Origin of the sequence: Marinobacter sp. EN3, from assembly GCF_000475315.1 — a bacterium.
Classification (GTDB): Bacteria; Pseudomonadota; Gammaproteobacteria; order Pseudomonadales; family Oleiphilaceae; genus Marinobacter; species Marinobacter nauticus.
In genome coordinates this window covers 1-57,671 of sequence record NZ_AXCC01000063.1, presented here as the reverse complement: position 1 = coordinate 57,671, position 57,671 = coordinate 1, and the positions used below count along the sequence as shown (strand labels likewise).

The following is a 57,671-nucleotide window of genomic DNA, read 5'->3' as shown; positions in this document are numbered from 1 at the left end:
GAATAATCAACCAGTAACTAGTTTGCTGCTTCACGTCGCATCCATATAATTCCAGCTCAGGAACGGTTTGTCGTTCCATCGCCTGCCATTCTAATAAGCTCTCAATCAATCTCTGCATCTTTCAAATTCTCAGGTATGTTATTCAAAGAAACTAGCGACATTTTTTGAAAACTAATGATGCTGTGTCCTTGGGTAGAATTATCTTCGTCAGCGATAGCGTCAACACCAAATCTAACGTGTGTGATGTTAGGTCTATCGATTGAAGTAGTGACCAATGCACCTTCCTCAAATAAACACTCTACGTCCTCAGACAGTGATTGCTGCAGAATGTCGTAACAAATAGTGTCTCCTGATTCTGCGCCGGTGTGTATACCTGTCGGGTAAAAGAAAGCTTCATTATCTTGCCAAAAAAACGGAATGCGCTCGCTAAGAAAATTATCCGCACTAATTAATTGGTAAAAAATTGCAAACAGGCCTTGTCTTATTGAGTCTCGGTCAACAGTTTCGTCTTTGAACTCACGGAGTGTCCTAAATTTCCCTTTTCGATGTGGCATAACGGCACGTAGGAAATCTTTCATTTGTTCTTTATTTAATTCGGTAATTACAGCTAAATACTGATCTAATTTATCCTGATTTTTTTGTGATATTCCTTCCTGTATGTCACAGAAATCTTTGTAGTATGTACCAATATCTATTTGCAAACGGCTAAGAAAATAATCTTCATTTTCAATCGATTCAAATTCTTCGGATTCCAACACTTCACATAGTTCAGAAAATGGAACAAACTCCTCTGACGCAAGTTGTGCCTGATGTATTTTGGAAGCATGGATCTTACTGTGTACAGCAATCACTTTTGCATTGACCATTGCTTCAAGAGCCTCTCGAATTCTACCGCAACAGTTTATCTTCCAATTCTCTATGCCATCGATTTTTCTAATCAAAACGACAATTTGTTTTTCAATAATGGAATCGATTTCATCAAGTGGACAATAGGCTTTGGTTTCACCATTTTCCTGTTCTGGTTGAAGAGGATATCTATACAATTTGACCGGCTGATAATCTTGTTCGAAAGATTCTGGGAGATCAGCGATATTACGAGCGACGTGAAAGTAAGCAGTGTCAATATTGTGCTCTAAGGCTTTTTCTTTTTGCTTCTCTATACCTGGTCTGTATTTTGAAAATAACGTATCTTTATAAGCCTTTACTTGGTGTAATGAAATACACTGATCACCGTGGAAAATTGCGAAATCATCTTCACTTTCAAGTTGTAGCTTTAACTCCCGATTGTCCTCGTAGTTACGAGAAATCAATTCAAGAAAATAATAAACAGCTAGCTTCCCTTGATAGACAAAGCCACTCCATGTTGAGATTGCTGTATGTGGGTAATCTTGAGGATCTTTGTCCATATAGTCCCCTATTAAGCATAGCAAAATGATTTTAATGAAATAGTTGTCGTTTGGTCGAGCAACTAAATTAACGCATTATTCTATACTGCATACTGCTGCAAAATTAGATATGGTTCAATGTGATAAATTCGTTATCTTGTTCTTGCGCAGTGAGAATGGCTATCGCAAGAATACAAGATGGTATCGCAGAGTGTTACCAGTTTCCCACTTATCCCAGTTTGGAAAGCTGAACTCAGGGACCAGCTCTAAAAAATTTGCTGAAATTTACACTTTTTTCGCAAAATTTTGCACTCCACAGGTGCTCCGAAAAATTTATAACTGATTGTTTTTAAAGGATGTGATACATTCTGTATTGGGAAATAATTCAGGAAGAAGCCCTCAGCCCGCTCTGGCTCTCGGGTGTTCCCTTACGAAAACAAACAGTTTATCTGTAAAACAACGTTAAAAGCTCGGGTAAACTCCACCACTGTCTCATCGTGCCGCTGCCTGTGCAGCGGACCAAGTCATTCGTGGTAAAGGAGATAACCCGTGCGCAAGTTGGCCTCTTTGTTAGCTGCCACGCTGGTGTTTGCCGGCGTTTCTGTGCCCGCCCTGGGCTCAGACAAACTCTACATATACACTGAGAACTTTCCCCCGTACAACATGAGTTCCACCGGCCGTGCGTTTGAGCACAACGGCGATGGAATTGATGGTCTGTGTACCGAGATGGTAAAAGCGGTGCTGCAGGCGTCCGGGCTGGACCATGTGATCAAGCTTCGGAACTGGGATTACGGTTACAACCGGGCCCTGAACAAGAAGAACCACGGCATTTTCTGCACCACCTATACCGAAAGCCGGGCGCCCCAGTTCAAGTGGGTGGGGCCACTGGCCAACAACCTGTGGACCATCTTTGCCCCGGCCGGCACCAACCTGCAGATCGACGATCTGGAAGATACCCGGGGTTTGCTGTATGCCGGCTATCGCGGTGACGTCATGACCGAATACCTGCTGGAGCGCGGCTACAAGGTCTCGGAGATGGAAAGCGACGATCTGAACCCGAAGCGCCTGGAACTGGGGCAGGTTGACCTCTGGATTGCAGACCAGTTGGCCGGGCCTTATTTTGCGTCCCAGCAGGATGTGGAAGGCTTGGTTCCGGTGTATTCGTTCAACAAGACCGAACTGTACCTGGCCATGAACATGGAAACGCCGGACGAGGTGATCCAGAAACTGAATCAGGGCCTGGAAACCATCAAGAACAACGGCATCTATGAGGCTATTGAGACCAAGTACGGTCTCTGATCAAAGCGTCGCTCTGTTGCAGGAGGGGAAGCCGATCGCTTCCCCTTTTCGTTATTGGGCCATCGCTTAACCAGTGCGGCGCAGATCCGGTGAACGAACCGGGCGCAGGGCCTCGGTATGGCTGCGATTGCCCAGAAAGTCGGGCCGCGGTTTGTTGCCGCAGAATGGCTGTTCCAGACGGTTTTCCACACTGTTGTAGACGAAGAACAGATTGCTGCGGGGCCAGGGTGACATATTGGCATTGGAGGCATGCAACGTGTTGCACTCGAATATGATCAGAGAGCCCGCTGGCCCGGTAGGCGCCTGGATGCCGTACTGATCGGCCATCTTCTGCAGGTCCTGCTCGTTGGGGACCCCCAGCTCCTGCTTTTTCAGTGAGGACTGGTAGTTGTCCTCGGGCGTGCGGCCGACACAGGGCACAAACGTTTTGTGGGAGCCGGGAATCAGCATCAATGGGCCGTTGAATGGTGTGTTGTCGGTGAGGGCGATGGAAAAGCTGACGGCCCGCATGCGCGGCATACCGTCCTCGGCGTGCCAGGTCTCGAAATCCGAATGCCAGTCAAAGCCCTTGCCGTGGAAACCGGGTTTGAAATTGATGCGTGACTGGTGGATGTAGGCATCACTGCCCAGTAGCTGGTGCACCATATCCAGCAGGCGGGACTCCCGGGTCAGTCGGTCGAAGCGATCAGACAGTTCGTGGATCCCGAAAATAGAGCGGATTTCCTGCTTGCCCGGCTCAGTAATAGTGCCTTCGGAACGCAGGATGCTGTCGTCATTCTCATAGGCTCGCAGGTCGTCCCGGAAACGTTTGACCGTTTCCTGATCCAGAAAGTTGTTAAATACCAGAAAGCCGTCCCGTTCATACCGGGCCAGTTCAGTTTCGCTCAGCGGCCCATTGTGGCGGTCGGTTCCCTGGCTGTGGATAACCGGGTCCTTGCGCTCGAAACTCTCTGCCGGGCGCTCGAGGCGGGTGGGATAAAAGTCGTCAGTACGATTGTCCATTTTCGAACCTCCTTCTTTTATACGCGAGAATGGTGATGTCTCTAAAAGTCGTTAAACCTCAGTGCATTGTGAGAAAAGTGGTAAGGCAGGGGGAAAGTTGAGGTCGTATCAACGGGATTTCAACCCCGGTTTCCGGATGGTCATGAACAGGCAAAAATGTCCCGGGCAGCGCCCGGGACGGGAAAATACCGGAGGTTAACCGGTAAAGGCCATCTCTTCCGGCGCCACCTGCATGAGGTTGCGGGTCGGGCTCAGCATGCTGGTGGCGTGGGCCTGGGCCCGGGGCAGCAAGCGCTCATAATAGAACTCGGCGGTCGCCAGCTTGGTGCGGTAAAAGGCGTCAGATTCATCGCCGCCGTTTTCCAGTTTATCGCTGGCCACCGCCGCCTGGCGTAGCCACATATACGCCATGGTCACGTAGCCGCTGTACATCAGGAAGTCGTTGGCGGCGGCGCTGACCACGTCGCGATCCTTGCGTGCTGCCAGCATCACGCGCACGGTCAGCAGGTTCCACTGGGCGGTCAGTTTCAGCAGCTCCACCGCCATCGGCCGCAGTTGTTTGTTGGTCAGGTGCTTGCGGGCAAAATTGGCCACCTTGAGGGTGAATTCCCGCACTGCTCCGCCCTGGGTCATCAGCAAGACCTTGCGCCCGAGCAGGTCCAGCGCCTGGATGCCGGTTGTACCTTCGTACAGGGTGGCAATACGGGTATCCCGGACAATCTGCTCCATACCGTGTTCGCGGATGTAGCCATGACCGCCGAACACCTGCATGCCCAGGTTGGTGGCCTCACAGCCTAGTTCGGTCAGGAATCCCTTAAGGATTGGCGTCAGGAAGCCGAGTTTGTCGTCATATTTCTCAACCTTGGCGGTATCGCCTGCGGTATGCGCTTCCACCATATGGTCCGCGATCTTGGCGGCGTAATAGAGCATGGAGCGGCCGCCTTCCGCGATGGCTTTCTGGGTCAGCAGCATACGCCGGACATCGGCATGGTGAATCAGGCTGTCTGCAACCTCATCCGGCTCTTTCTTGCCGGACAGCGCCCGCATGGAACGGCGCTCCCTGGCGTAATCCAGAGCCCACTGATAGGACAGCTCGGCGGGGCCAACCCCCTGAATTGCCGTACCGATGCGGGCTGTGTTCATAAAGGTGAACATGCACTCCAGGCCCTGATTCTCCGGGCCGATCAGATAGCCGGCGGCGCCATCGAAATTCATCACACAGGTGGCCGAAGCCTTGATGCCCATTTTCTTCTCCAGCGCGCCGCAACTGACGGCGTTGCGCTCACCGACACCGCCCTGGGCATCGGGCAGGAACTTGGGCACGATAAACAGGCTGATGCCTTTGGTGCCTTTCGGGGCATCCGGCAGACGGGCCAGCACGATGTGAACGATGTTTTCGGTCAGATCGTGCTCGCCTGAGGAAATGAAGATCTTGGTGCCTGTGAGTTTGTAGCTGCCGTCGGCCTGGGGTTCGGCCCGGGTTTTGACCTGGCCCAGGTCGGTACCGCACTGGGGCTCGGTCAGGCACATGGTGCCGCCCCAGCGGCCTTCGGTCAGCGGCGCCAGATAAGTCTGTTGCTGCTGCTCATCGCCGTGCAGATAGATGGTGTTCATGGCCCCCAGGGACAGGCCCGGGTACATGGAAAAGGACCAGTTGGCGGTGCCCATCATTTCCTGCTTCAACAGGCCCATGGAGGCCGGCAGGCCCTGGCCCCCGAATTCCTCCGGTGCCGACAGGCCCTGCCAGCCGCCCATCACATATTGCTCGTAGGCTTCTTTATAGCCCTTGGGGGTGATCACTTCACCGTTTTCCAGGTGGCACCCTTCTTCGTCGCCGGACTGATACAGCGGGCTCAGCACCTCTTCGCAGAAACGGCCGCATTCGCTCAGAATGGCGTCGACAATGTCGGGCGTGGCGTTCTCACCGGAGGCCAGTGTCTGGTAGTGCCGCGGGTAATCGAATACGTCATTGAGCAGGAATTTCATGTCCCTCAGGGGCGCTTTATACACAGGCATAGCCAGTCCTCACATGCATTGATCATCCGGAATTGGTTGGGCCAGAAAGGCCACTGTGTGTGCAGTTGTACGGTATTCCCGGCGGGCTGCCATTGACGGAAAGCGCTGGTGCTGATGTCAGAATGGACAATTGGCTGAAATGACGGTTGGGCCCGGGGACTGATCGGGCACGGTCATGGGACCGTAATGCTGTAAACGTTCTGTTGCTATCCGGTAGTCGCCAAGGAGTGTAAAAGTCATGCAAACGCAGCCTTTCCCCGGTCTTTTCCATGGTCTTCGCAGCGGTGGTCTTATACTGTTAATGACCCTGATACTGGCAGGGTGTGCCGGGCCGAATCTGGAGGATTATCAGGGCCAGGCACCGGAGCTGGTGCCCTCGGAGTTTTTCCGGGGCGAACTTTCGGCCCGGGGTGTGGTCAAGGACTACGCCGGCCAGGTTATCCGTACCTTCGACGCAGACATTGTGGCCAGTTGGGATGAAGACGGTGTCGGTACGCTGGATGAAGTGTTCCGTTTCAACGACGGCGAGGTCCAGACCCGGATCTGGACGCTGACACCGGACAACGGCAGCTATCACGCCAGCGCCGGCGACGTGGTGGAAGCCGGCACCATGCGCTGGCAGGGCAACGCCATACACATGAATTATGTCCTGCGGGTGTCATACGGCGATGGCACGATCGATGTCCGGATGGACGACTGGATGTACCTGGTCACTCCCGACACCCTGATCAACCAGACCACCATGAGCAAGTGGGGTGTTGATGTCGGTGAAGTGGTGTTGGTGATTCAGAAACGTGAAAGCGGGGCTGTCCCGCAGAACTGAACTCGGAAAGGTTTGCGATACCCATGTGGAAGCAATGGCTGATTGCGGTGGTACTGGTTGCAGCGGGTACCGGAAGTGCGGTGTTCTTTCTGGCGATGGATTCATCGTCCACAGAACAGGCCGGTGAGGAGCCGAGGGCCAGCAAAGTCAGTGCAGTGGCGCCCAGATTGCAGCAGGTCAGAGATGAGATTCGTTCGGTGGCCAACCTCAAGGCACTGAATGCCGTGGAATTGACCACCGAAGTCACCGGTCGGGTGGTGCAGATCAACCTCGAACCCGGACAGAAAGTATCTCAGGGCGATGTCCTGTTACGTCTGGACGATCGTCAGGCCCGTGCCGATCTCCAGGTGATTGAAGCCCAGCTGACCGATGCCAGGCGGCAACTGGAGCGGGCCCAGCGTTTGCGCTCCAACAATAGCGTGTCCCAGTCCCAGGTGGATGAACTGGTCACCGCCGTTAGTGTGGCTGAAGCCCAGCGACAGGCTGCCCGGGTGCGGCTGGAAAACCATCGCATTGAAGCGCCGTTCTCCGGTGTGGTGGGCCTGAGCGACATCAGCGTGGGGGCATATCTGCAAGCGGGCACCACCATTACCACGCTGGACACCACCGATCGAATGGAAATGGGTTTTGCGGTTCCGGAACGTTTTGTCGGCCAGGTTCGGGTAGGCCAATCGGTGATTGCCTCCTCGCCGGCGTTCCCAGACGAGGTCTTCCGGGGAGAGCTGGTGGAACTGGCCACCCGCATCAGCGAATTGAGCCGAACCCTGTCGGTGCGAGCCATTATCGATAATGCGGACGGTCGTCTGCGGCCGGGCCAGTTCATGTCGGCGTCACTGACCCTGCAGGAACGGGAAGGGCTGGTGATTCCGGAGCAGGCAGTGATGATTCGTGGCGACGACAAGTATGTGTTTGTTGCCGAAGACGGCGTGGCACGCCGGGTATCGGTGGCGACCGGTTCGCGCATGCCCGGTCTGGTGGAAATTACCTCCGGCCTGACCCTGGACGACGCCGTAGTGGTAACCGGGCAGGATCGCCTGAGTACCGGCGACCGCATTGAAGTACAGAGTAACGACCAGGCGATTCCGGAAAACCGGTTTGCCCGGACCGTGGAGTCCTGATCCATGGTGCTGTCCGATGTATCCATCAAACGCCCGGTGTTTGCCACCGTTCTGAGCCTGCTGATTGTCGTATTCGGCGTGGCTGCCTTGCTGGGCTTGCCGGTTCGGGAATATCCGGATATTGATCCGCCGGTGGTTTCGGTGTCCACCGATTACACCGGCGCTGCGGCAGAAGTGGTCGACACCCAGATTACCCAGGTGATTGAAGGGGCCATCAGTGGCATTGAAGGCATTCGCTCCATCGAATCCTCAACCGAACAGGGTGAATCCCGAACCTCCATAGAATTTGATACCTCCCGGGATGTAGACATTGCCGCCAACGACGTACGCGATGCGGTGTCCCGGGTTCTGAACCAGTTGCCGGATGAGGCCGATCCCCCGGTGGTTCAAAAAGCCGATTCCGATGCCCGGCCGATGATGTGGATAACTCTGATCAGTGACGTCTGGGACAGTGCCGAACTCAGTGACTTCGCCGATCGGGTTCTGGCCGACCGGTTATCGGTTCTGGACGGTGTTGCCGATGTCCGGATTGGCGGTGAACGCCGTTACGCCATCCGGGTCTGGCTCGACCGCACCCGCCTGGCGGCCCGCAACATAACCGTTGCTGAGGTGGAGCAGGCACTGCGGCAGAACAACGTGGAGTTACCGGCCGGTTCAGTGGACTCCTCCACCCGCAACTTTACCGTGCGCGCGGAAGGGCGGTTGTCCAATGTCGAGGATTTCCGCAATCTGGTGATCCGCCGGGATGGCAACGACCTGTTGCGCCTGGGCGAGGTTGCCAATGTTCAGGTCGGGGTGGAATCGGATGTTGGTCGTTTGCGGGCCAATGGCGAAACCGCTATCGGGATGGGGGTAATCCGCCAGTCCAAGGCCAACACGGTAGCGGTGTCGGATGCGGTGAAGGCGGAGCTGGTGAAGATTCGCGAGACCTTGCCGCCGGAAGTGCGTATTGCCGAGAGCTATGACGAATCGGTGTTTATCCGGGCTTCGATCAAAGAGGTTCTGACCACGCTGGCGATTGCGGTATCGCTGGTGATACTGGTTATCTTCCTGTTCCTGCGCTCCTGGCGCGCAACCCTGATTCCGGCGGTCACCATTCCGGTGGCGGTGATCGGTGCGTTTATCGGCCTGGGTTTCCTGGGCTTTTCCATCAACGTACTTACCCTGTTGGCCATCATTCTGGCCATCGGCCTGGTGGTGGACGATGCCATTGTCATGCTGGAGAACATCCAGCGTCGCATTGATGAAGGCGAACCACCGTTGCTGGCGGCCTACCGGGGCGCCAAGCAGGTGGCTTTCGCGGTGATCGCCACCACGCTGACTCTGGTGGCGGTGTTTGTGCCCATCTCGTTCATGGGCGGCAACGTGGGCCGGTTGTTTGCGGAATTTGGCTTCACCCTGGCTGCCGCCGTGGTGGTCTCCAGCCTGGTCGCTCTGACCCTGGCGCCGATGCTCTGTTCCAAGTGGCTCCGGCACAGTCCCGAAAGTGCCGAGGGGCATCGGCTCTGGGCCTTCAGTGAGCGCATCCTGAACGGCCTCACCCACGGCTATCAGAGAATGCTGCGGTTTTCCCTGAACCAGCCCGGGCTGTTGCTCGGGCTCGGTATCGTCGGGCTGATTGTGGCGGTGGTGATTTTTCCCCGTTTGCCCCAGGAACTGGCCCCGACCGAAGACCGCGGCGTAATCATCATGCCCGTCAGCGCGCCCCGGGGCTCAACCGTCGAATTTACCGATCACTTTGTCAAACAGGCCGAAGAGCGACTGTTGCCCTACCTGGATGACGGTATCGCCGAGCGTTTCCTGTCCATCGTCGGATTCCGGGATGAAGAAGACAATGCCTTCATGATCATGGGGTTGGTGCCCTGGGAACAGCGGGAGATCAAGCAGCAGCAGGTCACCACCGAGATTCGCGACAAGCTGTCTGACATTTCCGGGGTGCGGATCAGTGTCATTAACCCGCCGGGGCTGGGCCAGCGCGGCTTCAATCAGCCAGTGGAGTTTGTCATTGCCGGCCCGGACTATGAGTCGGTGCAGGCCTGGAGTGAGGAGATCGTTGAACGGGCAAAGGAAAACCCGAATCTGCTGAATGTCGACACCGATTTTGAGCTGACCCGGCCGGAACTGAAGGTCAACATTGACCGCGACCGGGCAGCGGATCTGGATATCACCATTGAAGACGTAGGCCTCACCCTGCAGACCATGCTGGCTTCCCGGCAGGTAACCACCTATCTGGATCGGGGCCGGGAATACGACGTCATTATCCAGGCGGACGATGCCGACCGGGCCACGCCCGGTGATATGGAGCAGATCTTCCTGCGGCCTCGGGCAGGTGGGGAACTGATTCCGCTCAAGGCTCTGGTATCTGTGGAAGAGATCGGGGCCAATCCGGATCTGCGCCGGATTGACCGGCTGCCGGCGGTGGTGGTGAGTGCGTCCCTGGCCGAGGGCTATGACCTGGGTTCAGCGCTGACCTACCTGAATAACCTGGCTGTGGATAACCTGCCGCCGGAGGCCCGGCTCAGTTACAAGGGCCTGTCCCAGGAATTCCAGGATTCCTCGGCGGCCATCTACCTGACCTTCGGGCTGGCGTTTATTATCGTGTTCCTGGTGCTGGCGGCCCAGTTCGAGAGCTGGATCCACCCGCTGATTATCATGCTGTCGGTGCCGCTGGCGGTGACCGGTGCGCTGATCGCGCTGGCCTGGTCGGGCATCAGTCTGAACATCTACAGCCAGATTGGCATCATCATGCTGCTGGGACTGATGGCCAAGAACGGAATTTTGATCGTGGAATTTGCCAACCAGCTTCGGGACAAGGGCTACGAGGTGAAAGAAGCCATTCTGGAAGGCGCTAGCCTGCGCTTCCGGCCGGTACTGATGACCACCATATCTACGGTGTTCGGGGCGGTTCCGCTGGTGATTGCCACTGGTGCCGGGGCCGAGAGCCGGGCGGCTATCGGCATGGTGATCCTGGGTGGCCTGATTTTCGCCACCACCCTGACTCTGTTCATTATCCCGGTCTTGTACAACCTTCTGGCCCGCTTTGCGAAATCCTCGAACGCGGTGGAGCAGGAGCTGGAACGCCTGGCAGCGGGCCCATCCGGCGGTAGCAGTTCGGCGGCGGTGCCACAGCGCAAGGCGGACGATTTCTGAACCCGACCGGGTGAAATCCCGGTATCAAAGGGTGTCCGGGAACAGAACCTGACCGTCCAGGACCTCATCCGGATGGATATCCACGCAGAAGATCCGGTGGCCCTGGGCCTGACGACCGCGCTGGCGAGCCTGCGTAGAAACTGGCCCTTTGTTGGTGCACTTGGGTTCAGGGGTACCGGTTTTTGCACCGTATATAGGCATTTGCTAAAAACGCTGTGGATAATTACTGGGATAATTTGCGAATAATGCCAGAGTAATTTAATTAAATTTATATTTAACAAATAGTTACCAACATTTTTGGCTGTAAGTGAAGGCATCAATTGTGTGGATAACTTTTTGAAAACTTTTTTGAAAAATGTATGACAAGGCTATGAAATCCTGAAACTTTCGGAATTTCCTTATCCTGTACGAACCCTGTTAGAGAGCCGCGTCGCACTGATATTCGGCCAAGGCCAGCCGACAGGGTTTTTATTCACCTCGTTGCTGGTTAAAATTTGCACATTCTGACTGCAATTTCCCGGGCGAGGCGTTATACTCGCCGCCCTGTTTTTTTCCCCGATTTCCGAGGTGTAGTGTGGAGTTTCCGACCCGTTTCGATGTCATTGTCATTGGTGGTGGCCATGCCGGTACTGAAGCCGCCCTGGCGGCTGCGCGCATGGGTTCGCAAACCCTGCTGCTGACCCACAACATTGAGACTCTGGGGCAGATGTCCTGTAACCCGGCCATCGGTGGCATTGGCAAGAGCCATCTGGTGAAGGAAATCGATGCCCTGGGCGGCGCCATGGCCCGGGCCACCGATCAGGCAGGCATCCAGTTCCGGGTCCTGAACAGCCGTAAGGGCCCGGCAGTGCGTGCCACCCGTGCTCAGGCGGACCGGATTCTGTACAAAGCCGCCATTCGCCATATGCTGGAAAACCAGCCCAATCTGACCCTGTTCCAGCAGGCGGCCGATGACCTGATTGTGGAAAACGACCAGGTGGTGGGCGTGGTGACCCAGACCGGCATCCGCTTCAACGCCAAAACCGTGGTCCTGACCACCGGTACCTTCCTCGGTGGCGTTATCCACATCGGTATGCAGAATCACGCCGGTGGTCGCGCCGGTGATGCGCCGGCCAATGCCCTGGCCAAACGCCTGCGGGAGTTACCGTTCAACGTTGGCCGCCTGAAAACCGGAACACCGCCGCGCATTGATGCCCGCACCGTGGATTTCTCCGCGATGCAGCAGCAGTGGGGAGACGATCCGACACCTGTGATGTCGTTTATTGGCAGCCGTGACGAACATCCGGAGCAGATCTGCTGTTACGTGACCCGCACCACCGAAGAAACCCACGACATTATCCGCAGTGGATTTGACCGCTCGCCCATGTTCGCTGGCAACATCGAAGGCGTGGGCCCGCGCTATTGCCCGTCCATCGAGGACAAGGTCAACCGCTTTGCCGACAAGGATTCGCACCAGATTTTCGTCGAGCCCGAAGGCCTGACCACCAACGAGCTGTACCCGAATGGTATTTCCACCAGCCTGCCGTTTGATATCCAGCTCAAGGCCGTGCGCTCGATACCGGGTTTCGAGAACGCCCACATCCTGCGCCCGGGTTATGCCATCGAGTATGACTATCTGAACCCGCAGGACCTGCGCCACACTCTGGAAACCAAGTTTATCCAGGGCCTGTACTTTGCCGGCCAGATCAACGGCACCACAGGTTATGAAGAAGCTGGCGCCCAGGGCTTGCTGGCGGGCATCAACGCCTCGCTGCGGGCCCGGGACCAGGAAGAGTGGTACCCGCGCCGGGATGAGGCCTATCTGGGCGTACTGGTCGACGACCTGATCACCATGGGCACCCAGGAGCCTTACCGTATGTTTACCAGCCGTGCCGAATACCGGCTGATCCTGCGGGAGGACAACGCCGACCTGCGCCTGACCGAAACCGGCCGCAAGCTGGGCTTGGTGGACGACGAACGCTGGCAGAAGTTCAGCGAGAAGTGCGAAGGCATTGCCAAAGAGCGTAGCCGCCTGGAAAGCACCCGCATCCATCCGAACACCGAGGCGGGTGAGCGAGCCAATGGCTACCTGAAACAGCCGATGACCCGTGACCAGTCTCTGGCAGAGCTGCTGCGCCGTCCGGAGATTGTCTACGATCACATCGCCGAGATCGGGGCCGAACGGGCGGAGGACCCGAACGTAGCCGATCAGGTGGAAATCGAGATCAAATACGAAGGCTATATCTCCCGGCAGGCGGACGAGATCGAGCGCCTGCGCAAGAACGAGAACACCGCGTTGCCGCTGGATCTGGATTACGACGTCATCGGTGGCCTGTCCAACGAAATCAAGCAGAAGCTCAAGGACGTGCGCCCGGAAACGGTGGCTCAGGCGTCCCGTATCCAGGGTGTGACCCCGGCGGCGGTCAGCCAGATTCTGGTGCATCTGAAAAAGCGCGACCTGTTGAAAAAGCAGAGCGCCTGAGATGAGTTATCCACAGTGGCCCGGCCAGCTTCGGGACGGCCTGGCGGCCATGAACCTGTCTTTGTCCGACAGCCAGCAGCAACAGTTGCTGGCTTTTCTGGCTCTGCTGAACAAGTGGAACAAGGCCTACAACCTGACCGCCGTGCGGGATGAGCGGGTAATGGTCTCCCGCCAGTTGCTGGACAGTCTGAGCATCCTGCCCTGGGTGACCACAGACCATTTGCTGGATGTGGGCGCCGGCGGCGGCCTGCCGGGTATTCCGCTGGCCATTGTGTTCCCGGAAAAACGCTTTACCCTGCTGGACAGCAACGGTAAGAAAACCCGATTCCTGAATCAGTGTGTGCTTGAGCTCGGGCTGGACAACGTTGAAGTTATCCACGGCCGGGCGGAAGACTGCCAGCCCGATCAGCCCTTCACCCAGATCAGCAGCCGGGCCTTCACCGCCCTGGAAAACCTGGTGACCTGGTGTGGCGGTCTGCTCGCGAATGACGGCGAGTTCCTTGCCATGAAAGGCCAGTATCCGGATGATGAAGTAGCTGCCCTTCCGGCGGACTGGCAGGTAGAATCCAGCCATTCCCTGACCGTCCCCGGAGCCGACGGTGAACGGCATTTACTGATCGTCGCCCGGGCTGAACGACACCGGTAACCCTCAACAGCAGGAGGCAAAGCATGGCGCGCGTGATTGCAGTGACCAATCAGAAAGGCGGTGTGGGCAAAACCACCACCTGCGTCAATCTTGCCGCGTCTCTGGCGGCCACCAAGCGCCGGGTGCTGCTGGTGGATATGGATCCCCAGGGGAATGCCACCATGGGCAGCGGTGTGGATAAAAATTCCCTGGAGCTGTCCGGATACGATGTGCTGACCAAACGGGCTACTCCGGCGGACGTGATCGTCCACGCTGAAGCCTCCGGTTTCGACCTGCTGCCCGCCAACGGTGACCTGACCGCCGCCGAAGTGGAGCTGATGAACGAGATTGGCCGGGAACACCGGTTACGGCTCACCCTCAACACCGTTCGGGAAAACTACGACTACATCCTGATTGATTGCCCGCCTTCGCTCAGTCTGCTGACCGTGAATGCCCTGTCTGCCGCGGATTCGGTACTGATCCCGATGCAGTGTGAATATTATGCCCTGGAAGGGCTGGCGGCACTGATGAACACCGTCCAGCAGATTCAGGAAACGGTCAATCCCAATCTGGAGATTGAGGGTATCCTGCGCACCATGTACGACCCCCGCAACAGTCTGACTCTGGATGTCTCCGGTCAGCTCAGTGAATATTTCGGTGACAAGGTTTACCGGGCGGTGATTCCCCGTAATGTCCGGCTGGCAGAAGCGCCCAGTTACGGCATGCCGGCACTCAAGTATGATCGGGTGTCCAAAGGTGCGGTGGCTTATCTGGCGCTGGCTGGCGAGATGGTACGCCGGCACGGATCGAAAAAGACATCGCCCGCGGTTGCGGTGTAACATAGATCGCCGTCAGGCAACCATGCACCCACTATTTCAACAGGAAGAATGACAACCACCATGGCGGCGAAGAAGCGAGGCTTGGGCGAACGGGGACTGGGGGCACTGCTCCAGGGCTCGAAGGTGAATCTCAATCAGGAGACCAGTGATCACGATGGTGAACTGCGTGAGATCCCGGTCGACCTGATCCAGCGTGGTCGTTATCAGCCGCGCCGGGATATGGATCCCGCCGCTCTGCAGGAACTGGCAGACTCCATTCGTCAGCAGGGCGTGATGCAGCCGGTCGTGGTGCGTCCGGTTTCGGAAGGCCGTTATGAACTGATTGCCGGTGAGCGCCGCTGGCGTGCCACCCAACTGGCAGAACTGGACCGTATTCCTGCTATTATCCGCGATGTCCCGGATGAAGCCGCCATTGCGATGGCGCTGATCGAGAACATCCAGCGCGAAAACCTGAACCCTATTGAAGAAGCTTTCGCCTTGCAGCGCCTGCAGGACGAGTTCGGCCTGACCCAGGCTCAGGTGGCCGAGGCGGTGGGCAAGTCCCGAACGACGATCACCAACCTGTTACGGTTGATCGGCCTGACCGAAGACGTAAGGGTAATGCTGGAGCATGGTGATCTGGAAATGGGCCACGGCCGTGCCATGCTCACCCTGCCACCGGAGCAGCAGATGCAGGTGGCCCGTCAGGTGGTCGCCAAATCGCTGTCGGTACGCCAGACCGAAGCCCTGGTGCGCCGGGTTCAGCAGGAAAAACCGGAAGACAAAGCCAGCGCCAAGCCGGCTCTGGATCCTAACATCCGGGCCCTGCAGGACGATCTGTCTGACCGGCTCGGTGCCCGGGTGGCGATCAATCATGGTAAACGCGGCAAAGGCAAGCTGGTGATTGAGTACAGTTCACTGGACGAGCTCGACGGCATTCTGGGCCACATCCGTTAGTCGGTCCGATAAAACCTGAAAATCATCCTAAAGTCCCGTCTGGTGCCGGAAACACCACATGTGGTTGTGGTGATCGATGAGCAACACAACCTGTGTAAAACTTCAGGTTTCGGCGGCAAAATCTGCTCACTTTTTCGCCAATTTTTCCGTGCGGTTATGTTGAACACCTATCGGTTAACACATATAATTCCGCGCGCTTGGAATGACAGCTGGTGATATGAACCGTTCTTCGAGAGCCATCACGTACGTACCACTTGGCAAGTGGTTGATTATAGAGATGGCGGTTCTGCTGATTCTGAGCCTGTTGTGGCTGTTGGAAAGTCGTTTGGCCGGGTATTCCGCCCTCATTGGCGGTCTTATTTTTGTCATACCAAACGCGTACTTTGCTCACCGCGCTTATCGTTATCAGGGTGCCCGACAGATGCACCTGGCAGTGAGCAACATATTCAGGGCAGAGAGCATCAAGCTGGCCCTTACCGCAGTGTTTTTTGCGGCCGTTTTCACTTTAATGGAGCCAGTCCACGTACCGGCTCTGTTATTCACTTTTGCTGTGATGGTTGTGTTGGGTACGGCATTGCGCTGGCTCATCCGGCCGCGACCACAGCGATGACTGGACGAGAGCAGTATGGCAGCTGATACCCCAGTAGAGTATATAAAACACCACCTCACCAACCTTACCTATGGCAAGCTCCCGGAAGGCTATGAGCGCGCGGATGGCAGTGTCGTGCAGGAGGCCACCTGGACCTTCGCACGAACTGGTCAGGAAGCCACAGACATGGGCTTTATGGCAATCCACGTCGATACCCTCGGCTGGTCAATCGCCATGGGTATTCTGTTCCTGGGCCTGTTCCGCTTTGTGGCCAACCGGGTCACCGAAGGCACGCCGAGCGGCTTGCAGAACCTGATCGAGATGACCTTTGAATTTGTTCAGGGCATCGTGCGCGATGTTTTCCACGGCAAGAATCCGCTGATTGCGCCCCTGGCGTTGACGATTTTCGTCTGGATTCTGCTGATGAACATCCTGAAGCTGATCCCCATCGACTATATTCCGTCGATCGCTCATGCGCTGGGGCTTGAGTACTTCAAGATTGTTCCGACCACCGATCCGAATGCCACCTTCGGCATGTCGATTGGTGTGTTCCTGCTGATTCTGTTCTACAGCTTCAAGGTGAAAGGCGTCAGTGGCTTCAGTAAAGAACTGGCCTTCAACCCGTTCAATCATTGGATCATGATCCCGTTCAACCTGCTGCTGGAAATTCTGGCACTGATCATCAAGCCAATCAGTCTGGCGCTGCGTCTGTTCGGTAACATGTACGCTGGTGAAGTTGTGTTTATCCTGATTGCGCTGTTGCCACTGTGGATTCAGTGGACGTTGAACGTTCCCTGGGCGATCTTCCACATCCTGGTTATTCCGCTTCAGGCCTTTATTTTTACGGTGCTCACTGTGGTTTACCTCAGCGCGGCACACGAAGATCACTGATTAACCCTTAAATAAACAAACCCTTAACTATCTGAAAAAACTGAGGAGTCTTCAATGGAAATGGTATTTATCGCAGCTGCGTTGATCATCGGTCTGGGCGCTCTGGGCGCTGGTATCGGTTTCGGTCTGCTGGGCGGCAAACTGCTTGAGTCCACTGCCCGTCAGCCGGAAATGGCCAACCAACTGCAAACCAAAGCCTTCATCATGGCTGGTCTGCTTGACGCGGTTCCCATGATCGGTGTTGGTATCGCGATGTACCTGATCTTCGTTGTTGCTGGTTAATTAAACCGAGAGCTGTGGGCGCCGGCTAAGGCCGCGCCCCTCCTTCCGGAAACCAGGACGCAACGAATAGCAAGAGGTATATCGCCGTGAATATAAACCTTACGTTGATAGGGCAATCGATTGCCTTCGCTATTTTCGTCTGGTTCTGCGTCAAATATGTATGGCCGCCGATTACGGCAGCCATGGAAGCGCGCCAGAAGAAAATTGCAGATGGCCTATCCGCGGCCGATCGGGCATCACTCGATCTCGAACTGGCCCAGGAAAAAGCCACCAAAGAACTGCAAAAGGCGAAAGAAGAAGCTGCAGCCCTGATTGACCAGGCCAACAAGCGTGCCGCCCAGATTGTGGAAGCCTCCAAAGAGGATGCCCGCAAAGAAGGCGAAAAGCTTATTGAGCAGGCCAGGGCGGAAATTCAACAGGAGCGTGTTCAGGCTCGCGACGCACTCAGAGCAGAAGTGGCCACCCTGGCCGTTGCCGGTGCCGAGAAGATTCTGGAAACCTCTGTAGACGCCAAAGCTCACAGCGAGATGCTGGAAAAGCTGGCCGCAGAACTCTAAACGAGGGTCATCATGGCAGAACTTACAACGTTAGCCCGACCCTACGCGAAGGCCGTTTTTGATGCCGCGCAGGACCAGAACGCCGTTGATCAATGGGATCAGGCTCTGGCTTTTGCCGCTCAGGTTGCGGCTGACCAAGAGGTAAAGAACATCCTGGCCAACCCCGGCCTGTCTGAGCAACGCAAGGCGGAACTCTTCGCAGAGTGTTTTGAAGAGCCGCTGCCTGAAGCACTCAGAAACTTCCTGTTGATTCTTGCTGAAAACAAGCGTCTGGCCCTGCTGCCGGAGATTTCTGCTCTGTTCCGTTTGTATCGTGCAGACCTCGAGAAGTCTGTACACCTGACAATCGATACCGCATTCGACTTGTCTGCAGACGAGCAGCAGAAACTGATCGACGCACTGTCCAAAAAGCTGGAGCGCAAGGTCGAACTCGAGACCACCGTGGATCAGTCCCTGATCGGTGGCGTGATCGTACGAACAGGCGACCTGGTTATCGACGCTTCAGTCCGTGGCAAACTGGCCAGAATGGCCAGGGCTCTGGGCTCCTGATTTCAGCACAAGGTTTGAGGACAAAGGCATGCAGCAACTGAATCCATCCGAGATCAGTGACATCATCAAGAAGAGAATCGAGAAACTCGACATCTCTTCCGAAGCAAAAAACGAAGGTACGATCCTGTCTGTATCTGACGGTATCGTGCTGATCCACGGTCTGGCCGACGTTATGTACGGCGAGATGATTGAATTTGCCAACGGCACATACGGCATGGCGCTGAACCTGGAGCGTGATTCTGTTGGTGCGGTTGTTCTGGGTGACTACGAAGGTCTGGCCGAAGGCCAGAAGGTACGTTGTACTGGTCGTATCCTGGAAGTACCCGTTGGTAACGAACTGCTGGGCCGTGTGGTTGACTCCCTGGGTAACCCCATCGACGGTAAGGGCGAGCTGGGCAACAGCCTGACCTCCCCGGTCGAGAAGGTTGCACCGGGCGTTATCGCCCGTCAGTCCGTTGACGAGCCGGTACAGACTGGTCTGAAAGCCATCGATACCATGGTTCCCATCGGCCGCGGCCAGCGTGAGCTGATCATCGGTGACCGTCAGATCGGTAAGACCGCGGTTGCCATCGACGCGATCATCAACCAGAAGCACACCGGCATCAAGTGTATCTACGTTGCCGTTGGCCAGAAGCAGTCTTCCATTGCCGCCGTTGTGCGCAAGCTGGAAGAGCACGGTGCCATGGACCACACCATCGTGGTTGCTGCTGGTGCCGCCGATCCGGCCGCCATGCAGTTCCTGGCTCCGTACGCCGGTACTTCCATGGGTGAGTTCTTCCGCGACCGCGGTGAAGACGCCCTGATCGTATACGATGACCTGTCCAAACAGGCCGTTGCCTACCGTCAGATCTCCCTGCTGCTGCGTCGTCCGCCAGGACGTGAAGCATTCCCGGGTGACGTTTTCTACCTGCACTCCCGCCTGCTGGAGCGTGCGTCCCGTGTAAATGCTGACTACGTTGAGCAGTTCACCAACGGCGAAGTGAAAGGCAAGACCGGTTCCCTGACCGCGCTGCCGATCATCGAGACTCAGGCTGGTGACGTGTCTGCGTTCGTACCGACCAACGTAATTTCCATTACCGATGGTCAGATCTTCCTGGAAACCAACCTGTTCAACTCCGGTATCCGTCCGGCCATGAACGCCGGTATCTCTGTATCCCGGGTAGGTGGTGCAGCCCAGACCAAGATCATGAAGAAGCTCGGCGGTAACATCCGTCTGGCCCTGGCCCAGTACCGGGAACTGGCGGCGTTTGCCCAGTTCGCTTCTGACCTCGACGAAGCAACTCGTAAGCAGCTGGAGCATGGTCAGCGCGTCACCGAGCTGATGAAGCAGAACCAGTACAGCCCGATGACCGTTGCGGAAATGGGTACCGTACTGTTCGCAGCGAACGAAGGCTTCCTGGACGATGTGGATGTCAACAAGGTTGTGAAGTTCGAAGCCCAACTGCTGGACTGGATGCGGTCCGAGCAGAAGGAACTTCTGGACAAGATCGGCCCTGAAGGTAACTTCAACGACGACATCACTGCCGGCCTCAAAGCTGCTCTGGAGAAATTCAAGACCACTCAGAGCTGGTAAATCCAAAAGGCCCGCCGTTGTGCGGGCCTGCTGGTCCATTTGAGTGTCTAACTTGAAAAGGCAGTGACATATGGCCGTCGGAAAAGAAATACGTAACCAGATCGGAAGCATCAAGAGCACGCAGAAGATCACGTCTGCCATGGAAATGGTAGCCGCGAGCAAGATGCGTAAGGCTCAGGAGCGTATGCAGGCAACTCGCCCGTACGCTGAAAAGATGCGCCAGGTAATCGGACACATTGCGAAGTCCAACAAGGATTACCGCCATCCGTTCATGCAGGAGCGCGAGGTCAAGCGGGTAGGCTACATTGTGGTCTCCTCTGATCGCGGTCTTTGCGGTGGTCTGAACACCAACGCGTTCAAGCTGCTCGTCAGAGAAATGCGTGAATGGAAACAACAAGGTATTGAGACCGATATCTGCGCTATTGGCCAGAAGGGTGCCTCCTTCTTCCGCAACTACGGCGGGAACGTGGTGGCAGCCGTGACGCACCTGGGCGATAGCCCGAGTGCAGATCAGCTGATCGGTAGCGTCAAGGTGATGCTGGATTCGTTCGTGGAAGGCAAGATCGACCGCCTGTTCCTGATCAGCAACGAATTCGTCAACACCATGACCCAGAGCCCGAAGGCGCTGCAGTTGCTGCCGCTGCCGGAAGGCGATGATGAAGAAATCGGTCACCAGTGGGATTACATCTACGAGCCGGATTCCCGTCCGATCCTTGACGGGCTGATGCCACGTTATATCGAATCCCAGGTGTATCAGGGTGTGGTAGAAAATCTGGCCTGTGAGCAGGCTGCCCGGATGATTGCCATGAAGAGCGCGACAGATAACGCTGGCAGCATCATTGACGAGCTTCAACTGGCCTACAACAAGGCCCGTCAGGCAGCGATCACACAAGAGATTTCGGAGATTGTGAGCGGCGCGGCATCTGTTGGTTAACGCTCACAGACCTACTGGTTTTATTGACTATCAAGATAACGAGGAACCGAGCATGAGTAGCGGACACATCGTTCAGATCATTGGCGCGGTTATCGACGTGGAATTTCCACGTGACTCCGTTCCAAGCGTTTACGACGCACTGCTGCTTGAAGGTGGCGAAACAACTCTGGAAGTCCAGCAGCAGCTGGGTGACGGCATTGTTCGTACCATCGCCATGGGCAGCACTGAGGGCCTGAAGCGTGGGCTGAAAGCAGAAAACACCGGCAAGCCGATCTCTGTACCTGTGGGTACACAGACTCTGGGCCGGATCATGGACGTTCTGGGTCGTCCCATCGACGAACAGGGCGACATCGGCGAAGAAGAGCGCTGGGCTATCCACCGCAAAGCACCGGGCTATGCCGATCAGGCAGCGTCTGCCGACCTGCTGGAAACCGGCATCAAGGTTATCGACCTGATCTGCCCGTTCGCCAAGGGTGGTAAGGTTGGTCTGTTCGGTGGTGCCGGCGTAGGCAAGACCGTAAACATGATGGAACTGATCAACAACATCGCGAAAGAGCACTCCGGTCTCTCCGTATTCGCAGGTGTTGGTGAGCGGACCCGGGAAGGTAACGACTTCTACTACGAAATGAAGGAGTCCAACGTTCTCGATAAGGTTGCCATGGTTTACGGCCAGATGAACGAGCCCCCTGGAAACCGTCTGCGTGTGGCCCTGACCGGTCTCACCATGGCTGAGAAGTTCCGTGACGAAGGCCGTGACGTACTGCTGTTCGTTGACAACATCTACCGTTACACCCTGGCCGGTACTGAGGTATCTGCACTGCTGGGTCGTATGCCTTCTGCGGTAGGTTACCAGCCGACCCTGGCGGAAGAGATGGGTCAGCTGCAGGAGCGTATCACCTCTACCAAGACCGGTTCCATCACTTCTATCCAGGCGGTCTACGTACCGGCGGATGACTTGACTGACCCGTCTCCGGCCACCACCTTCTCGCACCTTGACGCGACCGTGGTACTGAGCCGTGACATCGCTTCCAAGGGTATCTACCCGGCGATCGATCCGCTCGACTCCACCTCCCGTCAGCTGGATCCGCTGGTGATTGGTGAGCAGCACTACAACGTTGCCCGTGGTGTTCAGAACGTTCTGCAGCGCTACAAGGAACTGAAAGACATCATCGCGATCCTGGGTATGGACGAGCTGTCTGAAGACGACAAGCTGATCGTATCCCGCGCCCGTAAGATTGAGCGTTTCCTGTCGCAGCCGTTCCACGTTGCTGAAGTATTTACCGGTTCTCCGGGTAAGTACGTGTCTCTGAAAGAGACCATCGCCAGCTTCGAAGGCATTCTCAACGGTGACTACGACGACATGCCGGAGCAGGCGTTCTACATGTGCGGCGGCATCGAAGAAGCGATTGAGAAAGCTAAGGCAATGAAAGAGAAGGAAGGTAAGTAAGACACCTTTTTTCCTTTCTGACCCAAGAGGCGTATGAAATGGCTATGACCGTACATTGTGACGTCGTAAGTGCCGAGGAAAAAATCTATTCGGGCCTGGTGGAGATGCTGATCGCCACCGGTACCGAAGGTGAGCTTGGCATCCAGTATGGCCATGCTCCGCTACTGACCGAGCTGAAGCCCGGCGCAGTGCGGATCATCAAGCAGGGTGGCAGTGAGGAGATTCTGTACGTATCCGGTGGTTACCTGGAAGTACAGCCCAATCTGGTTACCCTGATGGCCGACACCGCCGTTCGTGCAAAGGATGTGGACGAAGCAGCGGCCCTGGAAGCCCAGAAGCAAGCCGAGAAGGCACTGGCGAACAAGACAGGCGAGTTCGAGTACTCGCGTGCTGCCGCCGAGCTGGCCGAAGCTGCCGCTCAGCTGCGCACCATCCAGAAGCTGCGCAAGCACCTGCGTTAAGCAGAGCCTGTGTCAGCGCCCGGACTGGCCTGACAGTGAACCGCATCCTCAGGTGGAGGGCCCGGTATTCCGGAAACGGAGTGTCGGCGATTCCACCGGGACGCGGTTTTTTCATTTATGGACGTTTTGAATACCGGAGCTGATTGCCCCATGAGCCCGTTACACGTTGTGATCCTGGCCGCAGGCCAGGGCTCCCGCATGAAATCCTCCCTGCCCAAGGTGCTGCACCCGGTGGCGGGTAAAGCCATGCTGCACCATGTGGTTGATACCGCAAAACAACTGGGCGCGGAGAAAATTCACACGGTGATTGGTCACGGGGCCGATCAGGTTCGGGCGTCTCTGGAAGACGACTCGGTGAACTGGGTGTTGCAGACCGAACAGCTGGGCACCGGCCATGCCGTGGCCCAGGCACTGCCGGCACTGCCGGATGATGCCCGGGTGTTGGTGTTGTACGGTGACGTCCCTCTGACTCGCAAAGATACCCTGGAAACCATGGTCGCCGACCTGGACGAACGGAATCTGGCTTTGCTGACGGTGGATATGGACAACCCCCACGGTTATGGCCGGATCGTTCGCAACGAACAAGGCCTGGTTCAGGCCATCGTTGAGCAGAAAGACGCGACCGCTGAACAGCAGCAGATTCAGGAAGTGAACACCGGCATTCTCGCGGTATCCGCCCGTCATCTGAAGCAATGGCTGCCCGCTCTGTCCAACAGCAATGCCCAGGGCGAGTATTATCTGACTGACATTATCGCGATGGCGGTCGACCACGGCTTGTCAGTGACGGTTTCCCAACCGCTGAATCCGTTTGAGGTTCAGGGCGTGAACAACCGCCTGCAACTGGCGGAACTGGAGCGCTGGTACCAGCGTCAGCAAGCCGAGCGTTTGATGACCGAGGGTGCATCCCTGGCGGACCCGGCCCGCATTGAGGTGCGCGGTGAGCTCACCATTGGCAACGACCTGTGGATAGACGTAAACGCGGTCTTTGAAGGCCGGGTGAGCCTCGGCAACAACGTCGTGATCGGACCCAACTGTGTGATCAAAGACGCCACCATCGCCGACGGTGCCGAGATCAAGGCCAACAGCGTGATTGAAGGTGCGGTAGTGGGTTCCAACGCCCAGATCGGGCCATTCGCACGTCTGCGCCCGGGCACTGAACTGGCCGCCAACACCAAGGTTGGCAATTTTGTCGAAACGAAGAAGGCCGTGGTGGGTGAGGGCAGCAAGATCAATCACCTCAGTTACGTTGGTGATGCCTCACTGGGCCGTAATGTGAATGTGGGTGCAGGTACCATCACCTGCAATTATGATGGTGTGAACAAACACCAGACGGTATTGGGTGACGGGGTATTTGTCGGCTCCAATACCTCACTGGTCGCTCCGGTGAACGTAGCGGAACAGGCCACCATTGGTGCCGGCTCCACCATTACCCGCGATATCAGCGAAGGGGAACTGGCGGTGGCCCGTGGCAAGCAGCGCAACATCGCCGGCTGGGAACGGCCGAAAAAAGCGTAACCAACGATTAACGAACAGGTGATAACAGCATGTGTGGGATTGTAGGAGCGGTATCTGAACGGGATGTCCAGGGTATTCTGCTGGAGGGCCTGCGCCGCCTGGAATACCGGGGGTACGACTCCGCCGGCATGGCCGTCATCAATGGCCAGCACCTGGTGCAGCGAGCCCGGGAAGTTGGCAAGGTGGCGGCCCTGGCTGATGCCATTGAAGCAAACCCCCTGGCTGGTCACCTGGGTATCGCCCACACTCGCTGGGCCACCCACGGCGAGCCCTCTCAGGTAAACGCCCATCCCCATATGTCCGGCGAGCGGCTGGCCATCGTCCATAACGGCATCATCGAGAACTACCAGGAACTACGGGATGAACTCAGGGCCGAGGGTTTTGAGTTCACCTCCCAGACCGATACCGAGGTGGTCGCGCATCTGATCGAGAAATACTTCCGTGAACAGGGCAAACTCTACGAGGCGGTAAAGGCGGCCATTCAGCGTCTGCGCGGTGCCTACGCCCTGGCCGTTGTTCATGCCGATGAGCCGGATCACCTGGTGGTCTGTCGCGAGGGCAGCCCTCTGGTGGTTGGCGTCGGTATTGGCGAGAATTTCATCGCGTCTGACCAGCTGGCCCTGTTGCCGGTGACCGACCGCTTCATGTTCCTGGAAGAGGGCGATATCGCCGATATCCGCAAGGACAACATCCGCATCCACGATCGCAGTGGTCAGCCGGTGGAGCGGACCATTACCCGTTTTGAACACGGTGCTGACTCTGCGGACAAAGGTGAATACCGCCACTTCATGCTCAAGGAAATCTACGAGCAACCGAAAGTGATCAAGGCCACCATGGAAGGCCGGATCACCGACAGCCGGGTCCTGGAGCAAGCCTTGGGAACCGATGCGGCCAACCTGCTGGATAACGTCCGTCACGTGCAGATCATCGCCTGTGGCACTTCGTACCATGCCGGCATGGTGGCCCGCTACTGGATTGAGGAACTGGCCGGCGTGCCTTGTTCGGTGGAAGTCGCTTCCGAGTTCCGCTACCGCAAACACGTGATTCAGCCCGACACCCTGTTCCTGTGCATTTCCCAGTCCGGTGAAACCGCCGACACTCTGGCGGCATTGCGTCAGGCCAAACAGGCTGGCTTCCGCGCGGCTCTGGCCATCTGCAACGTGCCGGGCAGCTCGCTGGTGCGGGAATCCGATCTGGTCATCATGACCCAGGCCGGTCCGGAAATTGGTGTGGCGTCGACCAAGGCGTTCACCACCCAGCTGACCGCCTTGCTGATCTTCACCCTGGCGCTGGCGCGCCATAATGGCCTGAGTGAAGAGAAAGAGGCAGACATCGTTGCCGCCATTCATCAGTTGCCCAAGCAGGTGAGTGATATCCTCGCCCTGGATGCCGACATTGAAGAGATGTCCAAGGCGTTTATGGACAAGAACCACAGCCTGTTCCTGGGCCGCGGTTCCCAGTTCCCGGTGGCGATGGAAGGGGCCCTCAAGCTCAAGGAAATCTCTTACATCCACGCCGAGGCCTATCCCGCCGGCGAGCTCAAACACGGTCCGCTAGCCTTGGTGGACAGTGAAATGCCGGTAGTCACGGTGGCACCGAACAACGACCTGGTGGAAAAGCTGAAATCCAATCTGGAGGAAGTTCGCGCCCGTGGCGGTGAGCTGTTCGTGTTTGCCGACAAGGCGGCGGACGTGAAGCCGGAAGAAGGCATCCACGTGATGCAACTGCCGTCCGTGCACGAGATCACCGCGCCCATCGTGTACACCGTACCGCTGCAGTTGCTGTCTTATCACGTGGCGGTGTTGAAGGGTACGGATGTGGACCAGCCGCGGAACCTGGCCAAGAGTGTGACGGTGGAATAACCGGTCTTTCCCTTCCAGGTGTTTGAAAAGCCCGTTGCGCGCATCAGCCAGCGGGCTTTTTTCGTTCTCTCGGTGTTTTAAACGATTTCACAAATTAGATGCACTGTGTAACCAAGTGGTACTGGCTGAAAATCGCGCCCGCCACTATGATGCCTGTCCAAATTATGATCAACAGGATGGGTGTTTCCGATGAATGATCGTCTCCGATCAATGTTAGGCCTGGCCATTCTCCTCCTCATTACCTTCGGCTCGGCCTCTGCCCAGACGCTCGAAATTACCGATGGAAAGGAGACTCTGGTGCTGGATCGGGCACTGTTGGAGAGTTTTCCACAGTCAGTCATCGAGACCACCAGTCCTTACTACGAAGGCACCGCCGAGTTCTCCGGCCCAACGCTGGCAAGGGTCATTGAGCGTTTTGGCAGCACCGGGGCCAGCGCGGTCACCCTGGTGGCTCTGAATGGTTACAAGGTGTCAGGGTCGATGAAGGAACTGATGAGCCTGGACGCCATTGTGTCCACCCGCCAGAACGGCGAGCCGATGAGCATCCGCCAGCGTGGTCCCTACTGGATCATGTTGCCGTTATCGGAGCGGCCTGAGCTGGACAGTGAGGATTTCCACCGTTACATGGTCTGGCAGCTCAACCGGATTGAACTCACGCAGGAATGAACAGCCAATCTGTTCTGGCGGGACTCTTCTCCCGCATCACCGTGGTCCTGTTGTTCTCCGTGGTGGGTGTCTTGCTGTCCGCCAGTTTTTACACCTATCTCCAGGATCGCAAACTGCAGAGTGTCTCGCTCAGTGCCCTGAGAATGGCGTCCTGGAACCTGGTTCGTCTCGGCAGCGAAGCAAGCGCCCTGGATAGGGAGTTGTCGCTGCTTGATCGCGGTGTCGGCGAGCCTGCTCAGGTTACCCTGAGGTACGACGTTCTCTGGAGCCGCTACGATTACCTCCTGACCAGCAAGGAGTCTGCGCCCACCCGAGAACACGACAACAATGCGGCTCGCCTGCAGGATCTGTTCACCCGTTTGCAGGCGCTGGAGGACCCTCTTACCCGACGCCTCGCCGGAGACCCTACCGGCTGGTCTGACGCCATGGCGGCATGGCATCGGCAGTGGCAGGACGTTATGCAGCTGGTTACCGATAACTTTGTGGGCGATGAAACCAGTCGGTTGATGAGCAGCGTGGAAGCCTCCCGGGACAGGCTGGCCAAGCTCCGGATACTGACACTGGTCGCCTTGGCGGTAGTTTTCGGCTATCTGGCGCTGGGAATGGCATTCCTGCGCAAGCAGTCAAAGACCGATCCGGTCACCGGGTTGCCCAACAGCCATTATTTGCATTCCCTCGCAGGCGTGGACCCTCGCGTCAGCATCATTACCTGCGCCATTCAGAAATACACGCTGGTGCTCAGTGAATATGGCCAGGAGGGCGCAACTTCGCTTACCCAGGCATTTGCTCGTAAACTCCAGCGCGAATTGTCGTCTGATGATCAGCTCATCCAGGTGTCGGCCAGTGAGTTTGTGATTCTACTGGCGCCCCTGGAGCCCGAGTTCGTTGAGTCTTCGGTCTACCAGCTGGTGTCTGCGACCCGCTTTGACTGGCGGATTGGCGATTCCGTCTGGCATGCCTCAGCCGTTTTCGGCGTGGCGCCGCCCTGCGCCGGAAAAGCAGGTGACTGGCAGATCCGCTATCAGCAGGCGCATCGTGCATTGGTCCAGGCCTCGGAGGAAAACCAGTCCTATTTCATTGACGGAGAAGCTCTGCGCCGGCGGATACTGGAAGAACGCCAGATTCACGCAGGTCTGCTCAGCCTGTTTAATGAGGAACCTGGTGCGTTGATACTCCGGCTGGTCTATCAGCCCATCGTCAGTGCGTCCGACGTGAACCTTGTAACCGGGGCCGAAGTCCTGTTGCGCTGCGAACACGAGAGCCTGGGATTCATCCCGCCCAATCGCGTGGTAGAGCTCTGCGAGCGCTATGGTCTGGGGGAACAGCTGGGTTGTTGGCTGTTCCGCAGGGTTGCCGCGGAAACCCGGCAGCTGTATTCCGGGCTCCGGTATACCGGCAACCTCTCGATCAACCTCAACCCCGCCATGTTGTCCATGAAGCTGATCGGAAACGTTGAACGGCTACTGCTCGAGCCCGGTATCCCCGCGGCGGCCTTATGCATGGAGATTACCGAGGACAACGCGGCTCTGGAGTTTGGCAACATCAATGATGTGATTGAAGCGTTGCATGGTCTCGGCATTACCTTTGCCCTGGACGATTTCGGCACCGGCCACTCGTCCCTGGAATACGTCCGGGAGCTCAAGGTCGACAGGCTGAAGATCGACCGTTGCTTCGTTGAGGGCATTGAGCTGGATGCCAACAAAGCCAGGTTCCTGGCATCCATTGTGTCGATGGCCAACCAGGCGTTCATGAAGAGCGTGATTGAGGGGGTGGAGAACGAGTCCCAATGGCAGCAAGTGGAGTCATTCGGGGATGTTCTGGTGCAGGGCTACTACGCTCACAAGCCGATGTCATTCAACGACTATCTGGGTTTGCTTCTGGATGCCAAAACGCGCTGGCCCACCCCGGATTCCGCTCGGGCAATTGCGGAGGTCCGGGTATGAAGCTGTCACTGCGAGTCCAGGCGGTCATTGGTATCGGCACCATTGAAGTAGCGATACTGGTGGTTCTGTTGTACTCCGTATTCCACTTCATGGATGGCTCTATCCACCAGGAGGTGGATCGCCGTGCTCAATCCATCGCCCGGGTATTGGCAGCCAATGCCGTTGATAACCTGCTGCTTGGCAATCGAGTGGGACTGCAGGATCTGGTCAGCGCCACTGCGCGTGCTGATGGCATCGAATTCGCCCGTATTCTGGATTATGAGGGCCGGCTGTTGGTGGAAGCGGGCTCTCCCGAGAGCTTGAAGCAGCCGTTCGAGCGTTCCCGCAGAGCCGAAGCACTTCCGGACCTTTACATGGCGAAGGCGGTGATTACCCAGGCGGGACTGGGTTATGGGTCGGTGGAAATCGGACTGGATTTATCCGGCCAGAAACGGGCCATGGCCGGAGCTAAGCGGAACAGCGTGATGATCGCCGGGCTTGAGGTGCTGACGGCCGCGCTGTTCTCCATGCTTGCCGGTCATTACCTGGTCCGGCGCCTACGCCGGATTCGTCGTTTTCTGAAGTCCGTGAACCAGGGGGATTACCTGCAACGCCTGGATGACCACGGAACCGATGAGGTATCCGACATTGCTGCCGAGATTGATCAGCTTGCGGATCGGTTGGTCTGGGAGAAAAGTACGCGGGACGCGCGCATTCATGAGCTTGAAGTACAGAACAAGCTGCTGCAGACCAAGCTGGCAGAACAGCTCCGAAAAGGTTGAAGGCAGAGCTATTCCTGATCTCCGGCCGGCACAGCTTTGGTGTCGTCTGTGTGGTCCAGACCGTTGAAGAACCGCACCTGATTCTTGCCTCTTTGTTTGGCCTGGTACATGGCGATGTCGGCTTGCCTTAGCAGTACTTCGGCATCAATATCCGGCACCTGTGGATAAAAACTGACGCCAAGGCTGGCAGAGACCTGAACGGTTCGTTCGAGCAGTTCGACCGGCTCCGACAATGCCGACAGCAGTCGGGACAGGATGGTTTTGCAGTCAGGCCCGGACGAAAGCTCCGGCAGCAATACCACAAACTCATCCCCACCCAGTCGTGCAACGGTGTCGCATTCCCTCAGGATGCCTTTCATTCGCCTGGCCAGTGTGACCAGGAGTTCGTCGCCGGTGGCATGGCCATAGGTGTCATTAACGGCCTTGAAGCCATCCAGATCCAGGAACACCACAGCCAGTAAATCCCCGTGCCGTCGGGTAGAGGCGACTGCGTGCTGAAGCCGCTCCCCCAGCAGCAGCCGGTTGGGAAGGCCGGTCAGGGGATCGTAGTGGGCAATATGACGAAGCTGTTCTTCGGTCTGTTTGAGGTGGGAAATATCCGCGAACAGCGTGACATAATGCTCCACCTCTCCCTCCCGGCTGCGCACCGCCGCGATGGTCATCAGTGAGGGCAGCAACGAGCCATTCTGGCAACGTATCCAGTACTCACCACTCCATACTCCCTTGGCATCAAGCGATGCCAGCACCTGATGCCGAAAATCCCGGGAGTACTGGTCAGAGGCCAGGATATCCTCGTAATACTGCTCCAGAACGTGTTCCCGGGCGTATCCGGTCAGCGCGCTGAAGGCGGCGTTTACGTCCAGAATTCGTCCCTGTGCACTGGTCAGTACAATGCCTTCCCGGGCATGGCGAAACACACCCGCTGCCATCGACAGGCTGGCCTCCGCCCGCTTGCGTTCCGTAATGTCCTGATGGGTGCCGTACATAAGCGAGGGCTGGCCCTGGTCATCCCAGGATTGCACCTGGCCACGGTCGAGAACCCAGACCCAGTGACCGTCCTTGTGTCGCATCCGGGCCTCACATTCGTAATAGGCCAGCTCGCCGCGGAAATGCCGCTCCAGCAGCTCGGCGCTGCGCTGCAGATCATCCGGATGCGCCAGGTTCATCCAGGTGTCGATCGATACCGGCGCCAGTTCCTCCAGGGTATAGCCTGCGATCTCGGCCCAGCGTTTGTTGTAGACGGTTTCTCCCGTCTGGACATTCCACGCCCAGGTACCCGACCGGGTCCCGCTGATAATGTTCTCCAGCCGACTTCGTTCCAGCTTCAGTTGCTCCCGTGAGGCTTTGATGGACTCGAGCATGGTGTTGATGCCATCACTCAGCACGGCCAGCTCCCGATACTGGAACGGAGGCACGGGCTGGAGCGGAATACCCTCGGCATCCTTGTTCCTGAGCGCGTCATCGATGGCGACAATGGAACGGAAAACCGAGCGGTGGAGCACCGTGCCGAGTAAAGCCGACAGGGTGAGCGCGAGAGCCAGTACCGTCAGCAGTTCCTCAAGCACTACCCGCTCCAACTTTGCCACCAGCAGGTCATCCGCGGCGTAGATCCGGATTGTACCCAGTACTTCATCGTTGCCGCCCACTATGGGCGCACTGGCTTGGTAAAACGCCTGGGCAAGCTCATGCTGAACCGGTTGGGTGCGTTGCTGGAACAATCTGTATTGGCCGTTCTGTTGCCGCAGTTGGCCATACAGGTAGTAGGGCTGGCCGAGAATCCGGCCCATCTCATAGTCTTCGAGTATCACCGCGAAGTGTTGTTTCAGGGCCATCTCGGTGGCAATCAGGCTTTCGTATTCGTGCACCGAGTAGGATTCGATAAATGGGGCAATGCTCCGGCTCAGACGTTCAAGACTCTCGTGGACATCCTGTTCGATGCCCGCCGTAATCTCTGCCCGGGCGGTGCTGTAAACATACACCGCATGCAACAGAAATACGCCCGCGATAACGGCCACTACCAGAGACGTAGTGCGGCCCAGTAAAGAGGGGTAACCAGAGGTGTTTGCGGCCACTTGTTTCATCATGGTTGCGACCGGTTACCCAGAACGTTGCGCTGGATGGTCGGCAGGAGTTGCTCCAGATTACTTCGGTGTACCGGTAACACCGGCAGCCGCTGGACCTTTTCAACCGGTGCACCCGACAGGTGCCGATGCATTGCCTCCACGGCGGTTTCGCCCATCAGGAATGGCTGCTGCATCCCGGCCGCCACGAGGTCGCCAGAACGGATCATGGCCAGAAACTCGGGTTCGGCGTCAAAGCAGATCAGCAGGATCTGGCCGGTTTTGCCGGATTCCCAAATGGCATCCAGCGCGCCCCGGTATCGATTGGAGCCCTGTAACCAGATGGCTCGGAGCTGTGGATTGTCCTGAATCAGACGTCGACTGAATTCATAGGTCTCGCGGTAGGAAAAATCCGCTTGCTGGTAGATGCCGGCGGTGCTGACACCATGCTCCTCCAGGGCCCGCAGAAAGCCTTCGGTCCGGGCCTTGCCGTTGGCTCGCTTCTGGGGAATGGCGACAATCCCCACCGTCCCGTCCATCCAGCCTTTCTCGTCCAGAGCGACAACCAGCAGTTCGCCCAGATTGTAGGCGCCCTGGTCATTGTCGGATTCGATATAGCTCACATAGTTGTCCGACTTGGCGCCAATGTCTGAAATCACGACCGGAATACCGGCTTGTTCTGCAAGCTTGAGAACCGTGACGGCGGCGGAGGATTGGGTCGGGGAGAGGATGATGCCGTCAACGCCGGAGTCAATCGCGGCAACGGTCGCTTCCAGTTCTCGTCGGGACAGGTTGTCAGCGCTGTGTACCGATAACTCATAGCCCAGTTCAGTAGCCTTCTGGTGAATGCCCCGGGCCATGATGTCCCAGAACGGGATACGAATGTCGGGAACCAGATAGGCCAGCGTGCGTTCCTGAGCCGCAGCGTCGGATGCCGGGTTGAGCATCAGGATCAGAACAACGGGAAGTGCCCGGAATACACGGACCAGAGAGTGTTTCATGCCGACATCGTATTGCTGGAAAGCGGCCTATTTTACTGTGTGTAACTTGGCGACATATAGTTCTTTGGGATGATCTTTATCAAATTGTTGGTGAATACTTGCTTCCCGCAAGGTCGCTGGCAAAGGCGGAGGGCCGCCGCTGGATAACTCGCGTCGTTGACCAATTCCCGGTAAACTAGGCGCCCTGCCAGGGGTACGCCCCGCCTACACCTGAATGTGGGCCTTTCTACCACCTTCGGGCCATTACCCCGGGCACAAATATCAAGGAAGATAACGGCTTCATGCCGCATACTTCTCCGGCAGTCATCTTCAGAAGAATTGTGTAATGCCCAACACCGTAATTGCTGGCTTCACCCATAATTTTCTTGGCAAGGCACCCGTCTGGTACAAGCAGGTTATTCTGCTATTCCTGATTGCCAATCCCGTCGTGATGTACGTGCTTGGACCGGGCGTTGCAGGCTGGCTGCTGATCGGCGAGTTCATTTTTACCCTGGCAATGGCGCTGAAATGCTACCCACTGCTCCCGGGGGGCTTGCTGGCGGTGGAGGCCCTGCTGATCGGGCTGACGTCCGCGGATGCGGTGTACCATGAGGTTCTGACCAATTTCCCGGTCATCCTGCTGCTGATGTTCATGGTGGCGGGTATTTACTTCATGAAAGAGCTGCTGCTGGTGACCTTCACCCAGATTCTGGTGGGGGTGCGGTCCAAGTCGGCGTTGTCGCTGCTGTTCTGCAGCGCTGCAGCGGTGCTGTCTGCGTTTCTCGATGCCCTGACCGTCACCGCCGTCATCATCAGCGTTGCGGTAGGTTTCTTCTCGGTCTATCACAAGGTGGCATCCGGCAAGGGTTACCAGCAGAAAGACCACAACACCAACAGCGACGACGAAGTGATTGAGCTGCACCGGGAAGATCTGGAAAACTTCCGTGCCTTTCTCCGCAGCCTGCTGATGCACGGGGCGATCGGTACCGCTCTGGGCGGCGTCGCCACCATGGTGGGTGAACCCCAGAACCTGCTGATCGCCAAGGTGGTTGGCTGGGATTTCGCCGGCTTTTTCCTGCACATGGCACCGGTGAGTATTCCGGTTTTGTTCGCCGGTCTGGCCACGTGCTGGGCGCTGGAGAAACTACGCTGGTTTGGATACGGCGGTCGACTGCCCAAGCCGGTGCGACGGGTGTTGGAAGAGTTCGCTGATAATGAAAAGGCTCGGCGCACCAAGTCTGATCAGGCGGCGCTCTGGATTCAGGCGGTGGCCGCGGTCATTCTGGTGTTTGGTCTGGCATTCCACATCGCCGAAGTAGGATTGATTGGCCTGCTGGTGATTATCCTGATTACCTCCTTTACCGGCGTGACGGACGAACACCAGATTGGCAAGGCGTTCCAGGAATCCCTGCCCTTTACCTCATTGCTGGTGGTGTTTTTCGCCGTGGTGGCGGTGATTCACGAGCAGCACCTGTTCAAACCGATCATTGATTACGTACTGGCGCTGCCTGAAGGCCAGCAGCCGGGCATGTTCTTCATTGCCAACGGGCTGTTGTCGATGATCAGCGACAACGTGTTTGTGGCGACCGTCTACATCAGCGAAGTGAAACAGGCGCTGGACGCCGGCAGCATCAGCTACGAGCACTTCCAGACCCTGGCCGTAGCCATCAATACCGGTACCAACCTGCCGAGCGTAGCTACACCCAATGGCCAGGCGGCGTTCCTGTTCCTGCTGACCTCAGCCATTGCACCTCTGGTGCGTTTGTCCTACGGGCGCATGGTGATCATGGCGTTGCCTTACACCATCGTGATGGGGGGCGTCGGTCTGTACATGGTCACCCACGCGTTCTGAGTCAAGGTTTTGCATATTTCACCGCACAGTTTTCATAGGATCTGTTAACCTTCAGGTAAACAGATAAAAGAAAAGCGGTATACATGCGCAGTTGTCAACAACCCCAATCGACCCTTTCGCGCGCCTGTCTGATGGCGCTTTTTCTTGTTCTGGTTTTTTCCTATTTGTTCTATCCCACCGCTGTCCGTGCCTCAGATTCGGAGGCTTTTGTCGATAAAACCATACGGGTTGCTTATGTTGAGTTTCCGCCGGTCACTTATCGGGATGACAGGGGCGAGCCTGCCGGAGAGTTTGTGGACATTACCCGCAAGGTAGCGACAGAGGCGGGTTACCAACTGGAATTTATCTACCTGCCGGTGGCCCGCACCTACCTCTATCTGAAAAACGGCACGATCGATTTGTGGATGGGGCTAACCGACATTCCCGCTTTAAAAGACGACATTCTCGAAAGCTGGATCAGCCCGATTCCGGTGGAACTGAGTGCCTGGTATCTGGAGGGCGTGCCGCCAGTGGATCATATGGATCGCCTGCGCAACAAAACCGTGATTCTGATCGGCGGCTATACCTACGCCGGCCTCAGAGACTGGCTGACCTCCCAGCCCGATATCCAGATTACCGAAGCACCGAACCATCGGTCCGGCCTCAATATGCTCAAGCGTCATCGCGGTGATTACCTGCTGGACTACCGGCAACCGGTGCAGGAAACCCTGAGCCGGACGACAGATGCCGAGATTCGCGAATCGGAAATGCGCAGCCGCAATGGCGCCTGGCTGTTTTCCTTGGCCAATCCGCGTGCGGCCATTCTACGTGAGGCCTTTGACGACGCTTACCTGCGCCTGGCCGAAAAGGGCGAAGTACCGCCGGTGCGGCGGTTTCAGCAAACCTACGTGGTGCCAGGATTCCCGGAGCAGTACCGGTAACACCGGCAGGCTTTAAAGCGTTGCCAGCACCCGAATGGCATTGGCCGCTGCCGCCGTCCGGTTTTCCACATTCATCTTCCGGAACACCTGCTCCAGGTGTTTGTTCACGGTGCGGGGGCTCATCTCCAGAATCTGTCCGATTTCCCGGTTGGTCTTGCCATTGGCGATCCACAGCAGGACATCCGACTCCCGCAGGGTAAGATCAAAACGTTCCCGCAGCGCCGCTGAGGCGCTGTTCTGGTTCTGGGGTGTTTTCAGACGCAACAGGTATTCCTGGCCATCCACCAGGGCCAGATATTCAATGGAGCGGGGCGTGTCCAGTAACCGGATGGGCAGACTGTGGCCGGGATCCGGTCGGTGGCCCAGCCAGTCCTCAAGTTGTTCCCGTACTCCCTGGAAGTCCTCGTGATCCGGCGGCGGCAGGCAACGGCATACTTGCGGGGTACCCCACAGCAGGTTGCCCTCGCGGTCGACCGCAAACAGGTTCTGACCGGCGGTATCGAGCGCGCAACGGGCGCTGCGGGTCATTCTGGCGTTGGCCAGGTGCACCGCCATGCGGGCCAGTAACTCGGTGGTGTCGATGGGCTTGGTAACATAGTCCACGCCGCCGGCATTCAGGCCCATAACCACGTGTTCGGTATCGCTCAGGCCGGTCATGAAAATGATCGGAATGTCCGCGAAGGCGGGGTTTTCCTTGAGTCGCCGACACGTCTCGAAGCCATCCATATTCGGCATCAGCGCATCCATCAGCACCACATCGGGGGTGATGTTCTGGCTGATGGTCAGGGCCTGATTACCTTCCAGCGCCACCAGCACGGTCATGCCAGCTTCTTCCAGTGCATCATTGATCATGCGGATGGAATCGATGGCGTCGTCGACGACCAGTACCACGGTTTTGCGGTCATCAGGATGCTTCATGTTCGGCTACCTCAAGAAGTTCGAGAATCTTCTCGAACTGGAAATCGTTGGTGAATTTGGTGATCTCCTGAACGAAGGCGTCACTGGCGTCTCCGGCATACTGCAAGCTGTGCAGTGCCTCCAGCAGGCCCTTGCGATGGCCGATTCTGGCCAGGTCTGCCAGCGCCTCGCAGTGCTCCCGGGCGGGCAGTTCAAGCGCGCCGCTGGCTGGCAGCGGTAGCGCGGCCAGGGGCTCCGGGCTTTTCTCGAAGCGCCAGTCCAGGCCCATGACCCGGCCAATGGTGTCCAGCAGCAGGTTCAGTCGCACCGGTTTGATGATGTAACCGTCGTGCAGGCGCGGTGCCTCGGCGCTATGGTGGCCCTCGTTGGCGTCGGCAGAGACCATCACCACGGGCAGGTTGTATTTCATTTCCCTGAGCTCGGCCAGCACCTCCCAGCCGCTTTTCCCGGGCATCGACACATCGAGCAGAATCAGGTTGGGGCGCTCCTGTTCCACTCGTTCCGGAACGGTCATGGCATTGCCGGTGTCGCTGATTTCAAAGCCAAGTGGCGACAGCATGGCCCGGATCACCTGACGATGGGAGTCGTCGTCATCCACCAGCAGGATTTTCCGGCGGGCGCCATGGTAGCCGTAGATCCTGCGGGCCGGCGTCGAGATCGAGCGTGGGCTGGCGGAATGCAGGCTCGACAGCATCAGGCTGACCTTGAACACGCTGCCCTCGCCAGGTTCGCTCTCCACCGAGATGTCGCCGCCCATGATTTCCGTCAGCAGTCGGGTGATGGTCAGGCCCAGTCCGGTTCCGGTGCGGCTCTGGCCGGGATTGCGGATACGCTCAAACGGCCGGAAGATGCGTTCGATGTTTTCTGCGGCAATGCCCTCGCCGGTATCACGCACGGTGAATTCCGCCACCTGGCTGCGGTAGCGGAGGGTCAGTGACACGCTGCCCTGGTCGGTGTATTTGATGGCGTTCGACAACAGATTGATCAGTATCTGGCGCAGGCGTTTTTCATCGGTGGTCACCAGTTCTGGCAGAGGGTGAGGGCAGTGGTAGTCGAACGCCAGGCCCTTTTCTTCGGCCTGAAGCCGGAACATGGTGACCAACTGCTCCATCAGCAACCCGATGCGCACCTGGTCACGGTGCAGATCCAGCCGGCCCGCCTCAATTTTTGAGATATCCAGCAACCCTTCAATCAGATCCGCCAGGTATTCGCCGCTGCGGCGAATGACCCCCAGGGCTTCCTTGCGATGAGGCGGTACCGAGTCGTCGTTCTCCATGAGCTGGGCGTAACCGAGGATGGCGTTCAGGGGCGAGCGTAACTCGTGGCTGATTCCGGTCAGATACCGGCTTTTGGCGCCGTTGGCGGCCTCGGCCTGCTCCTTGGCCTGCTGCAGGGCCTGGTCGGTGCGTTCGTGGGCGACAATTTCCTCGGTCAGCAGGCGGGTCTGGCGCCGGGATTCCTCCTCCGCCACTACCCGGCTTTCATGGGCCAGTACAAACAGCCAGCAGATCACTCCGGTGACAATGACCAGAATGAAGAACACTTTCCACAGGGTGACAGACAGCAGCGTAGCCTCGGCAAGCGAAGCCACCGGGGTTTTGAAGTAGATCAGCGACAGCAGCAGTGCGGAAAACCCGTTGATGACCACCAGCAGCGACAGGAAATGCCCGAGCCGGGAGCGCAGTGCCGACAGCAGTGGCGCCGGAAGGAACCGCCCGAGAAACTGCTGCATCTGCTCCTGGTAGCCGGCGCCCGGTTTGCAGGCGTCCTCACAGCGGGCGTCCAGCGAACAGCACAGCGAGCAGATGGCTCCATCGTAGGCGGGGCAGTGGGTGACATCTTCCGGCTCGAAGCGGTGTTCGCAGATGCTGCACCCCACCAGTTGGTGATCGGTGGCCAGGGGCACAAACGGACGGGCGGTGTAGAAACGCCCGCCGGTCTTCCAGGCAATCAGGGGCGCGGTGACCAGTGCCACCGCCAGGGCAATGAAATGGGAAAGGGCCTGGGCGTAGTCACCCAGTACCCCGGTGTGGCAGGTGATTCCCACCACCGAGGCGGTGATCATGGCGCCTACGCCCACCGGATTGATGTCGTACAGGTGCGCCCGTTTGAATTCGATATGGGCCGGGCTCAGGCCCAGGGGTTTGTTGATCACCAGGTCTGCCACCAGGGCACCCACCCAGGCAATGGCGACAATGCCGTAGAACCCCAGGGTCTCTTCCAGTGCCCGATACACGCCAAGTTCCATTACCAGCAGGGCAATGGCGACATTGAACACCAGCCAGACCACCCGGCCAGGGTGGCTGTGGGTCAACCGGGAGAAGAAATTGGACCAGGCAATGGAGCCGGCGTAGGCATTGGTCACGTTGATCTTGATCTGACACAGAATCACGAAGATGCCGGCCATCGCCAGCGAGAGCTCGGGGGAATGGGTGATGTAGTTGAATGCCACCAGATACATCTGGGTTGGATCGGCCGCCTCTGTCGCGGAAATGCCCTGATTCAGTGCAAGCACGGCCAGAAAGGAGCCGGCCAGAATTTTCACCATGCCGATGACAATCCAGCCGGGGCCGCCGGCCATCACCGCCACCCACCAACGGCGCCGTTCCGGGGCGTTGGTGGGCTCGGGAATGAAGCGCAGGAAATCCACCTGTTCGCCAATCTGGGCAATCAGGGAGAACACCACCGCGGCGGCCGCCCCGAACAGCAGCAGGTCAAAGCCATTGTCGGCGGGCAGGCCCACGCCCTGGAACTGCGTCCAGTCGGTGATGGAGGAGGCATCTGCGTAGATGATGAAAACGAAAGGCGCCAGCTGCAGCAGGATAAACAGGGGCTGGGTCCACACCTGAAAGCGGCTGATGGTGGTGATGCCGTGGGTGACCAGAGGAATGATCACCACGGCGCAGATCAGGTAACCCAGTACCAGGGGAATGGCAAACAGCATTTCCAGCGCCATCGCCATGATGGCGGCCTCAATGGCGAAGAAGATGAAGGTAAAGGAGGCGTAGATCAGCGAGGTGATGGTCGAGCCGATATAGCCGAAGCCGGCGCCCCGGGTCAGCAGGTCGATATCCACCCCGTAGCGGGCGGCGTAGTAGCTGATCGGGATCGCGGTCAGGAAAATCACCAGGCTGACCGCGAGGATCGCCGCGACGGCGTTGTCGAAGCCATAGTGCAGGGTAATGGAGCCGCCGATGGCCTCCATGGCCAGGAACGAGATGGCCCCCAGCGCAGTATGGCTGACCCGCGCAGCCGACCACCGGCGTGCACTTTTGGCGGTAAAGCGCAGGGCGTAGTCTTCCAGGGTCTGGTTGGCCACCCATTGGTTATAGCTGCGCCGGACCCGAAAAATATTCTGTTTTACTGCCATTCCCGCCCTGCTCCTGGCCCGCCGGGCCGCCCTGAATTGGTGCGCGTTTGCTGCCGTCACGCACCGGATCAGAAAGCTGGAACAAGAACCGTGCCATAAACCGGTGCAACGGATGTGCGCCTTGGGGTTGCCTGCGGTTGTAACCTGTCTGACCTGGCACGGGTATGCGTCAAATGACGTACCACGCTGGGGTGAATGCCGAATGGGCACCCATGACAGCCCTGAGCAGAATGATTGACGTGGGCACTGTGCTTCCGGAGCGGAGCACGGTACCGGCTTTCAACCACTGCGAGGAATGACCATGGGAACCACAACCATTGCCGCCGGAGGGCGGAGTCACAAGAGCAAAGGGCTACGAAAGAGCCTGGCCACCCTGGCCGCATCCATCATGCTGGCCACGTCGGCCCAGGCGGCCACGCCGGCAACCGATGAGGTAAACACCACCGGACTGGCGGTCACTGACGACACCGTCAAGGTCGGTATCCTGCATTCCATCACCGGCACCATGGCTATCAGTGAGATTGGTTCGGTGCAGGCCGAGAAGCTCGCTATTGAGCAGATCAACGAGTCCGGCGGTGTCCTTGGCCGGCAGATCGAGTTTGTCCAGGAAGACGGCGCCAGTGACTGGCCCACCTTCGCGGAGAAATCCCGCAAGCTGCTTCGCCAGGACAACGTCGCGGCCATCTTTGGTGCCTGGACCTCGGCTTCCCGTAAAGCCATCCTGCCGGTCATCGAGCAGTACAACGGTATGCTGTACTACCCGACCTTCTACGAGGGTCTGGAGCAGTCACCCAACGTGATCTACACCGGCCAGGAAGCCACCCAGCAGATTCTCGCGGGTATCGACTGGGCGGTGAAAGAGAAAGGCGCCAAAACCTTCTACCTGCTGGGCTCGGATTACATCTGGCCCCGTACCTCCAACAAAATTGCCCGCAAGCACATCGACAAACTGGGCCTGAAAGTGGTGGGCGAGGAGTACTACCCGCTGGGCCACACCCAGTTCAACTCCGTGATCAACAAGATCAAGCTCAAGAAGCCGGACGTGATCTTTGCGTCGGTGGTGGGTGGTTCCAACGTGGCCTTCTACAAGCAGATGAAAGCCGCCGGTGTCGATTTCACCGACGAGAAGCCGCTGCTGCTCACCATCTCCGTCACCGAGGATGAAATCCGCGGTATCGGCGGTGAGAACGTGGAAGGTATCTACGCCTCCATGAAGTATTTCCAGAGCCTGGATAACCCCAACAACGAAGAATTCGTGGCCGCCTTCAAGGAAGCCTGGGGTGACGACATGGTGATTGGCGACGTAACCCAGGCGGCCTACCTCGGCCCGTGGCTGTGGAAGATGGCGGTGGAAAAAGCCGGCTCCTTCGACATCGACAAGATCCGTGAAGCCTCACCCGGTATCGAATTTACCAAGGCACCGGAAGGTTATGTCCGCATCCACGAAAACCATCACCTCTGGTCCAAGACCCGCATCGGCCGCGCCAAAACCGATGGCCAGTATGAAGTGGTTTATGAAACCGACGAGCTGATGGAACCCGATCCGTTCCCGGAAGGTTACCAGTAAGCAGCCGTGGCCGGTGCCTTCGGGCACCGGCGTCCGGCTCGGACGCAAGCACGTGTTCTTAAGCGACGGGAGTAAGGGTCATGTTTGACGGATACACCACCAGCGAATTGATGTCGATTTTTGCCATGCAGGGCTTTGCCGGGCTGTCCCTGTTCTCGGTATTCGTACTGATGGCACTGGGCCTGGCGATCATTTTTGGTCAGATGGGGGTGATCAATATGGCCCACGGGGAATTCATGATCCTCGGCGCCTACACCACCTACCTTGTCTCCGGGTTTTTCCAGTCGGTCCTGCCCGGTCTGTTTGGCGGATACTTCTTCGTCGCCATCATTATTGCGTTTCTCATCTGTGCGGCCCTCGGGGCCTTTATCGAATGGGCCATGATCCGGCACCTCTACCGGCGCCCGCTCGACACCCTGCTGGCCACCTGGGGCCTGAGCCTGATCATGCAGCAAACCTACCGCTCCATCTTCGGGGCCCGGGAAGTGGGTGTGGAACTGCCGGAGTGGATGATGGGCGCCATCCAGGTTACCGATCTGGTGGAACTGCCCATCAACGGTCTGTTCGTGATGATCATTGCCCTGTCCATCGCCCTGGGGGTTTACCTGCTGATGTACCGCTCCGGCTGGGGCAAGAAGGTCCGTGCCGTGGTACAGAACCGCCCGATGGCCGAAGCCGTGGGCATCAACAGCGCCGGGGTTGACCGTATGACCTTCGCCCTGGGCTGTGGCATTGCCGGTATCGCCGGTGCGGCCTTCACCATGATCGGCTCCACGGGCCCGTCCTCCGGCCAGGCCTACATTGTCGATACCTTCCTGGTGGTGGTGTTCGGCGGTGCCCAGAGTCTGATTGGCACCATTGTCTCTGCCTTCGGTATTTCCCAGGCCCAGTCCACGATGGAGTTCTTCCTCAGTGGTTCCATGGCCAAAGTCCTCACCCTGCTAGTGGTCGTTGGCATCCTGATGCTGCGCCCGGAAGGCCTGATGGCGCTCAAGGTCCGTCGCTAGGAGACTGTTATGAAAAACACTTCCCCTTTGAAATGGTTTGCCTCCCGAGAGGGACTCTACTATCTGGCACTGGCGTTGCTGCTGGTGGTCATCCTGCCGCTGGCGCTGGACCCGTTCCGCCTGAACATGGTGGGTAAATACCTCACCTACGCCTTCGTGGCCATCGGCCTGGTGATGTGCTGGGGCAAAGCCGGCATCCTCAGCCTGGGCCAGGGCGTGTTCTTCGGCCTGGGCGGCTACTGCATGGCCATGTTCCTGAAGCTGGAGGCTTCCACGCCGGAGGCCACGGCTATCCAGTCCACCCCGGGTATCCCGGACTTCATGGACTGGAACCAGCTGACCGAGCTGCCGTGGTTCTGGGAACCGTTCCACAGCTTCTCGTTCACCCTGCTGGCGATCGTCGGTGTGCCGGTGGCCCTGGCATTCATCATCGGTTTTGCGATGTTCACCCGCCGGGTGGGGGGTGTCTACTTCGCCATCATTACCCAGGCCATCGCCGCCATCCTGACCATTCTGATCATTGGTCAGCAGGGCTACACCGGGGGTGTGAACGGCATTACCGATCTGCAGACCCTGATGGGCTGGGACATCCGCACCGACGAGGCCAAAACCATCCTGTACTTCGTGTGCGTGGGCCTGCTGTTCGTGTGCCTGTTCGTGGCCCGGTTCGTCCAGAACCGCAAGCTCGGTCGCATCCTGGTGGCCATGAACGCCCAGGAAAACCGGGTGCGTTTCTCCGGCTATGACGTGGCCGCGTTCAAGATCTTCGTGTTCTGCCTGGCCGCCGCCTTTGCGGGCATTGGCGGCGCGCTGTTCACCCTGATTGTCGGCTTCATGTCGCCCTCGTTCATCGGCATCGTTGCCTCCATTGAAATGGTCATCTTCTGTGCCCTCGGGGGTCGCCTGTCGATTCTGGGCGCAGTCTACGGCGCGTTGCTGGTGAACGCCGCCAAGAGCGGCTTCTCCGAATCCTTCCCGGAATTGTGGCCGTTCGCCATGGGCGCGTTGTTCATCGGTGTGGTGCTGGCGTTCCCGAATGGCCTGGCCGGCCTGTACCAGACCTACGTGATGCCCCTGGAGGACCGTCTGTTCAAGCGCAAGCCGAAAGCAGCGGCGAGCACCCCGGCGAAGCCAGCGCCTGCTGCCCGCCAAGAGGAGGGCCGTGATTACGACCCGATGCTGGATCAATACAGCCCGGAGAAATCCTGATGAACGCAGCCAAAGCACAGAGTAAGGACTTCCTGCTCGCAGTCGAGGGCCTGACCGTCTCATTCGATGGCTTCAAGGCGGTGGATGATCTCTCGTTCTACCTGGACCCGAAAGAGATCCGGGTCATCATCGGCCCCAACGGGGCCGGCAAAACCACGGTACTGGACCTGATTTGCGGCAAGACCAAGGCGACCTCGGGGTCCATCAGGTTTGATGGCAAGGAGCTGACCAGACTCAAGGAGCACCAGATTGTGCATTCCGGCGTTGGCCGCAAGTTCCAGACCCCGTCGGTGTTCGAGGACCTGACGGTGTTCGAGAACCTGGAGGTGTCTTATCCACAGGGCCACAGCGTGATGGGGGCGCTGGCCTTCAAACGCTCGGCTGAGGTGGTGGCTGCGGTGGAAGACGTGGCCGAAACCATCTTCCTGAAAGATGCCCTGGACCAGCCGGCGTCGCTGCTCAGTCACGGCCAGAAGCAGTGGCTGGAGATTGGCATGCTGCTGATCCAGAAGCCGGACCTGTTGATGCTGGATGAACCGGTGGCCGGCATGTCGGTGGCCGAGCGCAAGAAAACCGCTGAACTGCTGCGGCGCATTACCAAAGACCACACGGTGCTGGTGATCGAGCACGACATGCAGTTTGTCGGGGATATCGCAGACCGGGTCACGGTGATGCACCAGGGCAAGGTTCTGTCTGAGGGGTCCATCGAGCACGTGAAGTCGGACCCGAAAGTCATCGAAGTCTACCTGGGGCATTGATCATGCTGAGCGTCAAACAACATTCGGTGGCCTATGGCCAGAGCAGCATCATCCAGGACCTGAACCTGGAGGTGGGCAAGCAGGAAATCGTGGCGGTGGTTGGCCGCAACGGTATGGGTAAAACCACCCTGATGAAATCCCTGGTGGGCATGACTCCAAGCCGCGGTGGCCAGGTCACGCTGGATGGCACGGACCTGTCGAACCTGAAGAGCTTCCAGCGGGTGAGGGCCGGCATCGGGTTTGTGCCCCAGGGGCGGATGATTTTCCCGACCCTGACGGTGAAGGAAAACATCGAGACCGGTCTGGCCGCGGTGGGCGAGAAGAAAATTCCGGAAGACCTTTATGAGCTGTTTCCGGTGCTGAAGGAAATGCAGCACCGCCGGGGCGGCAACCTTTCCGGCGGGCAGCAGCAACAGCTGGCCATCGCCCGGGCCCTGGCGACCCGGCCCAAGGTGCTTCTGCTCGATGAGCCGACCGAGGGTATCCAGCCCAACATCATCAAGGACATTGCCAAGACCCTTCGGCGCATTCGCGATGAGCGGGGGTTGTCGATTGTGGTGTCGGAGCAGGTGCTGAGCTTTGTGATGGATGCGGCGGATCGGATTCTGGTGATCGAGAAGGGGGAGATTGTGCACGAGGAGCTTCGGGAAGAGGCGGATCAGGACAAGATTGCCAGTTATCTGGCCGTTTAGCTTTGTTGAGGGGGAATTAATATGAGACACGGTGATATTTCCAGCAGTAACGATACCGTCGGCGTGGCGGTGGTGAACTACAAGATGCCCCGGCTGCATACCAAAGCCGAGGTGCTGGACAACGCCCGCAAGATTGCGGACATGATCAAGGGTATGAAAGTGGGGCTGCCGGGGATGGATCTGGTGGTGTTTCCGGAATACAGCACCATGGGGATCATGTACGACAACGACGAGATGATGGAGACCGCCGCCACCATTCCCGGAGATGAGACAGCGATTTTCTCGGCGGCCTGCCGGGAGGCGAATACCTGGGGGGTGTTTTCGCTCACCGGCGAGCGCCATGAAGATCATCCCAACAAGGCGCCCTACAACACCCTGGTGCTGATCAACAACGAGGGTGAGATTGTCCAGAAATACCGCAAGTGCATTCCCTGGTGCCCGATTGAGGGCTGGTACCCCGGCGATACCACGTATGTGACCGAGGGGCCGAAGGGGATGAAGATCAGCCTGATCATCTGCGACGACGGCAACTACCCGGAGATCTGGCGCGACTGCGCCATGAAGGGGGCGGAGCTGATTGTGCGGTGCCAGGGTTACATGTATCCGGCCAAGGAACAGCAGATCATGATGGCCAAGAGCATGGCCTGGGCCAACAACTGTTACGTGGCGGTGGCTAATGCCTCCGGCTTCGACGGGGTGTATTCGTACTTCGGGCACTCCGCCATCATCGGCTTTGATGGTCGTACCCTGGGTGAATGTGGCGAGGAGGACATGGGGGTTCAGTACGCCCAGTTGTCGGTTAGCCAGATCCGTGACGCCCGCGCCAACGACCAGTCCCAGAACCACCTGTTCAAACTGCTGCACCGGGGCTACACCGGCGTCCACAACTCCGGTGACGGCGACAAGGGCGTGGCCGATTGCCCGTTCGAGTTCTATCGCACCTGGGTGATGGATGCCCAGAAAGCCCAGGAAAACGTCGAGGCCATGACCCGAAAAACCGTGGGCACGGCGGAATGCCCGGTGGGTGAACTGCCGTTCGATGGCAAGGAAAAAACTGCAGGGGCCTGAGCCCGGGAGACCGCGATGCCGTTTATCAATGAGCGGCTGGAAGCCAACCGGGAAACGCTGGCAAGGAACCGGGCCGATTCAGGCCCGGTTCGTGTTTCCCGGTTCCGCTTTGAGCCGGACGCCGTAATGGCGAGCCTGCGGGCCAATATCGTGGGCCAGCAGCACGCCCTGGAGGCGATGGAATCCATGCTGGTTCGGGTCAAGGCCGACATCGGTGAAGAGAACCGCCCGCTGGCGGTTCACTTGTTTCTGGGGCCGACCGGGGTGGGCAAGACTGAAACCGTACGGCTGATTGCCGAGGCCATTCATGGCAGCCGCGATGCCCTGTGCCGCATCGACATGAACACCCTGGCCCAGGAGCACTACGCGGCGGCGCTGACCGGCGCGCCGCCCGGTTATGTGGGCAGCAAGGAAGGCCACAGCCTGTTTGATCTTGAGAAGGTTCAGGGATCGTTCAGCAAACCGGGCATTGTCCTGTTCGACGAGCTTGAAAAGGCCAGCAAGGAGGTCACCCGGACCCTGCTTAATGTGCTCGATACCGGCCGGCTGGTGTTCCCCTCCGGCAACCGGCAAATCGACTTCCGCAACACGCTGATCTTTATGACCAGCAACGCCGGAGCCCTGGAAGCGGAAGCGCACCATCATCGCTATCAGCGAGGCTGGCGCCGCTGGCTGGGGCTGGAGCCGGGCCCGCAGGAGAACCTTCGGGACAAGGCTCTGCGCCGGCATTTCGACCCGGAGTTCCTGAACCGGATTGACCAGATTCTTACGTTTAATCCCCTGACAGACCAGTGGCTGTATGCCCTTCTGGAGATCGAACTGGCCGGGTTGAACAAGCGCCTGGCCCGCAAACAGGCCTCGCTGGATTTGTCGGTGGAGCTGCGCAGTGTGTTGTGCCGCGATTACGACAGCCGCTATGGTGCCCGCGAGATGCTACGGGCGTTCCGCCAGAAACTGGAGCCGGCGCTGGCCCGTGCGTTGCTGGCGCATCCCGAGCATTCCTCATTTCTGGCCGAGCTCAAGGGGCAGGAGATAGTGGTGCGCCAATACGTCGAATGACGTAGGTGCCGGGGGCAATTCGCGAATACCGCGCCGCTGGCGTATCGCGGATAGTGAAACGGTCAGCGCAGGCGCCGTCGGGCACTGCGTTCCCAAGCTTAGACGCCGAACGCCAAGAACCAAGGAGCGACCGCTATGGCCGAAACACTCATCAAGATCGATTTGAGCAAATCCGCGTACGAGAACGAGAATATCCACAACCGCTGGCATCCGGACATTCCCATGGCGGCGACGGTCAAGCCCGGGGACGATTTCATCCTCGAGTGTTACGACTGGACCGGTGGCCAGATCAAGAACAACGACAGCGCAGACGACGTGCGCGACGTGGATCTGACCCAGGTTCACTTCCTGTCTGGCCCGGTGGGCGTGGAGGGCGCAGAACCCGGCGACCTGCTGGAAGTGGACATCCTCGACATCGGTGCCTTCAAGGACAGCCAGTGGGGTTTCAACGGTTTCTTCTCCAAGAAGAACGGCGGCGGCTTTCTGACCGAGCACTTTCCGGAAGCCCAGAAATCCATCTGGGATTTCAACGGCATGTTCACCAAATCCCGCCACATCCCCAACGTTGAATTCGCCGGCATGATCCACCCGGGCCTGATCGGCTGCCTGCCGTCCAAGGAAATGCTGGCGGAGTGGAACAAGCGCGAGAAAGAACTGTACGACACCGAACCGGATCGGGTGCCGGGCCTGGCAAACTTGCCCTACGCCGACACTGCCCACCTGGGCAAGCTGGCGGGTGATGCCGCCAAAGAGGCGGCGCTGGAAGCCGCCCGCACCGTACCGCCCCGGGAACACGGTGGTAACTGCGACATCAAGGACTTGTCCCGTGGTTCCAAGGTGTATTTCCCGGTCTATGTGAAGGGGGCAGGCCTGTCGGTGGGCGACCTGCACTTCAGCCAGGGCGACGGCGAGATCACCTTCTGCGGCGCCATCGAAATGGCCGGCTGGATTCATCTGCGGGTGAACCTGATCAAGGACGGTATGGCCAAATACGGCATCAAGAACCCGGTCTTCAAACCCAGCAGCATCAAGCCGCGCTACGAGGACTATGTGATCTTCGAGGGCATCTCGGTGGATGAAGAGGGCCAGCAGCACTACCTGGACGTACACGTGGCCTACCGCCAGGCCTGCCTCAACGCCATCAACTACCTGACCAAGTTCGGTTACACCCCGGCTCAGGGATACGCGTTGCTTGGCTGTGCGCCGGTGGAAGGCCACATCAGTGGCGTGGTGGATGTGCCCAACGCCTGCGCCACCCTGTGGTTGCCGACCGAGATCTTCGACTTCGACATCAACCCCACGGCGGAAGGACCGACCAGGAAGGTCACGCCGGGCACCGACGTACCCCTTTCACCGGACAAGGAGTAAGCCATGCCACTGTACGACTACAAATGCCGGGAACACGGGCTGTTCCAGGAACTGGGCGCCATGGCCGAAGCCGGTAACCCGGCCCATTGCCCCACCTGCAAGGCGCTGTCACCCCGGGTGATTGTGCTGCCGCCGGAGCTCCTGGCCATGGACCCGGCCCGCCGCAACGCGGAGGCGCGGAATGAAAAGGCGAGCCACGAGCCCATCATCTCCACCGCCGACCAGCGGGCCCGGGACGCCGAGCACCGCAAGAGTTGTGGCTGCAAGAAAAAGTCGGACAGTAAACACATGCTGTTCTACACCGCCGATGGCAAGAAGATGTTCCCGTCCATGCGGCCCTGGATGATCAGCCACTGACCATTGCTTTCACGTGTTTGGCCCCCTTGAGGGGCCTTTTTTTATGGCCGATCAGCGGTTTTGCTCCAGGGTGAGGTCGCCATACCAGGCCGTGGCCTGCTCGCCGGTGTTGTCGGCGTCGGTCATGATGGCCACGCCCACAATGGCAGGCGGTTCTTCGCCGAAGGCCTGCCGGTAATCTGCCACCAGGTCCCGGGTAACGGTCACCCATTCGCCCACCTGCGACGGCCCGGAGTTGACGGCAATCATCATGGTTTTGTCGGTGTAGGCGTTGGCGACCATGCTCTGCTCTGGTAGCTGATTGGCCCAGATGTAGTTCAGGGCGTTGCCGGGCAGGGTCTCGCCGAACAGCACTTCCACGGTCTTGCGCTTGGCCCGTTCAAAAAAGCCGGCCTTGTCCGGCTGAAACTCAAAGGCGACGTAGATGCGGGCAGGGTAGTCATCCCCGGACTTTTCGCGGGCGTTGCCGGCTTCGTAGATGTTCGACACCTTCCAGCGCCATGACAGCGTAAGCGAATCGCCGGGCACCAGCTCAACACGGGCAATCAGCCCGGAGGCGCTGGCGTCTGCGTCGGCACGGACCACCTGCTGGCCGTCGTCCGTGTCCAGGGTGTAGCGGGTATGTGTCTCGATGTTCGGAAAGGTCAGGGGCTCCCAGCCGTCCTCCAGTGAGGTCATGGTGGAGAACCGGGTTAGCCGGTCTGTGTCTGCCCACACCGGGCTGGCGGCGAGACCGAGCATCAGGGTACTGGCCAAAAGCAGTGAAATTCTCACATTCATTCCTCAATTCCGGTGGTCTGGAGATGGACAGGCGCTGTTGCAAAAAGTGCCTTGTCTTGGCGTATTCGGCCCTATATAGTGACCGGGTCCTTGGTTAACTACCATATATTGTGATCAAACTCTGATCATCTTGATCACAGGGTAGTCGGGAATCCGGTGAGAATCCGGAACTGACGCGCAGCGGTATTGGGGAACGAGCGTGGCAAGATGACACTGGCGCAAGCCGGGAAGTCGCCACGTTAGGCAGAGCTGAAAGGTTCACGCCCCTGAGTCCGAAGACCTGCCAGGGATCAGAAGCCCCCCATGGGTTTCTGGACTGCACCTTCGCGATTCAAGGGTGAGCAGATTGGTCAGGCCTGCCCGTATTCGGGGCAAGGTGTGCCACTGCGTTCGCGAGGGTGAAACGGAACCAACGCGAATTCAGGAGAGCACCATGACAGCCACTGCCATTGCCGAACCCCCGGCCCCCGCGACCGATACCCAATCCCTGCAAGTTATCAAACGAAACGGCACCCTGGTGAGTTTCAACCCGGCCAAGATCAGTGTGGCGGTGACCAAAGCCTTCCTGGCGGTGGAAGGGGACCAGGCAGCCGGTTCCGCCCGCATCAACGACGCCGTGCACCGGGTTACCGAACAGGTAGTGCAGGCCATCAGCCGCCGCCTCAAAGCCGGTGGCAAGGTGCACATCGAAGACATCCAGGACCAGGTGGAACTGGCCCTGATGCGGGCCGAAGAGCAGAAAGTGGCCCGGGCCTACGTGCTGTACCGTGAAGAACACGCCCGCCAGCGCGCCGTGGACGAGCCGGTGGAAGCGCATCCGCACCTGACCGTAAAAAAAGCCGATGGCAGCATCGCCCCGCTGGACCTTGGCCTGATGAAGCAGCAGGTGGAACAGGCCGCCACCGGCCTGGACGGCATCAACGGCGACTCGCTGGTGGAAGACGCCCTGCGCAACCTCTACGACGGCATCGAAGAGACCGAAGTCCTGTCTGCCCTGATCATGACCGCCCGGGGCCGCATTGAACGGGAACCCGACTACAGCGCCGTAACCGCCCGCCTGCTGCTGGAACAGCTCCGGCTGGAAACAGCGGAAGCCCTGGACCTGCCCCGCAGTCTTCCGCTGGCAGAGATTTATCCACAGGCCCTGAGCGCCTTTGTTCACGCCGGTATTCGCTACGAACTGCTGGACGAAGCCCTGGCGGCCTTTGACCTGGAACGCCTTGGCAACGCCCTGAAACCGGAGCGCGATCTCCAGTTCGGCTTCCTGGGCCTGCAAACCCTGTACGACCGTTACTTCCTGCACTGGAACAAGGCCCGCCTGGAACTGCCCCAGGTGTTCTTCATGCGGGTGGCCATGGGCCTGGCACTGCGGGAAGACGACCCCAACGCCCGCGCCATCGAATTCTATGAGCTGCTGTCCAGTTTCGATTACATGGCCAGCACGCCCACCCTGTTCAACAGCGGCACCCGGCATTCCCAGCTGTCGTCCTGCTACCTGACCACGGTGGGCGACGACCTGGAAGGCATTTACGGGGCCATTCGCGATAACGCCCTGCTGTCGAAATGGGCAGGTGGTCTGGGCAACGACTGGACCCCGGTGCGGGCCCTGGGTTCCCACATCAAGGGCACCAACGGCCAGAGCCAGGGCGTGGTGCCGTTCCTGAAAGTGGTCAACGACACCGCCGTGGCCGTGAACCAGGGCGGCAAGCGCAAGGGCGCGGTCTGTGCCTATCTGGAAAGCTGGCACCTGGATATCGAAGAGTTCCTGGAACTGCGCAAGAACACCGGCGATGAGCGCCGCCGTACCCACGACATGAACACCGCCAACTGGGTGCCGGATCTGCTGATCGAACGCATGCGCGAAGACCGCGACTGGACCCTGTTCTCCCCCAGCGATGTGCCAGATCTGCACGACCTGTACGGCAACGCCTTCCGCGAGCGCTACCAGCACTATGAAGCCCTGGCCGAGCAGGGCAAGATCAAGCTGTTCAAGAAAATTCCCGCCAAACAGCTGTGGCGCAAGATGCTGACTGTGCTGTTCGAGACCGGTCACCCCTGGATCACCTTCAAAGACCCGTGCAACCTGCGCTCCCCGCAGCAGCATCAGGGCGTGGTGCACAGCTCCAACCTGTGTACTGAAATCACCCTGAACACCAGCGCCGATGAGATTGCGGTGTGCAACCTGGGCTCGGTGAACCTGGCTGCCCACATCAAGGACGGCGAGCTGGACGTCACGCGCCTGGAGCGCACCGTGAACACCGCCGTGCGCATGCTCGATAACGTCATCGACATTAACTTCTACGCGGTGCCGCAGGCGCGCAATTCCAACCTGAAGCATCGCCCGGTGGGCCTGGGCCTGATGGGCTTCCAGGACGCCCTGTACCAGCTGGGCCTGCCGTACTCCAGCCCGGAAGCGGTGGAATTTGCCGACGTTGCCATGGAGCAACTCAGCTACTTCGCATTGCGTGCCTCCGCCACGCTGGCCGGTGAGCGAGGCGCCTACGACACCTACGAAGGCTCGCTGTGGAGCCAGGGCATCCTGCCGATGGATTCGGTGGGCCTGCTGAAGGACAACCGCCGGGACGGCGACCTGTCGCTCAATACCAACAGCCGCCTCGACTGGACCCCGGTGCGGGAGCTGATTGCCAAAAACGGCATGCGCAACAGCAACGTGATGGCCATTGCCCCGACCGCGACCATTTCCAACATCGTGGGCGTGTCCCAGTCCATCGAACCGGCGTACCAGAACCTGTTCGTGAAATCGAACCTGTCCGGCGAGTTCACCGTGGTAAATCCCTCGCTGGTGCGTGATCTCAAGGCCGAAGGCCTGTGGGACAACGTGATGGTGAACGACCTGAAATACTTCGATGGCAGCGTGCAGCAGATCGACCGCATCCCCGCCGAGCTCAAGGCCCGCTACGCCACCGCATTCGAGATTGACCCGCGCTGGCTGGTGGAAGCGGCGGCCCGGCGCCAGAAATGGCTGGACCAGGCCCAGAGCCTGAACCTGTACATGGCCGAGCCCAGCGGCAAGAAGCTGGATGCCCTGTATCAGCTGGCCTGGGAGCGTGGCCTCAAAACCACCTACTACCTGCGCTCCCTGGGGGCCACTGGCGCCGAGAAGACCGCGCCGGTGTCGGCGCCACAGCCACAGGTGTGCAGCATCGACAATCCCGACTGCGAAGCTTGTCAGTAACCATTTACTTATTTGGGAGGCACCCACATGCTGGACTGGGACGACGAACCAAAAGCGCAAACCACTGCCGCCGCCACCGGCGGCCCGGCGCCCGTGAATGTCGACGACAAGCGGGTGATTAACGGCGAGACCGACATCAACCAGTTGGCTCCGTTCAAGTACCCCTGGGCCTGGGAGTACTTCATGAACGCCAACAAGAACCACTGGACGCCGCTGGACGTGAACATGGCGCAGGACGTTCACGACTACCACCACCGGCTGACGCCGGCGGAAAAACACGTGTACGAGAACGTGCTGGCGTACCTGACCACCTCCGACATCCTCGCCATGCGCAATATCGGCCTGGCGGTGATGGAGAAGATGAGCGCGCCGGAACTGCAGATCTACCAGGCCCGCCAGGTGTACGAGGAAGCGCTGCACACCTGGACCTACCAGCACTGCATCGAAACCCTGAACCTGGACCAGAGCGAGATCTACAACCGCTACCGCGTGGTGCCGGAGATCAACGGCAAAATCCAGCTGGCCAACCGCCGGCTGGACGCCGCCATGCGCTCCGACATGAACCTGCGCAACCCGGACGAGCTGCAGGACTTCGTGATGTCCTACCTGTTCTTCGCCGCCGTGTTCGAAGGCTGCTGGTTCTACAACGGCTTCAGCCCCATCTTCGCCCTGCAGCGCCGGGGCCTGATGCGGGGCACGGGCGAACAGTTGCAGTACATCCTGCGGGACGAAGCCATGCACTTCTCCTTCGGCCTGAAAGTGGTGAACCAGATTCTCGAGGAAGAGAAAATCACCCTGGACCCGAAAGCGGTGCGTGAGATGTGGGACGAATCCGAAGCCGCGGAAATGGCCTACGCCAACTACGTGCTGCGGGACCCGATTCTGGGTTACTCGGCGGAATACCACAGCGAACAGTTCCGCTTTGTCGCCAACCGCCGGGCCCGCACCGTGGGCCTGGAAGAACCGTTCCCGGGGGCGAAGAACGTGTCGCCCTGGCTGGACGAGCAGGCCACCCTGCGCAAGGAGAAGAATTTCTTCGAAACCCGGGTGATTGAGTATCAGACCGGCGCGCAGCTGGAGTGGTAAGTTTCTGCTAGGCTAGTGCCATACGCACCGGCCTGGCCGATTCGCTTTGAGGCAACCACCATGACCGACCCTCGCACACCCATCTTCTGGCGCGACGCCCGCATGCCCCATGTGGAACTGCGCAAAGTCGCGGATGGGCGCGAGGTCTGTTATGCCCTGCACACGCATCGGCACTGGTCGATCGGCGCCATAACCGGCGGTGAAAGCACGTTCCTGTACCGCACCGACCAGCACCACGTGAGCGCCGGCACGCTGGTGTTGATGAACCCGGAATGGCCCCACGCCTGCAACCCCATTGATAACCAGCCCTGGGCGTATCTGATGCTGTATGTGGATACCGCCTGGCTGACCCGGCTCAGATTTGAGGCGGGCCTGCTGCCCAGCGAACACTGGCAGGACCTGGACACGGCAGTGATCACCGACCCCCGCCAGTACCAGGATTACTGCACCATAGCCGATTGCCTGCTGGACCCGGGCCGGGATCTGCTGGAAAAGCAGAGCCGGGTTGCCGAGTATCTGCTGGACCTGATGCAGAGCCTGGCGGAAGCGCCGGCCCGGGGCATTCCGCGCCCCTCGGGCACCCTGGCCGCGGTGGCTGAGTACCTGGACAGCCATTGTACCGACGAGGTATCGCTGGACGACCTGTGCCGGCTCAGTGGCTACAGCCCGGGGCATCTGGTGCGGGCGTTTCGGCAAAGCTACGGGTTAACGCCCCACGCCTACCTGATCAACCGCCGCATACAGCATGGGCAGAGCGAACTGAAACGTGGCGTGAGTATTGCCGACGCGGCCCTCAACGCCGGCTTTGCCGACCAGGCGCATTTCCAGAGAACCTTCAAACGCGTGGTGGCGGCCACCCCGAACCAGTATCGCCAGCCCTCAGTCCAGCAACAGGAACACGCAACTTCCGGCAAGTAACAGCGCCAGAACCCGGTTGAACCCGCGCAGGATTCGCGGCTGCTGCACCAGCCGGCGAAGCCCGACCCCGACATACACCCAACTGGCCAGCGACAGCCAGCAAATGGGCAGATACAGCCCCGCAAACAGCCAGAGCAGGGTGCTGTCGCCGCCCTCGGTAAACGCACTGATACCCGCCACAGACGCAAGCCAGGCCTTGGGGTTCAACCATTGCATCAGGGCGCCGGTGACAAAGCCGGGGGCCGGGCGTGCCTCATCCTCACTGAGATGGCCATCAGCGGTGGCCAGCTGGTAGCTCAAGTACAGCAGGAAGGCGACGCCAGCCCAGCTCAACCAGCGCTCGAACCCGGGCGCATGTTCCAACAGCGAATTCAGGCCCAGGCCCACCGCCATAAACAGCGCGATAAACCCCAGAGTGGCCCCGGTGACAAACACCAGGCCCTGAGATACCGGATAGCGTGTGCCACTGCTCAGGCACACCAGATTGACCGGCCCCGGCGATACCGAAGCCACCAGGGCAAAGGCCGACATCGGCAGGATAATAGACAGACTCATAGCATCAGCACTCTGTGAACTAACGGAGGCGCCCAGTGTGCACGGGGCTCTATTACCGGTATTGAACAAAATTGCGGTGGCTCGCCGCCGGGCATTTGATTTATGTTTGAAGAATCCCGTACCCACCCAGACCGGATGAGGCCAATCCCATGAAAGTGGCGGTTTTCAGCACCAAACCCTACGACGAACAGTTCCTGTCACAGGCGAACCAGGCCAGCCACCAGCATGAACTGGTGTTCCTGGAGCCACGCCTGAATGCGGCCACCGCGGCACTGGCCAAAGGCTTCGACGCGGTATGCGTGTTCGTGAACGACCTGGTGGACGCCAACGTACTGGAACAGCTGGCCGCCGGTGGCACCCGGGCCGTGGCCCTGCGTTGCGCCGGGTTCAATAACGTCGACCTGAAAGCCGCCGAACGCCTGGGCATCGCCGTGGTGCGGGTACCGGCGTATTCCCCCTATGCGGTGGCCGAACACACCGTGGCCCTGATCCTCACCCTGAACCGGCAGATCCACCGGGCCTACCACCGCATTCGTGATGGCAACTTTGCGCTCGACGGCTTGCTGGGGTTCGATCTGCGGGGCCGCACCGTGGGTGTGGTGGGCACCGGCCAGATTGGAGTGGAAGTGGTGCGCATCATGCGCGGGTTCGGCTGCCGCGTACTGTGTTACGACCTGCACGCCAACCCGGAGGCGCAAACGCTGGGCGCGGAATATGTGAGCCTGGACGAACTGTTCCGGGAAGCCGACATTGTGACCCTGCATTGCCCGCTCACCCCGGACACCCATCACCTGATTGATGCCGCAGCCGTGGCCAAAATGAAAAAAGGCGTGATGCTGATCAACACCAGCCGGGGCGCCATGGTGGACACCGCCGCCATCATCGAAGGCCTGAAATCCGGCCAGGTGGGCTACCTGGGGCTGGATGTGTATGAGGAAGAAAGCGACCTGTTCTTCGAAGATCTCTCCAATATCGTGCTGAAAGACGACGTTTTCGCCCGTTTGCTCACATTCCCGAATGTGGTGATCACCGGCCACCAGGCGTTTTTCACCCGCAACGCCCTGGAAAGCATTGCACACACAACACTCAGCAACCTGGCGGACCTGGAATCCGGCGGCGGGTGCGCCAACCGGGTGCTGGCCGCCAACGGCAGCACCTGAGCTGAGACAAGCCGCCCACGCCTTCGTACAATGCCGCCATGCCCAGACCCTTCTACAGAACCGGCCCCGACCACCGCGCCGGGGCACCGGTCAGCTTTCTAGACGTGCGCCGGCGGTTCCAGTTTCGATCCGTCGAGATTGGCCGCTGGGTAACCGAGCCTGAAAAACAGCGCAGTGCCGCCCTGTTCTACGATGCCCTGTGCGACCTGATGACCATCCTCGGCGGCACAGAAAGCCTGATCTCCCTGCGCGGTACCCTGGCTTTGCAATACGGCATTGGCGGCCGCCCCGGGGTGTCTGCCCATTACACCCCCGCCACCCGCAGCTTCGCCCTGGCCAAAAACGCCGGCCCCGGCAGCATTGCCCACGAATGGTTTCATGCCTTCGACCACTACATCGGCGACAAACTGTTCCCCAACATACCCCGGGGCCAGTTCGCCTCCCGCCAATGGCTCACCCGCCAGGACGCCATCCAGCACCCGCTGAACCAGCGCCTGCAAGCCTGTTACCAGGCCATCCTGCTGGACGACAGCGGCCAAAACCCCAGCCCCCTGTTCCGGAACTCCGCAAAAGCCGACAAAGCCGCCGGCGTGCACTACTACAGCCAGCCAGAAGAACTCTGTGCCCGAGCCTTCGAAGCCTTCATCCAGGACGCCGCAGTGAAGAACGCCTTTCTGGTGAAGGGCACCAAAGAGAGTGAAGAAGCCCGCCTGGGGCTTTACCCACAGGGCGAACAGCGGGACCGGATAAACGCCGCCTTCCGAACCTACTTCCATTCCCTGGGCCGGGCCCTGCAGCAATAACCGGCTTAAAAAGCCGGAGTTATACGAACGCGTTCGCAAAACCCCGGGCAGGCTCCGAAAATTGTTGCTAACCTTCTGATAAGTTTGAAAAGGAAAAACAGGGCGGGCGGAGTTATACGCCCCCAACCTGGAGCAGGGGTGGCTCGAACACGGGCGTATAACTCCGGCGGTAGCCGTGGTGGCTTCAGGTAATCTTCTGATTTTATTGGTGAAGCTGGGGTTTGTGAGGGCCGTGAGCTTTGGAGTTATACGAATGAGTGTTATACGAACGGGTTCGTATAATTAGCCCGGATTTCTCATGACG

The 57,671-nt window shown here is 58.6% G+C and carries 49 protein-coding genes and 1 riboswitch (1 of these 50 running past the window's edge); of the genes, 38 read left to right on the top strand and 11 right to left on the bottom strand.

All coding sequences use genetic code 11. The features are described from left to right. Together Q675_RS34155 and Q675_RS34150 are read right to left on the bottom strand one after the other, a co-directional pair. Nucleotides 1-118 carry the 5' portion of an ABC-three component system middle component 1 gene (locus tag Q675_RS34155; protein ID WP_023011890.1) on the bottom strand. Its footprint begins 590 nt before the window's first position, so 118 of the gene's 708 nt are visible here — the first part of the coding sequence; the start codon lies at nucleotides 116-118; its stop codon lies off the left edge, out of view. Further along, nucleotides 102-1,406 (bottom strand): ABC-three component system protein, encoded by a 1,305-nt coding sequence (locus Q675_RS34150; protein ID WP_023011889.1) that lies wholly within the window; start codon nucleotides 1,404-1,406, stop codon nucleotides 102-104. Before Q675_RS34150 ends, Q675_RS34155 begins: the two co-directional genes overlap by 17 nt. A 528-nt stretch (nucleotides 1,407-1,934) precedes the next feature. Between Q675_RS34150 and Q675_RS34145 the strand changes: the two genes are divergently transcribed. Further along, nucleotides 1,935-2,684, top strand: a complete 750-nt coding sequence (locus tag Q675_RS34145; RefSeq protein ID WP_023011888.1) for a substrate-binding periplasmic protein — start codon at nucleotides 1,935-1,937, stop codon at nucleotides 2,682-2,684. A 66-nt stretch (nucleotides 2,685-2,750) separates the two neighbouring features. Here the strand turns inward: Q675_RS34145 and thpD are convergent, their stop codons facing one another. Together thpD and Q675_RS34135 are read right to left on the bottom strand one after the other, a co-directional pair. Then, complete coding sequence (gene thpD / locus Q675_RS34140; RefSeq protein WP_011787293.1) at nucleotides 2,751-3,686, bottom strand: ectoine hydroxylase; 936 nt, start codon at nucleotides 3,684-3,686, stop codon at nucleotides 2,751-2,753. 195 nt (nucleotides 3,687-3,881) lie between these two features. Next, complete coding sequence (locus tag Q675_RS34135) at nucleotides 3,882-5,702, bottom strand: acyl-CoA dehydrogenase C-terminal domain-containing protein (RefSeq protein ID WP_031211706.1); 1,821 nt, start codon at nucleotides 5,700-5,702, stop codon at nucleotides 3,882-3,884. A gap of 301 nt (nucleotides 5,703-6,003) precedes the next feature. Here Q675_RS34135 and Q675_RS34130 point away from each other — a divergent pair, with 301 nt between their 5' ends. The 3 genes from Q675_RS34130 to Q675_RS34120 are packed head-to-tail and all read left to right on the top strand — an operon-like array spanning nucleotide 6,004 to nucleotide 10,793. Then, complete coding sequence (locus tag Q675_RS34130) at nucleotides 6,004-6,525, top strand: DUF3833 domain-containing protein (RefSeq protein ID WP_394132810.1); 522 nt, start codon at nucleotides 6,004-6,006, stop codon at nucleotides 6,523-6,525. A gap of 23 nt (nucleotides 6,526-6,548) precedes the next feature. After that, nucleotides 6,549-7,643 (top strand): efflux RND transporter periplasmic adaptor subunit, encoded by a 1,095-nt coding sequence (locus Q675_RS34125; protein ID WP_023011885.1) that lies wholly within the window; start codon nucleotides 6,549-6,551, stop codon nucleotides 7,641-7,643. A 3-nt stretch (nucleotides 7,644-7,646) separates the two neighbouring features. After that, on the top strand, nucleotides 7,647-10,793 hold the full coding sequence (locus Q675_RS34120; RefSeq protein ID WP_022992620.1) for an efflux RND transporter permease subunit: 3,147 nt from the start codon (nucleotides 7,647-7,649) through the stop codon (nucleotides 10,791-10,793). A 24-nt stretch (nucleotides 10,794-10,817) separates the two neighbouring features. Here Q675_RS34120 and Q675_RS38255 read toward each other — a convergent pair whose 3' ends face one another. Further along, nucleotides 10,818-10,994, bottom strand: coding sequence for a hypothetical protein (locus tag Q675_RS38255; protein ID WP_023011884.1), 177 nt, complete (start codon nucleotides 10,992-10,994; stop codon nucleotides 10,818-10,820). A 373-nt stretch (nucleotides 10,995-11,367) separates the two neighbouring features. Between Q675_RS38255 and mnmG the strand changes: the two genes are divergently transcribed. The 18 genes from mnmG to Q675_RS34035 all read left to right on the top strand — a co-directional run bounded on the left by mnmG (nucleotide 11,368) and on the right by Q675_RS34035 (nucleotide 29,684). Further along, nucleotides 11,368-13,254, top strand: a complete 1,887-nt coding sequence (mnmG, locus tag Q675_RS34115) for a tRNA uridine-5-carboxymethylaminomethyl(34) synthesis enzyme MnmG (RefSeq protein ID WP_011787287.1) — start codon at nucleotides 11,368-11,370, stop codon at nucleotides 13,252-13,254. A gap of 1 nt (nucleotide 13,255) precedes the next feature. Beyond that, nucleotides 13,256-13,900: a 16S rRNA (guanine(527)-N(7))-methyltransferase RsmG gene (gene rsmG / locus Q675_RS34110; RefSeq protein ID WP_023011883.1), complete on the top strand. Its 645-nt coding sequence runs from the start codon at nucleotides 13,256-13,258 to the stop codon at nucleotides 13,898-13,900. A gap of 23 nt (nucleotides 13,901-13,923) precedes the next feature. Next, on the top strand, nucleotides 13,924-14,718 hold the full coding sequence (locus Q675_RS34105; protein ID WP_014423140.1) for a ParA family protein: 795 nt from the start codon (nucleotides 13,924-13,926) through the stop codon (nucleotides 14,716-14,718). A gap of 60 nt (nucleotides 14,719-14,778) precedes the next feature. Then, nucleotides 14,779-15,654, top strand: coding sequence for a ParB/RepB/Spo0J family partition protein (locus Q675_RS34100; protein WP_031211705.1), 876 nt, complete (start codon nucleotides 14,779-14,781; stop codon nucleotides 15,652-15,654). 217 nt (nucleotides 15,655-15,871) lie between these two features. Beyond that, nucleotides 15,872-16,264, top strand: coding sequence for an ATP synthase subunit I (locus tag Q675_RS34095; protein ID WP_036149719.1), 393 nt, complete (start codon nucleotides 15,872-15,874; stop codon nucleotides 16,262-16,264). Nucleotides 16,265-16,279: 15 nt separating this feature from the next. Then, a complete protein-coding gene (atpB, locus tag Q675_RS34090; RefSeq protein WP_011787282.1) occupies nucleotides 16,280-17,134 on the top strand; it encodes a F0F1 ATP synthase subunit A in 855 nt (284 codons plus the stop codon). Between the two features lie 54 nt (nucleotides 17,135-17,188). Then, nucleotides 17,189-17,416 carry a F0F1 ATP synthase subunit C gene (atpE, locus tag Q675_RS34085; protein WP_014423137.1) on the top strand — a complete coding sequence of 76 codons (228 nt, stop codon included), beginning with the start codon at nucleotides 17,189-17,191 and terminating at the stop codon, nucleotides 17,414-17,416. A gap of 86 nt (nucleotides 17,417-17,502) precedes the next feature. After that, nucleotides 17,503-17,973, top strand: coding sequence for a F0F1 ATP synthase subunit B (locus Q675_RS0119400; RefSeq protein WP_011787280.1), 471 nt, complete (start codon nucleotides 17,503-17,505; stop codon nucleotides 17,971-17,973). Between the two features lie 12 nt (nucleotides 17,974-17,985). After that, nucleotides 17,986-18,522 carry a F0F1 ATP synthase subunit delta gene (locus Q675_RS34080; RefSeq protein ID WP_011787279.1) on the top strand — a complete coding sequence of 179 codons (537 nt, stop codon included), beginning with the start codon at nucleotides 17,986-17,988 and terminating at the stop codon, nucleotides 18,520-18,522. A gap of 28 nt (nucleotides 18,523-18,550) precedes the next feature. Further along, the gene (gene atpA, locus Q675_RS34075; RefSeq protein ID WP_011787278.1) at nucleotides 18,551-20,095 is read left to right on the top strand and encodes a F0F1 ATP synthase subunit alpha; all 1,545 of its coding nucleotides are present in this window, start codon (nucleotides 18,551-18,553) and stop codon (nucleotides 20,093-20,095) included. Nucleotides 20,096-20,165: 70 nt separating this feature from the next. Beyond that, entirely contained in the window at nucleotides 20,166-21,029 is an 864-nt protein-coding gene (gene atpG, locus Q675_RS34070) for a F0F1 ATP synthase subunit gamma (RefSeq protein ID WP_011787277.1), read from the top strand. A 52-nt stretch (nucleotides 21,030-21,081) separates the two neighbouring features. Then, entirely contained in the window at nucleotides 21,082-22,476 is a 1,395-nt protein-coding gene (gene atpD, locus Q675_RS34065; RefSeq protein WP_011787276.1) for a F0F1 ATP synthase subunit beta, read from the top strand. Between the two features lie 38 nt (nucleotides 22,477-22,514). Then, a complete protein-coding gene (locus Q675_RS34060) occupies nucleotides 22,515-22,937 on the top strand; it encodes a F0F1 ATP synthase subunit epsilon (RefSeq protein ID WP_014423136.1) in 423 nt (140 codons plus the stop codon). A gap of 150 nt (nucleotides 22,938-23,087) precedes the next feature. Beyond that, nucleotides 23,088-24,452, top strand: a complete 1,365-nt coding sequence (gene glmU / locus Q675_RS34055; RefSeq protein WP_023011881.1) for a bifunctional UDP-N-acetylglucosamine diphosphorylase/glucosamine-1-phosphate N-acetyltransferase GlmU — start codon at nucleotides 23,088-23,090, stop codon at nucleotides 24,450-24,452. 29 nt (nucleotides 24,453-24,481) lie between these two features. After that, the gene (gene glmS, locus Q675_RS34050) at nucleotides 24,482-26,314 is read left to right on the top strand and encodes a glutamine--fructose-6-phosphate transaminase (isomerizing) (protein ID WP_023011880.1); all 1,833 of its coding nucleotides are present in this window, start codon (nucleotides 24,482-24,484) and stop codon (nucleotides 26,312-26,314) included. A 189-nt stretch (nucleotides 26,315-26,503) separates the two neighbouring features. After that, the gene (locus Q675_RS34045; RefSeq protein WP_227499598.1) at nucleotides 26,504-26,980 is read left to right on the top strand and encodes a molybdopterin-dependent oxidoreductase; all 477 of its coding nucleotides are present in this window, start codon (nucleotides 26,504-26,506) and stop codon (nucleotides 26,978-26,980) included. Further along, nucleotides 26,977-28,923: a bifunctional diguanylate cyclase/phosphodiesterase gene (locus Q675_RS34040; protein WP_023011878.1), complete on the top strand. Its 1,947-nt coding sequence runs from the start codon at nucleotides 26,977-26,979 to the stop codon at nucleotides 28,921-28,923. Before Q675_RS34045 ends, Q675_RS34040 begins: the two co-directional genes overlap by 4 nt. Further along, nucleotides 28,920-29,684, top strand: coding sequence for a HAMP domain-containing protein (locus tag Q675_RS34035; RefSeq protein ID WP_023011877.1), 765 nt, complete (start codon nucleotides 28,920-28,922; stop codon nucleotides 29,682-29,684). Before Q675_RS34040 ends, Q675_RS34035 begins: the two co-directional genes overlap by 4 nt. A gap of 8 nt (nucleotides 29,685-29,692) precedes the next feature. Here Q675_RS34035 and Q675_RS34030 read toward each other — a convergent pair whose 3' ends face one another. Beyond that, nucleotides 29,693-31,768, bottom strand: coding sequence for a sensor domain-containing diguanylate cyclase (locus Q675_RS34030; RefSeq protein ID WP_023011876.1), 2,076 nt, complete (start codon nucleotides 31,766-31,768; stop codon nucleotides 29,693-29,695). Beyond that, a complete protein-coding gene (locus Q675_RS34025) occupies nucleotides 31,765-32,745 on the bottom strand; it encodes a substrate-binding domain-containing protein (protein ID WP_023011875.1) in 981 nt (326 codons plus the stop codon). The genes Q675_RS34030 and Q675_RS34025 overlap by 4 nt, the downstream gene beginning before the upstream one ends. Before the next feature lie 325 nt (nucleotides 32,746-33,070). Here Q675_RS34025 and nhaB point away from each other — a divergent pair, with 325 nt between their 5' ends. Together nhaB and Q675_RS34015 are read left to right on the top strand one after the other, a co-directional pair. Further along, nucleotides 33,071-34,576: a sodium/proton antiporter NhaB gene (nhaB, locus tag Q675_RS34020; protein ID WP_022992593.1), complete on the top strand. Its 1,506-nt coding sequence runs from the start codon at nucleotides 33,071-33,073 to the stop codon at nucleotides 34,574-34,576. A gap of 131 nt (nucleotides 34,577-34,707) precedes the next feature. Then, on the top strand, nucleotides 34,708-35,496 hold the full coding sequence (locus tag Q675_RS34015) for a substrate-binding periplasmic protein (protein WP_227499597.1): 789 nt from the start codon (nucleotides 34,708-34,710) through the stop codon (nucleotides 35,494-35,496). Between the two features lie 12 nt (nucleotides 35,497-35,508). On the opposite strand, the gene Q675_RS34010 is transcribed toward Q675_RS34015, so the two are convergent. Both Q675_RS34010 and Q675_RS34005 read right to left on the bottom strand, forming a co-directional pair. Further along, the gene (locus Q675_RS34010) at nucleotides 35,509-36,414 is read right to left on the bottom strand and encodes a response regulator (protein ID WP_011787270.1); all 906 of its coding nucleotides are present in this window, start codon (nucleotides 36,412-36,414) and stop codon (nucleotides 35,509-35,511) included. After that, entirely contained in the window at nucleotides 36,401-39,784 is a 3,384-nt protein-coding gene (locus Q675_RS34005; RefSeq protein WP_011787269.1) for an ATP-binding protein, read from the bottom strand. The genes Q675_RS34010 and Q675_RS34005 overlap by 14 nt, the downstream gene beginning before the upstream one ends. A gap of 301 nt (nucleotides 39,785-40,085) precedes the next feature. Between Q675_RS34005 and urtA the strand changes: the two genes are divergently transcribed. The 9 genes from urtA (at nucleotide 40,086) to Q675_RS33960 (ending at nucleotide 48,869) form a co-directional block, all read left to right on the top strand. Next, entirely contained in the window at nucleotides 40,086-41,351 is a 1,266-nt protein-coding gene (gene urtA / locus Q675_RS34000; protein WP_011787268.1) for an urea ABC transporter substrate-binding protein, read from the top strand. An 80-nt stretch (nucleotides 41,352-41,431) separates the two neighbouring features. Continuing rightward, the gene (gene urtB / locus Q675_RS33995) at nucleotides 41,432-42,358 is read left to right on the top strand and encodes an urea ABC transporter permease subunit UrtB (RefSeq protein ID WP_011787267.1); all 927 of its coding nucleotides are present in this window, start codon (nucleotides 41,432-41,434) and stop codon (nucleotides 42,356-42,358) included. Nucleotides 42,359-42,367: 9 nt separating this feature from the next. Continuing rightward, nucleotides 42,368-43,567, top strand: coding sequence for an urea ABC transporter permease subunit UrtC (gene urtC, locus Q675_RS33990; protein ID WP_023011873.1), 1,200 nt, complete (start codon nucleotides 42,368-42,370; stop codon nucleotides 43,565-43,567). Then, a complete protein-coding gene (urtD, locus tag Q675_RS33985) occupies nucleotides 43,567-44,325 on the top strand; it encodes an urea ABC transporter ATP-binding protein UrtD (protein ID WP_023011872.1) in 759 nt (252 codons plus the stop codon). The genes urtC and urtD overlap by 1 nt, the downstream gene beginning before the upstream one ends. A 2-nt stretch (nucleotides 44,326-44,327) precedes the next feature. Further along, on the top strand, nucleotides 44,328-45,017 hold the full coding sequence (urtE, locus tag Q675_RS33980) for an urea ABC transporter ATP-binding subunit UrtE (RefSeq protein ID WP_011787264.1): 690 nt from the start codon (nucleotides 44,328-44,330) through the stop codon (nucleotides 45,015-45,017). A 21-nt stretch (nucleotides 45,018-45,038) separates the two neighbouring features. Beyond that, complete coding sequence (locus Q675_RS33975; protein WP_014423120.1) at nucleotides 45,039-46,085, top strand: aliphatic amidase; 1,047 nt, start codon at nucleotides 45,039-45,041, stop codon at nucleotides 46,083-46,085. A 15-nt stretch (nucleotides 46,086-46,100) separates the two neighbouring features. Further along, entirely contained in the window at nucleotides 46,101-47,144 is a 1,044-nt protein-coding gene (locus Q675_RS33970; RefSeq protein ID WP_023011871.1) for an AAA family ATPase, read from the top strand. A gap of 135 nt (nucleotides 47,145-47,279) precedes the next feature. Then, the gene (fmdA, locus tag Q675_RS33965; RefSeq protein WP_011787261.1) at nucleotides 47,280-48,512 is read left to right on the top strand and encodes a formamidase; all 1,233 of its coding nucleotides are present in this window, start codon (nucleotides 47,280-47,282) and stop codon (nucleotides 48,510-48,512) included. Between the two features lie 3 nt (nucleotides 48,513-48,515). Then, nucleotides 48,516-48,869 carry a zinc ribbon domain-containing protein gene (locus tag Q675_RS33960; RefSeq protein WP_023011870.1) on the top strand — a complete coding sequence of 118 codons (354 nt, stop codon included), beginning with the start codon at nucleotides 48,516-48,518 and terminating at the stop codon, nucleotides 48,867-48,869. Nucleotides 48,870-48,920: 51 nt separating this feature from the next. Here the strand turns inward: Q675_RS33960 and Q675_RS33955 are convergent, their stop codons facing one another. Next, nucleotides 48,921-49,610, bottom strand: a complete 690-nt coding sequence (locus Q675_RS33955; protein ID WP_081698883.1) for a DUF3047 domain-containing protein — start codon at nucleotides 49,608-49,610, stop codon at nucleotides 48,921-48,923. Between the two features lie 144 nt (nucleotides 49,611-49,754). Next, nucleotides 49,755-49,952: riboswitch (cobalamin riboswitch) on the top strand. Nucleotides 49,953-50,082: 130 nt separating this feature from the next. Between Q675_RS33955 and Q675_RS33950 the strand changes: the two genes are divergently transcribed. From Q675_RS33950 to Q675_RS33940, 3 genes are read left to right on the top strand one after another with little or no spacing between them, the layout of a single operon-like run. Continuing rightward, on the top strand, nucleotides 50,083-52,845 hold the full coding sequence (locus Q675_RS33950; protein WP_023008407.1) for a ribonucleoside-diphosphate reductase subunit alpha: 2,763 nt from the start codon (nucleotides 50,083-50,085) through the stop codon (nucleotides 52,843-52,845). Between the two features lie 27 nt (nucleotides 52,846-52,872). After that, nucleotides 52,873-53,931, top strand: coding sequence for a ribonucleotide-diphosphate reductase subunit beta (locus Q675_RS38145; protein WP_011787257.1), 1,059 nt, complete (start codon nucleotides 52,873-52,875; stop codon nucleotides 53,929-53,931). Nucleotides 53,932-53,991: 60 nt separating this feature from the next. Beyond that, the gene (locus tag Q675_RS33940; protein WP_031211699.1) at nucleotides 53,992-54,849 is read left to right on the top strand and encodes a helix-turn-helix transcriptional regulator; all 858 of its coding nucleotides are present in this window, start codon (nucleotides 53,992-53,994) and stop codon (nucleotides 54,847-54,849) included. Here Q675_RS33940 and Q675_RS33935 read toward each other — a convergent pair. Continuing rightward, nucleotides 54,811-55,404: a LysE family translocator gene (locus tag Q675_RS33935; protein ID WP_011787255.1), complete on the bottom strand. Its 594-nt coding sequence runs from the start codon at nucleotides 55,402-55,404 to the stop codon at nucleotides 54,811-54,813. The genes Q675_RS33940 and Q675_RS33935 overlap by 39 nt on opposite strands. Before the next feature lie 149 nt (nucleotides 55,405-55,553). Between Q675_RS33935 and Q675_RS33930 the strand changes: the two genes are divergently transcribed. Further along, entirely contained in the window at nucleotides 55,554-56,564 is a 1,011-nt protein-coding gene (locus tag Q675_RS33930; protein ID WP_023011868.1) for a 2-hydroxyacid dehydrogenase, read from the top strand. Nucleotides 56,565-56,602: 38 nt separating this feature from the next. Continuing rightward, the gene (locus Q675_RS33925) at nucleotides 56,603-57,367 is read left to right on the top strand and encodes a CLCA_X family protein (protein WP_023011867.1); all 765 of its coding nucleotides are present in this window, start codon (nucleotides 56,603-56,605) and stop codon (nucleotides 57,365-57,367) included. The last annotated feature ends 304 nt before the right edge of the window (nucleotides 57,368-57,671 follow it).

Coding starts and splice junctions, on each gene's coding strand:
- Q675_RS34080 (WP_011787279.1), top strand. CDS start 17,986: ATGGCAGAACTTACAACGTTAGCCCGACCCTACGCGAAGGCCGTTTTT.
- Q675_RS33970 (WP_023011871.1), top strand. CDS start 46,101: ATGCCGTTTATCAATGAGCGGCTGGAAGCCAACCGGGAAACGCTGGCA.
- urtE (WP_011787264.1), top strand. CDS start 44,328: ATGCTGAGCGTCAAACAACATTCGGTGGCCTATGGCCAGAGCAGCATC.
- Q675_RS34125 (WP_023011885.1), top strand. CDS start 6,549: ATGTGGAAGCAATGGCTGATTGCGGTGGTACTGGTTGCAGCGGGTACC.
- urtC (WP_023011873.1), top strand. CDS start 42,368: ATGAAAAACACTTCCCCTTTGAAATGGTTTGCCTCCCGAGAGGGACTC.
- Q675_RS34035 (WP_023011877.1), top strand. CDS start 28,920: ATGAAGCTGTCACTGCGAGTCCAGGCGGTCATTGGTATCGGCACCATT.
- glmS (WP_023011880.1), top strand. CDS start 24,482: ATGTGTGGGATTGTAGGAGCGGTATCTGAACGGGATGTCCAGGGTATT.
- thpD (WP_011787293.1), bottom strand. CDS start 3,686: ATGGACAATCGTACTGACGACTTTTATCCCACCCGCCTCGAGCGCCCG.
- Q675_RS33975 (WP_014423120.1), top strand. CDS start 45,039: ATGAGACACGGTGATATTTCCAGCAGTAACGATACCGTCGGCGTGGCG.
- Q675_RS34130 (WP_394132810.1), top strand. CDS start 6,004: ATGACCCTGATACTGGCAGGGTGTGCCGGGCCGAATCTGGAGGATTAT.
- Q675_RS34100 (WP_031211705.1), top strand. CDS start 14,779: ATGGCGGCGAAGAAGCGAGGCTTGGGCGAACGGGGACTGGGGGCACTG.
- atpD (WP_011787276.1), top strand. CDS start 21,082: ATGAGTAGCGGACACATCGTTCAGATCATTGGCGCGGTTATCGACGTG.
- Q675_RS34015 (WP_227499597.1), top strand. CDS start 34,708: ATGGCGCTTTTTCTTGTTCTGGTTTTTTCCTATTTGTTCTATCCCACC.
- urtB (WP_011787267.1), top strand. CDS start 41,432: ATGTTTGACGGATACACCACCAGCGAATTGATGTCGATTTTTGCCATG.
- glmU (WP_023011881.1), top strand. CDS start 23,088: ATGAGCCCGTTACACGTTGTGATCCTGGCCGCAGGCCAGGGCTCCCGC.
- Q675_RS38145 (WP_011787257.1), top strand. CDS start 52,873: ATGCTGGACTGGGACGACGAACCAAAAGCGCAAACCACTGCCGCCGCC.
- Q675_RS33955 (WP_081698883.1), bottom strand. CDS start 49,610: ATGCTCGGTCTCGCCGCCAGCCCGGTGTGGGCAGACACAGACCGGCTA.
- Q675_RS33960 (WP_023011870.1), top strand. CDS start 48,516: ATGCCACTGTACGACTACAAATGCCGGGAACACGGGCTGTTCCAGGAA.
- urtD (WP_023011872.1), top strand. CDS start 43,567: ATGAACGCAGCCAAAGCACAGAGTAAGGACTTCCTGCTCGCAGTCGAG.
- atpG (WP_011787277.1), top strand. CDS start 20,166: ATGGCCGTCGGAAAAGAAATACGTAACCAGATCGGAAGCATCAAGAGC.
- Q675_RS34005 (WP_011787269.1), bottom strand. CDS start 39,784: ATGGCAGTAAAACAGAATATTTTTCGGGTCCGGCGCAGCTATAACCAA.
- Q675_RS34095 (WP_036149719.1), top strand. CDS start 15,872: ATGAACCGTTCTTCGAGAGCCATCACGTACGTACCACTTGGCAAGTGG.
- Q675_RS34150 (WP_023011889.1), bottom strand. CDS start 1,406: ATGGACAAAGATCCTCAAGATTACCCACATACAGCAATCTCAACATGG.
- Q675_RS34030 (WP_023011876.1), bottom strand. CDS start 31,768: ATGATGAAACAAGTGGCCGCAAACACCTCTGGTTACCCCTCTTTACTG.
- Q675_RS34010 (WP_011787270.1), bottom strand. CDS start 36,414: ATGAAGCATCCTGATGACCGCAAAACCGTGGTACTGGTCGTCGACGAC.
- Q675_RS33950 (WP_023008407.1), top strand. CDS start 50,083: ATGACAGCCACTGCCATTGCCGAACCCCCGGCCCCCGCGACCGATACC.
- atpB (WP_011787282.1), top strand. CDS start 16,280: ATGGCAGCTGATACCCCAGTAGAGTATATAAAACACCACCTCACCAAC.
- urtA (WP_011787268.1), top strand. CDS start 40,086: ATGGGAACCACAACCATTGCCGCCGGAGGGCGGAGTCACAAGAGCAAA.
- Q675_RS34120 (WP_022992620.1), top strand. CDS start 7,647: ATGGTGCTGTCCGATGTATCCATCAAACGCCCGGTGTTTGCCACCGTT.
- nhaB (WP_022992593.1), top strand. CDS start 33,071: ATGCCCAACACCGTAATTGCTGGCTTCACCCATAATTTTCTTGGCAAG.
- Q675_RS33925 (WP_023011867.1), top strand. CDS start 56,603: ATGCCCAGACCCTTCTACAGAACCGGCCCCGACCACCGCGCCGGGGCA.
- Q675_RS33930 (WP_023011868.1), top strand. CDS start 55,554: ATGAAAGTGGCGGTTTTCAGCACCAAACCCTACGACGAACAGTTCCTG.
- rsmG (WP_023011883.1), top strand. CDS start 13,256: ATGAGTTATCCACAGTGGCCCGGCCAGCTTCGGGACGGCCTGGCGGCC.
- Q675_RS34025 (WP_023011875.1), bottom strand. CDS start 32,745: ATGAAACACTCTCTGGTCCGTGTATTCCGGGCACTTCCCGTTGTTCTG.
- atpA (WP_011787278.1), top strand. CDS start 18,551: ATGCAGCAACTGAATCCATCCGAGATCAGTGACATCATCAAGAAGAGA.
- Q675_RS34040 (WP_023011878.1), top strand. CDS start 26,977: ATGAACAGCCAATCTGTTCTGGCGGGACTCTTCTCCCGCATCACCGTG.
- Q675_RS34060 (WP_014423136.1), top strand. CDS start 22,515: ATGGCTATGACCGTACATTGTGACGTCGTAAGTGCCGAGGAAAAAATC.
- Q675_RS34135 (WP_031211706.1), bottom strand. CDS start 5,702: ATGCCTGTGTATAAAGCGCCCCTGAGGGACATGAAATTCCTGCTCAAT.
- Q675_RS33940 (WP_031211699.1), top strand. CDS start 53,992: ATGACCGACCCTCGCACACCCATCTTCTGGCGCGACGCCCGCATGCCC.
- Q675_RS38255 (WP_023011884.1), bottom strand. CDS start 10,994: ATGCCTATATACGGTGCAAAAACCGGTACCCCTGAACCCAAGTGCACC.
- Q675_RS34045 (WP_227499598.1), top strand. CDS start 26,504: ATGAATGATCGTCTCCGATCAATGTTAGGCCTGGCCATTCTCCTCCTC.
- fmdA (WP_011787261.1), top strand. CDS start 47,280: ATGGCCGAAACACTCATCAAGATCGATTTGAGCAAATCCGCGTACGAG.
- Q675_RS33935 (WP_011787255.1), bottom strand. CDS start 55,404: ATGAGTCTGTCTATTATCCTGCCGATGTCGGCCTTTGCCCTGGTGGCT.
- atpE (WP_014423137.1), top strand. CDS start 17,189: ATGGAAATGGTATTTATCGCAGCTGCGTTGATCATCGGTCTGGGCGCT.
- Q675_RS34105 (WP_014423140.1), top strand. CDS start 13,924: ATGGCGCGCGTGATTGCAGTGACCAATCAGAAAGGCGGTGTGGGCAAA.